General features: G+C 62.1%; 34 protein-coding genes and 3 tRNA genes. 15 read left to right on the top strand and 22 right to left on the bottom strand.

Annotated elements, in window-relative coordinates; all coding sequences use genetic code 11:
- The 11 genes from AC0969_RS18530 to AC0969_RS18480 form a co-directional block, all read right to left on the bottom strand.
- Positions 1-113: GTP-binding protein (locus AC0969_RS18530; RefSeq protein WP_207776369.1), on the bottom strand; the 113-nt coding region annotated here is incomplete at its 3' end.
- 88 nt (positions 114-201) lie between these two features.
- Positions 202-276 (bottom strand) — tRNA-Thr (locus tag AC0969_RS18525).
- A 63-nt stretch (positions 277-339) separates the two neighbouring features.
- Positions 340-413, bottom strand: a tRNA-Gly gene (locus AC0969_RS18520).
- An 85-nt stretch (positions 414-498) separates the two neighbouring features.
- Positions 499-584 (bottom strand) — tRNA-Tyr (locus AC0969_RS18515).
- A gap of 131 nt (positions 585-715) precedes the next feature.
- Positions 716-1,444, bottom strand: coding sequence for a uracil-DNA glycosylase (locus tag AC0969_RS18510; protein WP_479625626.1), 729 nt, complete (start codon positions 1,442-1,444; stop codon positions 716-718).
- A 10-nt stretch (positions 1,445-1,454) separates the two neighbouring features.
- On the bottom strand, positions 1,455-2,249 hold the full coding sequence (trpC, locus tag AC0969_RS18505; protein WP_479625625.1) for an indole-3-glycerol phosphate synthase TrpC: 795 nt from the start codon (positions 2,247-2,249) through the stop codon (positions 1,455-1,457).
- A 55-nt stretch (positions 2,250-2,304) separates the two neighbouring features.
- Complete coding sequence (locus AC0969_RS18500) at positions 2,305-3,051, bottom strand: transglycosylase domain-containing protein (RefSeq protein ID WP_479625624.1); 747 nt, start codon at positions 3,049-3,051, stop codon at positions 2,305-2,307.
- Between the two features lie 4 nt (positions 3,052-3,055).
- Positions 3,056-3,883 (bottom strand): shikimate dehydrogenase, encoded by an 828-nt coding sequence (gene aroE / locus AC0969_RS18495; RefSeq protein ID WP_479625623.1) that lies wholly within the window; start codon positions 3,881-3,883, stop codon positions 3,056-3,058.
- Positions 3,884-3,912: 29 nt separating this feature from the next.
- Complete coding sequence (locus AC0969_RS18490; protein ID WP_479625622.1) at positions 3,913-4,779, bottom strand: energy transducer TonB; 867 nt, start codon at positions 4,777-4,779, stop codon at positions 3,913-3,915.
- Positions 4,776-6,836 carry a ribonuclease catalytic domain-containing protein gene (locus AC0969_RS18485; RefSeq protein ID WP_479625621.1) on the bottom strand — a complete coding sequence of 687 codons (2,061 nt, stop codon included), beginning with the start codon at positions 6,834-6,836 and terminating at the stop codon, positions 4,776-4,778. Before AC0969_RS18485 ends, AC0969_RS18490 begins: the two co-directional genes overlap by 4 nt.
- Before the next feature lie 31 nt (positions 6,837-6,867).
- A complete protein-coding gene (locus AC0969_RS18480) occupies positions 6,868-7,476 on the bottom strand; it encodes a YqiA/YcfP family alpha/beta fold hydrolase (protein WP_479625627.1) in 609 nt (202 codons plus the stop codon).
- Between the two features lie 118 nt (positions 7,477-7,594).
- Here AC0969_RS18480 and AC0969_RS18475 point away from each other — a divergent pair, with 118 nt between their 5' ends.
- The 5 genes from AC0969_RS18475 (at position 7,595) to AC0969_RS18455 (ending at position 14,121) form a co-directional block, all read left to right on the top strand.
- Entirely contained in the window at positions 7,595-9,148 is a 1,554-nt protein-coding gene (locus AC0969_RS18475) for a sensor domain-containing diguanylate cyclase (protein ID WP_479625620.1), read from the top strand.
- A gap of 36 nt (positions 9,149-9,184) precedes the next feature.
- The gene (rodA, locus tag AC0969_RS18470) at positions 9,185-10,339 is read left to right on the top strand and encodes a rod shape-determining protein RodA (protein WP_479625619.1); all 1,155 of its coding nucleotides are present in this window, start codon (positions 9,185-9,187) and stop codon (positions 10,337-10,339) included.
- A gap of 41 nt (positions 10,340-10,380) precedes the next feature.
- Positions 10,381-11,853 carry a metalloprotease TldD gene (gene tldD / locus AC0969_RS18465; RefSeq protein WP_479625618.1) on the top strand — a complete coding sequence of 491 codons (1,473 nt, stop codon included), beginning with the start codon at positions 10,381-10,383 and terminating at the stop codon, positions 11,851-11,853.
- Positions 11,854-12,061: 208 nt separating this feature from the next.
- Positions 12,062-13,183, top strand: coding sequence for a 3-deoxy-7-phosphoheptulonate synthase (locus AC0969_RS18460; protein ID WP_479625617.1), 1,122 nt, complete (start codon positions 12,062-12,064; stop codon positions 13,181-13,183).
- 23 nt (positions 13,184-13,206) lie between these two features.
- Positions 13,207-14,121, top strand: a complete 915-nt coding sequence (locus AC0969_RS18455; RefSeq protein ID WP_479625616.1) for a hypothetical protein — start codon at positions 13,207-13,209, stop codon at positions 14,119-14,121.
- Between the two features lie 56 nt (positions 14,122-14,177).
- On the opposite strand, the gene mpl is transcribed toward AC0969_RS18455, so the two are convergent.
- Positions 14,178-15,545, bottom strand: a complete 1,368-nt coding sequence (mpl, locus tag AC0969_RS18450; RefSeq protein ID WP_479625615.1) for a UDP-N-acetylmuramate:L-alanyl-gamma-D-glutamyl-meso-diaminopimelate ligase — start codon at positions 15,543-15,545, stop codon at positions 14,178-14,180.
- 41 nt (positions 15,546-15,586) lie between these two features.
- On the opposite strand from mpl, the gene AC0969_RS18445 reads away from it, so the two are divergent.
- The 6 genes from AC0969_RS18445 to AC0969_RS18420 all read left to right on the top strand — a co-directional run bounded on the left by AC0969_RS18445 (position 15,587) and on the right by AC0969_RS18420 (position 20,587).
- A complete protein-coding gene (locus tag AC0969_RS18445; protein ID WP_479625614.1) occupies positions 15,587-16,177 on the top strand; it encodes a hypothetical protein in 591 nt (196 codons plus the stop codon).
- Positions 16,174-16,701 carry a TlpA family protein disulfide reductase gene (locus AC0969_RS18440; RefSeq protein ID WP_479625613.1) on the top strand — a complete coding sequence of 176 codons (528 nt, stop codon included), beginning with the start codon at positions 16,174-16,176 and terminating at the stop codon, positions 16,699-16,701. Before AC0969_RS18445 ends, AC0969_RS18440 begins: the two co-directional genes overlap by 4 nt.
- A 137-nt stretch (positions 16,702-16,838) precedes the next feature.
- Positions 16,839-17,285 carry an acetyl-CoA carboxylase biotin carboxyl carrier protein gene (gene accB / locus AC0969_RS18435; RefSeq protein WP_479625612.1) on the top strand — a complete coding sequence of 149 codons (447 nt, stop codon included), beginning with the start codon at positions 16,839-16,841 and terminating at the stop codon, positions 17,283-17,285.
- Positions 17,286-17,305: 20 nt separating this feature from the next.
- A complete protein-coding gene (gene accC, locus AC0969_RS18430) occupies positions 17,306-18,655 on the top strand; it encodes an acetyl-CoA carboxylase biotin carboxylase subunit (protein WP_479625611.1) in 1,350 nt (449 codons plus the stop codon).
- 11 nt (positions 18,656-18,666) lie between these two features.
- On the top strand, positions 18,667-19,551 hold the full coding sequence (prmA, locus tag AC0969_RS18425) for a 50S ribosomal protein L11 methyltransferase (protein WP_479625610.1): 885 nt from the start codon (positions 18,667-18,669) through the stop codon (positions 19,549-19,551).
- 40 nt (positions 19,552-19,591) lie between these two features.
- A complete protein-coding gene (locus AC0969_RS18420; RefSeq protein WP_479625609.1) occupies positions 19,592-20,587 on the top strand; it encodes a DUF3426 domain-containing protein in 996 nt (331 codons plus the stop codon).
- Positions 20,588-20,721: 134 nt separating this feature from the next.
- On the opposite strand, the gene AC0969_RS18415 is transcribed toward AC0969_RS18420, so the two are convergent.
- From AC0969_RS18415 to AC0969_RS18380, 8 genes are all read right to left on the bottom strand, one after another.
- On the bottom strand, positions 20,722-21,348 hold the full coding sequence (locus AC0969_RS18415) for a histone (protein WP_479625608.1): 627 nt from the start codon (positions 21,346-21,348) through the stop codon (positions 20,722-20,724).
- Between the two features lie 174 nt (positions 21,349-21,522).
- The gene (locus tag AC0969_RS18410) at positions 21,523-22,698 is read right to left on the bottom strand and encodes a ribonucleotide-diphosphate reductase subunit beta (protein WP_479625607.1); all 1,176 of its coding nucleotides are present in this window, start codon (positions 22,696-22,698) and stop codon (positions 21,523-21,525) included.
- Between the two features lie 158 nt (positions 22,699-22,856).
- Complete coding sequence (locus tag AC0969_RS18405; protein ID WP_479625606.1) at positions 22,857-25,811, bottom strand: ribonucleoside-diphosphate reductase subunit alpha; 2,955 nt, start codon at positions 25,809-25,811, stop codon at positions 22,857-22,859.
- Positions 25,812-26,205: 394 nt separating this feature from the next.
- Positions 26,206-26,817 (bottom strand): 1,6-anhydro-N-acetylmuramyl-L-alanine amidase AmpD, encoded by a 612-nt coding sequence (gene ampD / locus AC0969_RS18400; RefSeq protein WP_479625605.1) that lies wholly within the window; start codon positions 26,815-26,817, stop codon positions 26,206-26,208.
- Positions 26,798-28,243, bottom strand: coding sequence for a sigma-54-dependent transcriptional regulator (locus tag AC0969_RS18395; RefSeq protein WP_479625604.1), 1,446 nt, complete (start codon positions 28,241-28,243; stop codon positions 26,798-26,800). The genes ampD and AC0969_RS18395 overlap by 20 nt, the downstream gene beginning before the upstream one ends.
- Positions 28,244-28,260: 17 nt before the next feature.
- Positions 28,261-29,967: a sensor histidine kinase gene (locus AC0969_RS18390; RefSeq protein WP_479625603.1), complete on the bottom strand. Its 1,707-nt coding sequence runs from the start codon at positions 29,965-29,967 to the stop codon at positions 28,261-28,263.
- Entirely contained in the window at positions 29,964-30,194 is a 231-nt protein-coding gene (locus AC0969_RS18385; RefSeq protein ID WP_479625602.1) for a PP0621 family protein, read from the bottom strand. The genes AC0969_RS18390 and AC0969_RS18385 overlap by 4 nt, the downstream gene beginning before the upstream one ends.
- Complete coding sequence (locus AC0969_RS18380; protein ID WP_479625601.1) at positions 30,191-30,991, bottom strand: cytochrome C assembly family protein; 801 nt, start codon at positions 30,989-30,991, stop codon at positions 30,191-30,193. Before AC0969_RS18380 ends, AC0969_RS18385 begins: the two co-directional genes overlap by 4 nt.
- 78 nt (positions 30,992-31,069) lie before the next feature.
- On the opposite strand from AC0969_RS18380, the gene ffh reads away from it, so the two are divergent.
- From ffh to AC0969_RS18360, 4 genes are all read left to right on the top strand, one after another.
- On the top strand, positions 31,070-32,428 hold the full coding sequence (gene ffh / locus AC0969_RS18375) for a signal recognition particle protein (RefSeq protein WP_479625600.1): 1,359 nt from the start codon (positions 31,070-31,072) through the stop codon (positions 32,426-32,428).
- Between the two features lie 432 nt (positions 32,429-32,860).
- A complete protein-coding gene (locus AC0969_RS18370; RefSeq protein ID WP_479625599.1) occupies positions 32,861-34,435 on the top strand; it encodes a methyl-accepting chemotaxis protein in 1,575 nt (524 codons plus the stop codon).
- A 269-nt stretch (positions 34,436-34,704) separates the two neighbouring features.
- A complete protein-coding gene (locus tag AC0969_RS18365) occupies positions 34,705-36,258 on the top strand; it encodes a methyl-accepting chemotaxis protein (RefSeq protein WP_479625598.1) in 1,554 nt (517 codons plus the stop codon).
- A gap of 128 nt (positions 36,259-36,386) precedes the next feature.
- On the top strand, positions 36,387-37,949 hold the full coding sequence (locus AC0969_RS18360) for a methyl-accepting chemotaxis protein (RefSeq protein WP_479625597.1): 1,563 nt from the start codon (positions 36,387-36,389) through the stop codon (positions 37,947-37,949).
- A gap of 99 nt (positions 37,950-38,048) precedes the next feature.
- Here the strand turns inward: AC0969_RS18360 and AC0969_RS18355 are convergent, their stop codons facing one another.
- Both AC0969_RS18355 and AC0969_RS18350 read right to left on the bottom strand, forming a co-directional pair.
- Entirely contained in the window at positions 38,049-39,614 is a 1,566-nt protein-coding gene (locus AC0969_RS18355) for a methyl-accepting chemotaxis protein (protein WP_479625596.1), read from the bottom strand.
- A 186-nt stretch (positions 39,615-39,800) separates the two neighbouring features.
- Positions 39,801-42,443, bottom strand: a complete 2,643-nt coding sequence (locus AC0969_RS18350; protein WP_479625595.1) for a zinc-dependent metalloprotease — start codon at positions 42,441-42,443, stop codon at positions 39,801-39,803.
- Between the last annotated feature and the right edge of the window lie 146 nt (positions 42,444-42,589).

Below are 42,589 nucleotides of genomic sequence, written 5' to 3'. Positions count from 1 at the left end.
GCTGCCAACACGGTGGTGATGGCGGCGGTCAGGGTGGTTTTGCCGTGGTCAACGTGGCCGATGGTGCCCACATTGACGTGGGGCTTGGTACGTGTGAACTTTTCTTTTCCCATTTTTAACTCTCCAAGGAGCTCCGAAGAAAATAAACCAAATTTACCCAAACCTTGGCGCCTACTGGGTTCGACGCGCCTTCAAAAATACTGGTGCCCATTCCGGGAATCGGACCCGGGACCTCTCCCTTACCAAGGGAGTGCTCTGCCACTGAGCCAAATGGGCACTTGTTGTTTGCATTAGAAGATTCAAAGCAAACAACCTCAACTAACTATTGACAAACGCCTTTGGAGCGGGAGACGGGAATCGAACCCGCGTCATTAGCTTGGAAGGCTAGGGTTCTACCATTGAACTACTCCCGCATTCAGAAGCCCTTGCATCCAATGCGAAAAATTCACGCGAAACCCAAAACCCGCTTGTCAATACTTTCAAAACTTCCATGTTCGCTGGTGGAGAGGGCTGGATTCGAACCAGCGTACTCGTAAGAGGGCAGATTTACAGTCTGCTGCCATTAACCACTCGGCCACCTCTCCGGCGAAGCCTCAAATTATAGCACAGAGATTTCGGCTGCCGAATTTCTCTGTATTTGAACGCATGCGAATCATACCTTGCCTTTGGCGGTAGATCCGCGCAGCACGTCGAAGCTTTTGCTGTTTGAAGCTGGCTACCAGGTGACCTGGGTGCATCCCGTCTGAATAAGGAAGTCGTTGGTCCGTTGAAAATGACCACATCCGATAAAAGGGGCGGGGGGGCGCAATGCGGATAAGGGGGAAGGGTGGTTGGATTGCAGCACTAGGATCTTGTGGCCATTGGCTGTGGCAACGCGCTGGACTAGGGCGGCCTTGGCTTGTGCGTGGGCGCCCCAGAGCAGGTAGACGCACACCGGGGCCGTTTGCGCAATCTGCATGACAACGGCATCGGTCAACGCCTCCCAACCGCGTTTGGCGTGACTGGCGGGAAGTCCATCTTCGACCGTCAGGCAGGTGTTGATCAATAAAACACCTTGTTTGGCCCAAGATACCAGTGATCCGCCTGGGGTGCCGGGGGAAATACCTTCTTGTTGTAGCTCTTTGAAGATGTTGCGCAGTGAGGGCGGTGGTTTGATGCCGGGTGCTACAGAAAATGCAAGTCCTTCGGCTTGGCCGGGGCCGTGGTACGGGTCTTGTCCCAGGATGACCACCTTGACAGCGTTCAGCGGCGTGAGTGTCAGGGCTCGCAAAGGCTGCGGCGGATAAATCTTTGCTTTTTGTGTCAGGCGCTGGTTCAGGAATTGACCGAGCTGTAGGCCTTCCGTTGATGCAAGAAAGCGGGCCACGCATGGCTGCCAATCCGGTGCAACCGAGCTCGCCAGCGGTGGCCAGTTTTGCAAGCAATCCTCTCGAAATAGAGGCATGGCGGATGCTTTACTTTCCTGTGAACAGACTCGCTAGCGCTACGCCGGGATCGGCTGCGCGCATGAAGGCTTCACCGACCAAGAATGCGTTGACTTTGGCGTCGCGCATGCGCTGCACGTCGGCGGTGGTCAGGATGCCGCTTTCGGTGACCAGCAGGCGGTCCGCTGGGACGTCTTTTTGCAGCATCAGTGTGGTGTCCAGGCTGACTTCAAAGCTGCGCAGATTGCGGTTGTTGATGCCGATCAGTGGGGTTTTTAACTTCAGGCTGCGCTCCAGTTCGGCGGCATCGTGCACCTCTACCAGCACCGCCATGTCCAGTGAGAGGGCAATGGCTTCCAGTTCGGCCATCTGGCCATCGTCCAAGGCGGCGGCGATCAGCAAGATGCAGTCGGCACCCATCGCGCGGGATTCGTAGACCTGGTAGGCATCGACGATGAAATCTTTGCGCAATACCGGCAGCTGGCAGGAGGCCCGGGCTTGTTTCAGGTAGTCCACCTGGCCCTGGAAAAATTGTTTATCAGTAAGCACTGACAAACAGGCTGCGCCATATTCTGCGTAGCTTTGGGCGATGTCTGCGGGGATGAAGTCGGCACGCAATACGCCTTTGGATGGGCTGGCTTTCTTGATTTCGGCGATGACGGCGGCCTTTCCTTGCGCAATTTTTTTTCGCATGGCGCCGACGAAATCGCGGGTGAGTACGCGGGATTCTGCGTCGGCACGTATGTCTGCCAAGGAGGTGCGGCGCATCGCTTCGGCGATTTCTGCGCGCTTGACGGTGATGATTTGTTCGAGGATGTCAGACATGGATAGGCTCAGGCAGGTTCAGCGGGAATGCCTGTGCATTATCTATCCCACCCATTCACGGCAGCTCTGCACTCCCCATGCGGGCCACTATCGTGGCGGCGCGGCTGCCCAGGTAGCCGGAATTGGGCAGTTTTTCAAAATACTTGGGTCGGGGCAGCATGACGGCCAGCCGGGCGGCCTCGAATGCGCTGAGGCGGGATGCGGATTTGCGAAAGTAGTGCTGGGCTGCCGCTTCTGCACCGAACACGCCTTCGCCCCATTCCACGTTATTCAGGTAGATTTCCAGAATGCGCCGCTTACTCAAAAGTTGTTCCAGCAGCATGGTCAGCACGAATTCTTGTCCTTTTCGCAGGAGTGTTCGCTCGCCCGACAGCAGTAGATTTTTGGCCAGTTGCTGGGTAATGGTGGATCCGCCGATCACTTTGGGCGGGCGCGGTGTGGCTGCCGTTTTGGCTTTGGTCGGGATGGCCTGCTTCGCGGCGCGCTCCTGGGCTTTTTCGTTTTTTTTCCAGGCTTTTTCCAGTGCCTCCCAGTCCACGCCATCGTGGTTGGTGAAGCTATCGTCTTCGGATGCAATCACGGCCCGCTTGAGGTTGTCTGAAATCTGGCTATAGGGGAGCCATTCTTGGCGCCAGCGCAGACTTTTGTCGGGGCTGGTCAGCAACCGCCACGCCTCCGAGCGCTCAAATGCGGTGGACTGCGGATCGACCGCTGCCATCAGGGCGATGCGGCCGATAAAAAAAAGTTGCAATGCCAGGGTGGCAAAGACCACCAGTACCAGCCAGCGTACGACCGAGCGCATGGTGTCAACCCAGCGTGGCGCGCAACTCGGCCAGCACCTGGGCGGACGGTGGACGTGCGCCGCGCCACAGCACAAAGGCCTCGGCCGCCTGCTCGACCAGCATGCCCAGGCCGTCGCGCGGGGTGGCTTGGTGCGTGTGTGCCCAGTCCATAAAGCCTACTGCTGCCGGGCCGTACATCATGTCCAGTGCCAGGGTTCCGGGCTTCAAGACGCGGGGCGATACCGGGATGCCTGCTCCGCTGAGGCTGCTGGCGGTGGCGTTGACCACGACATCAAAAGAGGTTTGTACGGCGGTCAGTTCGGCGCTTTCTAGCTGGACGCCGTGTGTTTGCGCCAGTGCTGCGTGGCGTGCCACCAGGGCCTGGGCCTTGCCTAGCGTGCGGTTTGCCACGGTAATGCGGCGGGCTTGGGTGGCGATCAGCTGGCCCAGCACCCCGGCGGATGCACCACCGGCGCCGATCAGTAGCACGTCCTGCCCGGCAAGCGCGACCCCTGCATTGTTCTGGATGTCGTTGACCAGGCCTACGCCATCGGTGTTGTCGGCATGGATGCCGTCGGCACGAAAGTGCAGGAAGTTGCAGGCACCTGCCAGCAGGGCGCGCGCAGATGCGTGTTGGGCCAGCTGGGCCGCCTCGAATTTGAAGGGCACGGTGATGTTGCAGCCTAGCCCGCCCTCGGCGCGGAAGGCGGCAATCGCCTGCGCAAAGCCCGCCAAGGGCACTAGGCGCTTGTCGTATTGCAGCGTGTGGCCCATCAATGCGGCAAAACGGGCATGGATCCACGGCGATCGGCTGTGTTCAATCGGGTGGCCCATGACGCAATAGCGGTCCATACAGAGTTTTCCTGGCTGAGATAAAAGATTCAGGGCGGGGCGCTGACTTTGGTTTCCAGCGTTTGGTCGCGGGTGAAGCGAAAGCGTGACACCACCACCAATTGGTCTACCTTGCCCCGCATGGCTTCGCTGAACGGGCCAAACGGTCCGGCGTTGCGCACGATGGCTTCGGCGCGCCGGTCCAGCGTGCGGTTGCCTGAGCTTTCGGCGATCTGGGTGGCCAGCACCTGGCCGTCAAAGTTGACGGTGACGATCATGGTTAGCGCGCCGTAGAGCTTTTTACCGGCGATTTCGGGGAAATTTTCGGTACCCCGGTCTTCTACCCGGCGGCGCAGGTTGTCGTAGTACACCGCATACACCTCCTCGCGGGTGGATGGGCTGACGTAGCGGCGCTTGGGGCGGGCGTTTTCCTGGTTGATGCGGCGTTCGATTTCGGCCAGCAGATTCAGCAATTGGCGGCGTTTTTCTTCTTGTGCGGCCGTTTCGGGGGCGTTGCTGGCCTGTTTGGGGTCGGGCAGCGGCAGATTCGACAGTTGTTGGCTCACCTGCGCCAGTAGCATGGTTTGCTGCTGTTGCATGGCGTCCATCTTTCGCTGGGTGGCCTCCATAGTTTCGCCCAGGTCAGTGAGGGCTGATGGTGGTAGCGGGGAGGTGGCACGGCCCGCCTCCGCCTCGCCGCCCCCGGCGAGCGATGCCTGGGCGATGGCCGTGGCGCGGTCGGGCGGGGTGGTGGATTGGGCATTCACCAGGATGACCTCTAGCGGGGTGTCTTTGAACACCCGGTTGAAGGAATCAGGGGCGATGAAGCGCAGTGTCAGCAATCCGGCGTGCAGCGCGATGGATACCCCCAGCGCGAGCTGGAGGGTGCTGACGTTGCGAAAGATGCGCCAGTTCACGGTGCGGTGTCAGCGGCGACGGGTGCGGCTTCGGGCTCATTCATATCGACGGCGATGGCAATCGGCCCGGCGGCGCTGTCGTCCTCGTCTTCCTCTTCCTCTTCGGTCTGCGCGTCGGATGCGGCTTCGACGGGGGTGTCCATCCGTTCCACCACGGTGCCGTGCACGTCCAACGTGATTTCGTCGATGTCGCCCAGTTTCACCCGCACTTTGGCTCCGCGCGGCGCATCGCCCAGCACGGGCAGCACCAGTGGCAGGTCGTCGGCGCGCACCATGCCGTCTTTAAATACCGTACCGATGATTTCGGTGATGCCGTTTTGCTGCAAATACTTCAGCGTCCAGAAGCGCTCCATCGCGCCCTGGTGGCCGTTGTAGGTGGCATAGGCCGCGTCAAACATCGAGATGATGGAGAACAGGTCGGCATCTTTGGGCTTGAACGGCGCGGCCAAGGCGGCGGTTTTGCCGTGCCGGGCGCAGGCGATGATTTGCCACTGGTTGACCAGGTCGGTATAGCGGCGCAGGGGCGAGGTGCTCCAGGCGTAGCTTTTCACCCCGATGCCCGCGTGCGGCAAGGCCTTGGTGCCCATGCGGACCTTCACGCCCGGCAGCATGCTGGCCTGGCTGCGGTAGATGCCGGGCACGCCGTTCTCGGCCATCCAGTTGCCCCAGGTGCTGTTGGCCAAAATCATCGCCTCGGCCACCATCAGGTCCAGCGGTGCGCCGCGTTGGCGGGTGGTGATCTGCACCTGCTCGTTGCCCACGGGTTCGTCGGCGGTTTTGCCCACCAGCTTGAAGTTGTAGTCGGGGCGGTTGAAGTTCTCGGGCTTGCCGCGCACCACTTCGCGCTGGGCTTTCAGGTGTTTGGCGAGGCGGTATAAAAATGATAGCTGCTCACGCTGTATAGATATGCACTGAGTGCCAATTTCATGCTCAAAGTCCGGGTTTTCCAACCACTCGGCTGTCACCAGGGTATCGAGCTGGTCGTGGCGCAGGTTGGCGGCGATGTGGACCCGTTCCAGCTTTGTTTCGGTGGCGGTGATCTCTAGCGTGGCTTCATCCAGCGTGGCGTACAGCGACACGGCCGGGCAGTCGCGGCCCTCTTGCAGGGTGTAGTTTTGCACCACCGCGTCGGGCAGCATGGTCAGCTTGTAGCCCGGCATGTAGACGGTGGACAGGCGGGCCCGGCCCAGCTGGTCGATAGCGCTGCCGGGCGTGATAGCCAGACCCGGCGCGGCGATGTGGATGCCCAGTGTCACCGTGCCCGTGCCCAGGCCCTGCACCGACAGCGCATCGTCGATCTCGGTGGTTTGCGAATCGTCGATGGAGTACGCCTGCGCGGTGGACAGCGGCAACTCGTCGGTGATGAGCGGTGCGTCCAGCGCCGGGAAGCCGGTGCCCTTGGGAAAGTTCTCCAGCACAAACCGCCGCCAATGGAATTGGTAGGGCGAGTCGATGGCCCCGGCGTGCTGCAGCAGCACCAGCGGGGCCTTGTGGGTGGCGCGGGAAGCCTCGACCACGGCCTTGTATTCAGGGCCGTTTTTATCGGGTTTAAATAATATTTTGTATAGCTGCTCACGCACAGCTGGTGGGCACTGGCCCTGGCTTAGCTCCTCCGCCCAGATCGTAATTTGTATAGCAAGCTGCTGCTTCTTTTCAATCGCCGCCAGCGCCAGTTGCAGGATGTCGGCCGATGCCTTGCGAAACCGCCCCTTGCCCGCGCGGCGGAAGTAGTGCGGTGCTTCAAACAGGCGCAGCAGCATGGCGGTTTGCTGCTCCAGCGTGGCGTTAAGGCTGAAATAGTCGCGCGCCAGGTCGGCAAAGCCAAAGTCGTCCTCGGGGGCGAACTCCCAGGCCATCTCTAGTTCGATCTCGGTGGCGACCAATTGGGCACCCTGCAACAGCACGGCGGGCGTGGGCTTGTCGAACTTCAGCAGCAGGTTGGCGGCTTTGACCTTGACCCGCTTGCCACTGTCGAGCTCGACCTGCGCGGACGACTCCGCTTCGGACAAGATGCGGCCGGCCATGAATTTTCCGGCTTCTTCAAATAATGCAAACATGGCCTGAATTCTCCCATGCTGAACGGGCTATTTATTTAGGGGATGGGCCGGGCAATAGGTTGAGAAAGCGAAATACACCGTCGATGTGCGTGTCAAAGTCGGTCAGCGCATGGTCGCCCCCCTCCAATAGCGTGGGCTGGGCGCTGGCGTAACGGGCGGCCATCTCGCGCCAGTCCAGCACCTCGTCGCCCTTGGCGATTAGCACCTGGTAGCGCTCGGGCGGGGGGTGGTTGTGCAGTGTCAGCGCCTGCAATTCGCCGATGAAAGTAGGCTCAAAATAAAAGCGCTCTTTGGGATTTTGCCAATTGGTTTGCTCGCCGATGTGCCGGGCCAGGTCCCGTGCCGGGTCTACGGCAGGATTCAGCAGCACGGCTTTACAGCCGGTGTGCTCGGCGATTCTGGTGGCATAAAACCCGCCCAGTGACGAGCCGACCACCGCCATGTGGGCCCACGGCCAGTCGGCAATTCCTTGGCGCAGCAGGGCGATGGCGGCTTGCGGTGAGGGCGGGAGCTGGGGGCACCAGCAGGTCACGCCGGGGTGCTGTGCCTGCACCCGTGCGACCATCTGCCGGGCCTTGGCCGATTGCGGCGACGAGCGAAAGCCGTGGAGATAGAGCAAGTGGGTCACAAAAGTAGGCATAAGCATGCGAAGATGCTATCAAAATAGTATGCACTCCTTGCTAGGATGAAGTGGTTTTAGCGGCTACGATGGCTGTCTTCGGGGGCGCAAGTCCCGACAGATGTAACGATAGAAATTCATGGCTGAACGATCCCCCGCCGAAATTGCGCGCGAAACCTTCAAACTGCTCAGCGTGCGAAAGCTGGCACCCACGCCCGACAACTACCAAGCCATCTATTACGAAGTGGCGGGCACTATGGTGCCGACGCACTTCCCGTTTGAGCGCTTGCGCATGATCGCGGCGGCCTTGCCCGCTAAAAACCCAGGTCAGCAAAAGCAATGCGGTCTGCTGGAATCCGCCATTGCCCAGCGCAGCTGGGATGGTGTGCAAAACGCACTGGTTGGCTACGCCGGTTTTGGGATGGTGAATGCCAGTGCAGGTTTCGGTGATAGCGGATTTGGGGCATCCCTGCCCCCCGCGAGCGCCCACAGCAACCCGGCACTCACTCCTGAGTTCATGGAGCAAATTGCCCGCCTGATTGATAACGCGTTGCCTGCGCTGGGAACCGATGATCCCCGTTTTGTAGAACAGGCCCGCGAGTTGCTGGTGTTTATCCGCCAGCCCGTGCCCGACTTGCCACGCGCTAAAACCATGCTGGCTAACTTCACCCACCGGCTGTCATTCACCGCCGAAGACCAGGCTGAAATCAAAACGGTTTTGTTACAGCTGCTGCACTTGGTCTTTACCAATATTGGCGAACTGTGCATGGACGACCAGTGGTTGCGGGGCCAGATCGACGCGTTGATTGAGGCCTCTACCCCGCCCTTGAGCCTGCGCCGCCTGGACGACGTGCAGCGGCGGTTGGTGGATGTGATCTCCAAGCAGTCCGAAGCCAAGGAGCGCGCCTTTGAGGCCCAGGCACAAATGCGCCAGTTATTGGCCGCATTCGTGGACCGGCTGTCGCTGATGGGCGAGTCCAGCGGCATCTACCACGGGAAAATCGAGGAGTGCGCACGCCAGATCGAGCAAGTTACATCCATTGAAGAATTGGGCCCGGTACTGCAAACCGCCCTTAGCGCCACCCGCAGCATGGCGCTAGACACGCAAAATTCGCGCGACCAGCTCCAGTCCATGCGCGATAAAACCGCCCAGGCCGAGGTCGAAATCAGCAAGCTGCACCTGGAGCTGGACCGCGTCAGCGCCCAGGCCCGGCACGACCCACTGACTGGCGCGCTGAACCGCCGAGGCATGGACGAAGCGATCCAGCGCGAAATCGCCAATGCCCGGCGCAAAGGCTCGCCGCTGTGCCTGGCGTTGCTGGACATCGACAACTTCAAAAAACTCAATGACGATCTGGGCCACGAGGCTGGTGACGAAGCGTTGACCCACTTGGCCAACGTCACCCGCGAATCCATGCGGCCGCAAGACACCCTGGCCCGCTACGGCGGTGAAGAGTTCGTTATCGTGCTGCCCGACACCCTGCTGGAGCTGGGCGTGGGCACTTTGACCCGGTTGCAGCGCGAGTTGACCAAAAAATTCTTCTTGCGCGACAACCAGAAGGTGCTGATCACCTTCAGTGCCGGAGTAGCGCAGATCGGTGCGGACGAATCGGGCGGCGACTGCATCAAACGCGCCGACCAAGCCATGTACCTGGCCAAGCGCAACGGCAAGAACCGGGTTTTAGCCGGCTAGCATCGCCGGGCCTAGGCCAGCCGCGATAATCGCGGGATGTCTGTTGTCTTTGAAAAACCACCGCTGTGGCAGCGCGTCGGGCCACTGTTTCGTGGCTTTGACGGCCCGTTGGCGTTTGCCGTGTTCATGCTGGGCTGTGCGGGCCTGCTCACCATGTATTCCTCTGGCTACGACCACGGCACCCGCTTTGTGGACCATGGCCGCAATATGTTGCTGGCCGGGGCGATTTTGTTTGTGGTGGCGCAAATCCCGCCACAGCGGCTCATGGCGTTTGCCGTGCCGCTGTACACCATTGGAGTGGCTTTGCTGATTGCGGTGGCGATTTTTGGTGTCACCAAAAAGGGCGCCCGGCGCTGGCTCAACTTAGGGGTCACCATCCAACCCAGTGAGATCCTCAAAATCGCCATGCCGTTGATGCTGTCGTGGTGGTTTCAGCGGCGCGAAGGGCAGTTGCGCCCGCTGGACTTTTTGGTCGGCGGCCTGTTGCTGGCGGTGCCGGTGGCCTTGATCGTCAAGCAGCCCGACCTGGGCACCGCCATTTTGGTGATGAGCACCGGGCTGTCGGTGATGTTCTTTGCGGGCCTGAGCTGGAAGCTGATCGTGCCGCCATTTTTGCTTGTGCTGGTGGGCATGGGTTTGGTGGTGCTGTATGCGCCTGATCTGTGCGCCGACGGCGTGCGCTGGGTGGTTCTGCACGACTACCAGCAGCAGCGCATCTGCACCCTGATGGACCCGACCCGCGACCCGCTGGGCAAAGGCTTTCACATCATCCAGGGCATGATCGCCATCGGCTCGGGAGGGGTTCTGGGCAAGGGCTTCATGCAGGGTACACAAACCCACCTGGAATTTATCCCCGAGCGCACCACTGACTTTATTTTTGCGGCCTTTTCCGAAGAGTTCGGCCTGGTCGGCAACCTGCTGCTGATTACCGGATTTTTGTTTCTGGTGCTGCGCGGGCTGGTGATCGCCATGGACGCGCCGACGCTGTTCTCGCGCCTGCTGGCGGGCAGTGTGACCCTGATCTTCTTTACCTACGCCTTCGTCAATATGGGCATGGTCAGCGGCATTTTGCCGGTGGTCGGCGTGCCCTTGCCCTTCATTAGTTATGGCGGCACGGCCATGGTGACGCTGGGGCTGGGGCTGGGTATCTTGATGTCGATCGCCAAAGCCCGGCGGTTGGTGCAGTCTTGAAGTTGCTCTTGATGTTGCGTTGACCGGCCTAAAATGGTTACATGATCTCTCGCGAACCCACCCTCGAACGTCTTGCCATTGCCCAGTCGCTCCTGCTGGAGCCCTTTGGCCTGACACCCGCCCACCTGAGCCGCGCGCTGGCTGAAATCACCTCGCACAAGGTGGATGATGCCGACCTGTACTTCCAATACACCCGCAGCGAGGGCTGGAGCCTGGAGGAGGGTATCGTCAAAACCGGCTCCTTCAGCATCGACCAAGGCGTGGGCGTGCGGGCTGTCAGCGGCGAAAAAACCGCTTTTGCCTACTCCGACGATATCTCGGAAGCTGCCTTGCTCGACGCGGCCCGCACTGTGCGGTCTATTTCGGCTGCAGCGCAGAACAAGCGTGCGAAGGTAGCTACACAAAAAATAGCAAAAAGCCGCAGCCTGTATCTGGGCGTAGACCCCATCGCCACGCTGGACAGCACCGCCAAAGTTAAGCTGTTGGAGCGGGTCGAAGAGCTCGCCCGTGCCAAAGACCCGCGCGTGGCCCAGGTCATGGCGGGCTTGGCTGCCGAATACGATGTGGTGATGGTCGCCCGTGCCGACGGCACTCTGGCCGCCGACGTGCGCCCGCTGGTGCGCCTGAGCGTTACCGTGATTGCCGAGGCTACCGTCAAAGGCGTGGTGCGCCGCGAAATGGGTTCGGGCGGTGGCGGTGGCCGCTTTGGCCTGGCCTACTTTGACGATGCCATGCTCAATGAATACGTGGATGCCGCCGTGCACGCCGCGCTAACCAACCTCGAATCCCGCCCGGCCCCGGCGGGTGTGATGACTGTGGTGCTGGGTTCCGGCTGGCCCGGCATCTTGCTGCACGAAGCCATCGGCCACGGGCTGGAGGGCGACTTCAACCGCAAGGGCTCTAGCGCCTTCAGCGGTCGCATCGGCCAGCGCGTCGCGGCCAAGGGCGTGACCGTGCTGGACGACGGCACGATCGCCGATCGCCGTGGTTCGCTGAATGTGGACGACGAAGGCTGCGCCAGCCAGCGCAATGTGCTGATCGAAGACGGCATCTTGAAGGGCTATATCCAAGACGCCATGAACGCCCGCCTGATGGGCGTCAAACCCACCGGCAATGGCCGCCGCGAGAGCTATGCCCACATTCCCATGCCGCGCATGACCAACACTTACATGCTGGGCGGCGACAAAGACCCTGCGGAGATCATCGGCAGCATCAAAAAGGGCCTGTACGCCAGCAACTTTGGCGGTGGCCAGGTGGACATCACCTCGGGCAAGTTCGTGTTTTCGGCCAGCGAAGCCTACTGGGTGGAAAACGGCAAGATCCAGTACCCGGTGAAGGGCGCAACCATCGTCGGCAGCGGCCCCGAGTGCCTGAAGAAAGTCAGCATGATCGGCAACGACATGAAGCTGGACCCGGGCGTGGGCACCTGCGGCAAAGAGGGCCAGAGCGTGCCTGTGGGCGTGGGCCAGCCCACCTTGCGGATTGACGGCTTGACCGTCGGCGGCACGGCCTGAATTTCAAGTTCGGTGCCTGTGGTACATTGATTCGCTATGACTCAACGCGTGTTTGCCTACTTTTACTTTTGGTTCTCGGTCCCCGGCGGATGAGAGGCTAAGTTGTAGACAAACAAGCACTCATACAAACCGCCGGAGCCTCAGCTCTCAGGCGGTTTTTTTTCGTTCCATCATTCCCTTTTTACATAAAATCCACAGGAGCCACCGTATGAATGCAAAGTCACAGCCCACCAGCGACAACTGGTATGCGTCCGTCGAAAAAACCAGCAAAACCGACGACGAACGCATCAAGGACATCACCGTGCTACCTCCTCCAGAACACCTCATCCGGTTTTTCCCCATCAGCGGCACGCCGGTCGAGACGCTGATCTCCAGCACCCGCAAAAATATCCACAACATCATGGCCGGCACCGACGACCGCCTGCTGGTGGTTATCGGCCCGTGCTCTATCCACGACCCGGCCGCAGCCCTGGAATACGCCCGCCGCCTGACTGTGCAGCGCGAGAAATACGCCGACACGCTGGAGATCGTGATGCGCGTCTACTTCGAAAAGCCCCGCACCACCGTGGGCTGGAAGGGGCTGATCAACGACCCCTACCTCGATGAAACCTACCGCATCGACGAAGGCCTGCGCATTGCCCGCCAGTTGCTGATCGACATCAACCGCCTGGGCCTGCCCGCCGGTAGCGAGTTCCTGGACGTGATTTCGCCCCAGTACATCGGCGACCTGATTGCCTGGGGCGCGATTGGCGCGCGCACGACGGAGAGCCAGGTGCACCGCGAGCTGGCCTCGGGTCTGTCGGCCCCCATCGGCTTCAAGAACGGCACCGACGGCAATATCCGCATCGCCACCGACGCCATCCAGGCGGCGGCGCGCGGCCACCACTTTTTGTCGGTCCACAAAAACGGCCAGGTTGCCATCGTGCAAACCAATGGCAACAAAGACTGCCACGTCATCCTGCGCGGTGGCAAGGCCCCTAACTACGATGCTGCCAGTGTCGCCGCTGCCTGCGCCGAACTCAGCGCCGCCAAAATGCCCGCCACTTTGATGGTTGATTGCAGCCACGCCAACAGCAGCAAGCAGCACGAGAAGCAGATCGACGTGGCCCGTGACATCGCTGGCCAGGTGGCCGGTGGTTCGCACCAGGTATTCGGCTTGATGGTGGAAAGCCACCTGGTCGAAGGCGCACAAAAGTTCACCCCCGGCAAGACCGACCAAAAGTCGCTGGCTTACGGCCAAAGCATCACCGATGCCTGCCTGGGCTGGGAGCAGTCTTTGCAGACGCTGGAGATTTTGTCTGCCGCTGTGCAAGCGCGTCGGGCGGCTTGATTCTGGCCAGCGGAGTTATTGCAATGGCATTGGACCGCCCTATTTTCTGGCTGGGTTTGGCGGGTCTTTCGCCGCAGCAGCGGGCCGCGCTGGTCGCGGTGTTACCCAGCCAGCCGAGCAGCCTGCCTGCTTGGCGGGTGGCCAAGTTTTTGGAGGCGGATGCCTGGTGCGTGAATGGCGCGGCGGCCCGGTTGTACGACGACGGTACCCTAGCCGTGCCCGACAGCCGCAGTGCCGAGGCGGATCTACTGCTCAAACTTGACGCAGTGGACCGGCCATTGGCGTTCACCACCCCGCTGGCGGTGCCAGAAATTGAGCCATTAACCACCTTCAACCCAGACTCCGAGCGCGCGGTGCTGATGGTGCTAAAAAAGTTCGAGACCTGGCTGCAATCCCTGCGGGCGCAGTATTTTCTGGGAGCTTTGCTGCACCGGATGCTGGACAGTCTGCCGCACGCTGCGTACACGCTGACCCACCAGTCCGTATTGCTGGCGGTGGTGGATATCTCCCAGCGCCGCATCGACTATTTGGTGGATGCCAGCCCGGTGCAGCTGGAGCAGGCCCAGTGGGACCAGTGTCTGCCTGGCAATCATGTGAACGCGTATGCCGTGCCATCCCGCTTTAAACACGTGGGCCTGCGGGAGGTGATGTGGCAGTTTGCCCAGCACTCTGCCGCCGACTTGCTGCCTGCGGCCTTCCGGGTCGGATCCATTCTCCTGGTGCGCCAGCCCCAGGTGCCCGAGGCATTGCTCAAGGATTCCCAGCGCACGCTGCTGCGCGCATTGGAGGCGGCCCCCACCAGTCTGGCGCAGCTGCTGCTAAGTGGGTTGGATGCCGAGCAACTGGGCCGTGATCTGGCCAGTCTGTACTTTGATGGCGCGGTGTCGGCCGCATCGGGCGAGGTGTCCTGGTTGCCATCCAACCACCGAGAAATTTAAGCAAAAATGGCCTCTAGCGCATATTTTGTATGCGCTAGCAGCTATTAATTTCATAGCTATTGCAGTGCATTGAGTAGTTTGGCGTGGATGCCGCCAAAGCCACCATTGCTCATGCACAGGATGTGGTCGCCCGGCTGGGCGGCGGCGGCCACCTGTGCCACCAGCGCATCGACTGTGTCGGCAACCTGGGCCCGGTGGGCCATCGGCTCCAGGGCGCTGCGGGCATCCCAACCCAGCCCGCCACTGTGGCAAAACGCCAGATCGGCATCTTCCAGGCTCCACGGTAGTTGGGCCTTCATGGCACCCAGTTTCATGGTGTTGCTGCGCGGCTCAAACACTGCCAGGATGCGTTGGCCGGGCCCGATGCGGCGGCGCAGGCCGTCTACCGTGGTGCGGATAGCGGTGGGGTGGTGTGCAAAGTCGTCATACACGGTGATGCCACGCACGCTGCCGATGACTTCCATGCGCCGTTTCACGTTCTGAAATGCCCCCAGCGCCCGTGCCGCCACATCGGCGGGTACGCCCAGGTGGTCGGCGGCAGCGATGGCCGCCAGCGCGTTGAGCTGGTTGTGCACGCCGCCCAGCGCCCATTCCACTGTGGCCACTGGCTTGCCGTGTTGCAGCACTTCGAAGTGGTGCGGTTCGCCCTGGGCCGTGAAGTCGCTCACCGCCGCGCCAAAGCTGCGTACCTCGCTCCAGCAGCCCTGGTGCAGCACGCGCGCCAGGCTTTCCTCCAGCCCGTTGGCCACGACCCGGCCGGTGCTGGGCACGGTGCGCAGCAGGTGGTGGAATTGGCGCTCGATGGCGGGCAGGTCGTCAAAAATATCGGCGTGGTCGAATTCCAGGTTGTTCAGCACGGCGGTGCGTGGGCGGTAGTGCACAAACTTGCTGCGCTTGTCGAAAAAGGCCGTGTCGTATTCGTCCGCCTCGATGACAAAGGCCTTGCCCGCTCCCAAACGGGCGGAAACCCCAAAATTCAGCGGCACGCCGCCGACCAGAAAGCCCGGCTGCAGCCCGGCGTGTTCCAGAATCCACGCCAGCATGGCTGTGGTGGTGGTTTTGCCGTGCGTGCCCGCCACCGCCAGCACATGGCGGCCTTGCAGTACGTGCTCGGCCAGCCACTGCGGGCCACTGGTGTAGGGCAGGCCCGCGTCCAGAATCGCCTCCATGAGCGGAAATTTAGGGCTGCCATCGGCCGTGCGGGCACGCGACACCACGTTACCAACCACAAACATGTCGGGCTCCAGCGCCAACTGGTCGGCCGAGAAGCCTTCGATCAGCCCAATGTCCAGAGCCCGCAACTGGTCGCTCATCGGCGGATAGACCCCTGCGTCGCAACCGGTCACCCGGTGACCTGCCTCTCGCGCCAAAGCCGCCAAGCCGCCCATGAAGGTGCCGCAAATACCCAAAATATGAATGTGCATGCGGGGATTTTAGGGGGCGCAAAAGGTGCAGAATTCGCCGGATGGATGCATTGACTTTAGAGATCGCCGAGACCGCCGCCCGCATGGTGGTGGAGGACGGCCTGGAATACGGCCCGGCCAAGCGCCGCGCTGCCACACAATTGGGCGCCGGCCGCGCGCCTTTGCCGGGCAACGATGCCCTGGAAGATGCTGTGCAGGCTTATATTGACCTGTTTTGTACCGACACCCAGCCCGGCGAGTTACGCGCTTTGCGTTTGCTGGCGCTGACCTGGATGGAGCGTATGGCCCCGTTTCGGCCGCATCTGTGCGGCGCGGTCTGGCATGGCACGGCGACCCGTTTGTCCGACATTACTATCCAGATGTTTTGCGACGACTCCAAGTCTGCCGAAATTGCCTTGATCGACCACCGCGTGCCCTACACCCCGGCCACCGTCACCGGGTTTCGCGGCGAACCGGTCGAGGCGCTAAGCTTTGCCAGTGTGTGCCCGGAGCTGACAGAGGCCGTGGGCGTGCATTTGATGGTCTATGACCTGGACGATCTGCGCGGGGCCTTGAAGCCCGACGCCAAAGGCCGCGCCCCCCGGGGGGATGCCGCCGCCGTGCGCCGTTTGCTGGCCGAGGGTGCGCCATGATGGCCGCTGCACGCCGCCGCCTCATGGGCGGGGTGGCGGTGGCTGCCGGGCTGGCGGGGGCGGGCGTGGCGTGGTGGAAATACCAGCCCGCGCCGTTGCTGTCGGGGGTGGAAGATGCGTTGTGGCGGCTCAGTTTTGACACCCCACATACCGGGCCACTGGCCATGCAGACTTTGCGCGGTCGGCCGCTGCTGTTGAACTTCTGGGCCACCTGGTGCCCACCGTGTGTGGAGGAGATGCCCATGATCGACCGCTTCTTTCAAGAAAATGCGGCCAATGGCTGGCAAGTGCTGGGGCTGGCCGTAGACCAGCCGAGTGCCGTGCGCAGCTTTTTACAAAAAACACCGGTGACTTACCCCATCGCGATGGCGGGTTTGGGGGGCACCGAGCTGGGGCGGTCGTTGGGCAATCTGGCCGGGGGGCTGCCGTTTACCGTCGTACTCGGGTCTGCCGGGACGGTGCTTCACCGTAAAATGGGCCGGGTTAGCCCTGCTGATTTACAGCAGTGGGTTGGGTTGAAATAGGGCATTCGGTGGCAAATTTGCCCCGCGCAGGCTGTCATTTACGATGGCCTGTCAAATGTAAATAAAAGAAATAAACGATCGTTGTGCGAAATTAGGGTAGATTCCACCCCTTTTCGTACATCGTGGCTGGAGGTTTTATGGATTTGCGCAAACTCAAAACGTTGATCGACTTGGTGTCTGATTCCAACGTGTCAGAACTTGAAATTACCGAAGCCGAAGGCAAGGTCCGCATCGTCAAGGGTGGTGGTGCGATGGTGTACCAAGCCGCCCAGCCCAGCATGGTGGCTGCGCCGGTGATGGCGGCAGCCCAGGCGGTCGAGGTTGTGCCTGCTGCACCAGCCGCTCCGACCGGCCATGTGGTCAAGTCGCCGATGGTGGGCACTTTCTACCGTTCGTCCAGCCCGGGGGCCAAGTCCTTTGTGGAAGTGGGCAGCCAGGTTAAAGAAGGCGACACCATCTGCATCATCGAAGCGATGAAGATTCTGAATGAAATTGAAGCCGACAAAGCTGGAACCGTGGTGCAAGTGCTGTGTGAAAACGGCCAAGCGGTGGAATACGGCCAGTCTTTGTACGTGATTGAGTAACCCACGGAGTTTGGTGGCGCATGTTTAAAAAAATACTGATCGCCAATCGTGGCGAGATCGCATTACGCATCCAGCGGGCCTGCCGCGAGATGGGCATCAAGGCGGTCATGGTGTATTCCGAGGCCGACCGGGATGCCAAATACGTCAAGCTGGCCGACGAAGCCGTATGCATCGGGCCAGCGGCATCGGGTCTGAGCTACCTGAATATGCCCGCGCTGATTTCTGCGGCAGAAGTGACCGATGCCGAGGCGATCCACCCCGGCTACGGTTTCCTGAGCGAAAACGCCGACTTCGCCGAGCGCGTGGAAAAAAGTGGCTTCCAGTTCATCGGGCCTACGCCCGAGAACATCCGCATGATGGGCGACAAGGTGTCGGCCAAACAGGCCATGATCAAGGCGGGCGTGCCCTGCGTGCCCGGTTCCGAAGGCGAACTGTCAGATGACCCGGTGGTGATCAAGCGCACCGCCAAGGCGGTGGGCTACCCGGTCATCATCAAGGCGGCTGGCGGCGGCGGCGGGCGCGGCATGCGCGTGGTGCACACCGAAGCGGCCTTGATCAATGCGGTGCAAATGACCAAGGCCGAGGCCCTGGCAGCATTCAGCAATGGCGCGGTGTACATGGAGAAATACCTCCAGAACCCCCGCCACATCGAAATTCAGATCCTGGCCGACAAGTTCAAGAACGTGGTGTACCTGGGCGAGCGTGACTGCTCCATGCAGCGTCGCCACCAAAAAGTGCTGGAAGAAGCACCTGCGCCCGGCATTCCCCGCAAATTGATTGAACGCATTGGCGAGCGCTGTGCGGCCGCCTGCAAGAAAATTGGCTACCGGGGTGCGGGTACGTTTGAGTTCCTGTTTGAAAACGGGGAGTTTTATTTCATTGAAATGAACACCCGCGTGCAGGTCGAGCACCCTGTGACCGAGTTGATTACCGGAGTGGACATTGTCCGCACCCAGATCATGGTGGCGGCCGGTGAAAAGCTGCCTTTTGCCCAGCGCCAGATCAGCATCCACGGGCATGCCATTGAATGCCGCATCAACGCCGAAGACGCATATAAATTTACGCCGTCGCCCGGCCGTATCACCATGTGGCATCCGCCCGGTGGTCCGGGTGTGCGCGTGGATTCGCATATTTACACCAACTACTACGTGCCGCCGAACTACGACTCCATGATCGGCAAGATCATCGTGCACGGTGACACGCGTGAGCAGGCTATGGCGCGCATGCGCACAGCGTTGCTGGAGACCGTGGTGGAGGGTATCAACACCAACATTCCGCTGCACCGGGAGTTGATGGTGGATGCTAAGTTCATGGCCGGTGGCACGAATATCCATTATTTGGAAGAGTGGCTCTCGCAGCACAAGCGTTGAATATTTGCACCATGTTTGAAATCAGTTTGATGTGCCCGCAAGACCGGGTCGAGGCCGTGAGCGATGCGCTGGATGCCTTGGATGCTCTGAGTGTGAGTGTGGAAGACGCGGACGCACAGACCGATGCCGAGCAAGCCTTGTTTGGCGAGCCGGGTATGCCACCGCCGAAAGACGGCTGGCAGCGCTCGCGTATCCAGGCTCTGTTTGAAACCGAGGCGCTGGCGCGTGATGCCGCTGGCGTTCTCGCAGCGCAAGACTTTTTTGCGGGTTGTGAGCTGCTGGGTATCGTCCCTGTGCCCGAGCAAGACTGGGTGCGCCTGACGCAGTCGCAGTTCACGCCGGTAGACATCACGCCAGAGTTCTGGATTGTGCCGACCTGGCACGAACCACCGGCCCAGGCGACACGTGTTATTCGTCTGGATCCTGGCCTGGCTTTTGGCACGGGCACCCACCCTACTACCCGTATGTGTTTACGCTGGATTGCCCGCCAGGACGCGGGTAGTTTGGCCCGGGTGCTAGATTACGGCTGTGGTTCGGGTATTTTGGCGATCGGCGCTGCCAAGTTCGGCGCGACCGATATCGACGCGGTCGATATTGACGATGCAGCAGTGCAGTCCACCGTGCTCAATGCCCATGCCAACCATGTGCAGCTCAAGGCCGGCTTGCCGGACCAGACACAAGGCCTATACGGCACGGTACTGGCCAACATTCTGGCGACACCGCTAAAGGTGCTGGCCCCCTTGCTGTGCGCGCATGTGGCTCCTGGCGGGTCCTTGGTGCTGGCCGGTATCCTGGAGCGCCAGACAGACGAATTGAAGGCTGCGTATGCCCCGTATGCAGCACTTGAGGTGTCAGACGGTGAAGACGGCTGGGTCTTGATGACCGCGCGCTTCTAGGCGTTTACTTGTGTAGGTTTGTGCACGGGACCCGCAGACTATGGCCTTGATTACGCGTTGCCCGGTGTGCGGGACACTGTTTAAGGTAGTTCCTGACCAGCTTCGAATCTCTGAAGGCTGGGTACGCTGCGGACATTGCGCCGAAATATTCGATGCATCCGACGATCTCCAGCAGGGTGATGCCGAACACCAGTTTCCTCCGTCACTAGACCTGTTGCCGGATATCCCGATGGCGCCTCCTGCGGTGGCCCACATGCCGGAGTGGACTTCAGCGGAGCTGGAGTCCTCGGTGATCGAACCCCCATCCGCACCTGTTTTGCCTGCGTTGGTGCCGGAGCCGCCGGAGGCCCCGCCTCCTGTGCGGCTGGCATCGACGGCGGGGCTGCTTTCTGAACCCGTGCCGATGATGCCTATTGAGACTCTGGTGTCCGAAGCCATGTCGGTGATAAAGGCGGACGATCTTCCCCTGCTTGTGCCCGAACCAATTCTCGCTGCGGATGAGGATCTCGGGGTCTACTCTTTTATCCGGGCACCGGTTTCGCCGCCGGCTGCACAGCGCACCTTTCTGCGAGGGCTTTGGGCGGGAGCTGCGGTGCTCCTATTGCTGAGCCTTGGCCTGCAAGGCATTGTCTATGGTCGTGACCGTTTGGCCGCAACATGGCCTGAAACCAAGCCGTGGTTGCAGTCCCTGTGTACGCAAATGGGCTGTGCCGTACAAGCCCTGCGGCACATCGAGGCGATCGTGATCGACAGCTCCGCGTTGAGTGCGTTGCAAAACGAGGATGCCTACCGCTTGAACATGGTGTTGAAAAACCAGTCCATGCAAGACGTGGCGATGCCCGCTATCGAATTTATGCTGACCGATAGTGATGAGCAGGCGGTGTTTCGGCGGGTTCTGACACCCGTCGAATTGGGGGCAGCATCCCGGGTGCTGTTTGCCGGGCGCGAGTGGGCGACCTCGGTGGATCTGCGGGTCACCGATAACCCCGATAAGGGCCGCATCGTGGGCTACCGCTTGTTGGCTTTTTATCCCTGACTTGCATGGACTCGGGTGCAAAGCACCCCGAGCCATGAAAGTTGTTTCACGTTAATGGCATCCGATCGCAGCCGGGCATAAAAAAGGCTCGGTATCTTGCGATACCGAGCCTGAGACGGATCAAGCTTATCCGGTCAGGGCTTGTTGGCGGTCGGGAAGGGCCACGCTGCTTGCGGATTCAGGGTCGTTTGGGCCGATGCCGACGCTGGTGCCGAGGCGGGCTTGGCGGCTTGTGCTTTGGACGACTTCTTGGCCGCTGCTTTAGGGGCTACTGCTTTAGGGCTCGCTTTTTTGGCGGGAGCCGCTTTGGCGACAACCGCAACCGTTTTGGCGACCGCTGCTTTTTTGGCTGGCGCGGCCGCTTTCGGTGCAGGGGCTGCGGCCTTCTTGGCCGGTGCTGCTTTCACGGGTGCGGCTTTGGCGGCGACCGTCTTGGTCGCTACAGGCTTGGCCGTTGCAGCCTTCTTTGCGGGTGCGGCCTTGGTTGCTGCGGCTTTGACCGATGCAACTTTTGCTGGTGCAGCCTTTGCTACTGCGGCAGGAGCTTTGAGTGGGGTTGCTTTGACAGCCACCGCTTTTTTTGCTGGTGCTGCTGCTGCAAGCTTCTTAGCCGGTGCCGCTTTGACGGGTGCTGCTTTTGCGGCTACGGTTTTTGCGACGGTTTTAGCCGGGGCTACTTTTTTTGCAGCGACAACCTTGGTGGGTGCCGCAGCTTTTACGGGGGCGGCCTTCTTTGCGGCCGGGTTTTTTGCAGTTGCCATTATTTTCTCCTTGATCTGTTTACAAAGAGCACTTTATGCCGATTGTTTGGCATAGAGCGATGCATGGTGTTGGGCGGTTGCCCAGCACCATGGACTCGGGAGCACAAAGACCAGCCTGCACCTGGGTGCGGGGCGGGGTGTGTGCGGTATTTAAAAGCATGGGAGTGATGGCGTTCAATCCCAGGAAAGCGCGCCGCCCGATTGGTATTCAATCACGCGGGTTTCAAAGAAGTTGCGCTCTTTCTTCAGGTCGATCATCTCGCTCATCCAGGGAAACGGATTTTCTTCGTGCGGGAAGCAGGCTTCCAGGCCGATCTGGGTGGCGCGGCGGTTGGCGATGTAGCGCAGGTAGCCCTTGAACATAGAGGCGTTCATGCCCAGCACGCCACGCGGCATGGTGTCTTCGGCGTACTGGTATTCCAGCTCGACGGCGCGCATAAATAGGTCTTTGATTTCTGCCTTGAATTCGGCGGTCCACAGATGCGGATTTTCCAGCTTGAGCTGGTTGATCAGGTCGATGCCGAAGTTGCAGTGCATAGACTCGTCGCGCAGGATGTACTGGTACTGCTCTGCCGCACCGGTCATCTTGTTTTGGCGACCCAGGGCCAGAATCTGCGTGAAACCAACGTAGAAGAACAGGCCCTCCATCAGGCAGGCGAACACGATCAGCGACTTGAGCAGGGTCTGGTCGTTTTCGGGCGTGCCGGTATGGAAGTTGGGGTCCATGATCGCTTCGATGAAGGGGATCAGGAACTGGTCTTTGTTGCGGATCGACGCGACTTCGTTGTAGGCGTTGAAGATTTCGCTCTCGTCCAGGCCCAGCGACTCCACGATGTACTGGTAGGCGTGGGTGTGGATGGCCTCTTCAAACGCCTGGCGCAGCAGGAACTGGCGGCACTCGGGGGCGGTGATGTGGCGGTAGGTGCCCAACACGATGTTGTTGGCTGCCAGCGAGTCGGCGGTGACAAAGAAGCCAAGGTTGCGTTTGACGATGCGGCGTTCGTCTTCGGTCAGGCCATTCGGGTCTTTCCATAGGGCGATGTCGCGGGTCATGTTGACCTCTTGGGGCATCCAGTGGTTGGCGCACGAGGCGAGGTACTTTTCCCAGGCCCATTTGTACTTGAACGGCACCAACTGGTTAACGTCGGTCTGGCCGTTGATGATGCGCTTGTCGGCGGCATTTACACGCCGGGCCGCAGTGGCTTGCACGGCGACGTGGGCGGTTGCGGTGGCCATAGTCGTGGGCGCAGCGGTCGTAAAAACAGCGTGTTGTTCCTCCCGGTTGGTGGGTAAACCGAGGGGGGCTGCCGATGGCGATGGGGGCTTGACTTCTTCGTCCCAGGTCAACATAGTTTTTCCAATGCTAGGATTATGAGAGCATCACTGGAAAATGAAAAGTATTCATTTCCAATGCGGCTGTTTTGAAGGATTTTTCTTGCGGTATCGCACCGTAAAAACCACGGTTTTACGGTGCGATGGTGGCCGGACTGGCCCGCTGATGGACGGGTTTATTGGCAGGCTTCGCAGCCGGGGTCGTCAATGGCGCAAAACTTGATGTCTGTGGCGGGGCTTGTGCTAAGGGCCTCAGCGTTCATTTGCTGGCGTGCGGCCATGGCAGCGGTGTCAATGGCGCTCATGGCTTGGCCGGGGGCTTGGCCCGAAGACACCGCGTTCATGCGGCCTGCGGCTACGGTCGATTTTTCGACGTGCGTGGCGCTGCGGGTGCGCAGGTAGTAGGTGGTTTTCAGGCCACGCGTCCAGGCCAGTTTGTAGGTGTCGTCGAGCTTTTTGCCCGAGGCTCCTGCCATATAGATGTTCAGCGACTGGGCCTGGTCAATCCACTTCTGGCGGCGCGATGCGGCTTCGACCAACCAGGTGGTTTCGACTTCAAACGCGGTGCGGTACAGCGCCTTGATTTCGTTCGGCACGCGGTCGATGGATTGCAGTGAGCCGTCAAAGTGCTTCAGGTCCATCAGCATCACGTTGTCCCACAGGCCCAGGCGCTTCAAGTCGTGCACCAGGTAGCTGTTGATGACGGTGAATTCACCCGATAGATTCGATTTGACCGACAGGTTGCCGAAGCAGGGCTCGATCGACGCATCCACGCCAATGATGTTGGAGATGGTGGCGGTGGGCGCAATGGCGACGCAGTTGGAGTTGCGCATGCCGTCTGCCTGGATTTTTTGGCGCAGGCTTCCCCAGTCCAGGGTGGCGGAGCGGTCTACATCCACATAGCCGCCACGGGCCTTGGCCAGCATGTCCAGGGTGTCCAGCGGCAGGATGCCTTGGTCCCACAGCGAGCCCTTGTAGCTGGAGTACTGGCCGCGCTCTTTGGCCAGTTCGCTGGAAGCCCAGTACGCGAAGTAGCAGATGGCTTCCATCGAGGTGTCGGCAAACGCCACGGCGGCTTCGCTGGCGTAGGGGATGCGCAGTTCGTACAGGCTGTCCTGGAAGCCCATCAGGCCCAGTCCGACGGGGCGGTGCAGCATGTTGGAGGTGCGGGCCTTGGTGACGGCGTAGTAGTTGATGTCGATCACGTTGTCCAGCATGCGCATGGCCGTGGTGATGGTCTTTTGCAGCTTGGCGTGGTCAAGAATCTTGGATACGGTGCCGTTGGCATCGGGGGCGCCATTCTTGATGTGTTGCAGCAGGTTCACTGAACCCAGGTTGCAGACGGCGGTTTCGGTGTCGCTGGTGTTTAGGGTGATCTCGGTACACAGGTTGCTGGAGTGCACCACGCCAGCGTGTTGCTGGGGGCTGCGCACATTGCAGGCATCCTTGAAGGTGATCCATGGGTGGCCGGTTTCAAACAGCATGGTCAGCATCTTGCGCCACAGGTCGCTGGCGGGCAGAGTGCGCGAAGGCTTGATTTCGCCGCGCAGGGCACGGGCTTCGTAGGCTACGTAGGCGATCTCGAACTCGGCGCCAAACTTGTCGTGCAGATCGGGCACGTTGTTGGGCGAGAACAGGGTCCAGTTGCCGCCTTCCATGACGCGGCGCATAAACAGATCGGGCACCCAATTGGCGGTGTTCATGTCGTGGGTGCGGCGGCGGTCATCGCCGGTGTTCTTGCGCAGCTCTAGGAATTCTTCGATGTCCAGGTGCCAGGTCTCCAGGTAGGTGCAGACCGCGCCCTTGCGCTTGCCGCCCTGGTTCACCGCCACAGCGGTGTCGTTGACGACCTTCAGGAAGGGCACCACGCCTTGGGATTCGCCGTTGGTGCCCTTGATGTGGCTGCCCAGGGCGCGCACGCGGGTCCAGTCGTTGCCCAGGCCGCCAGCAAACTTCGACAGCAGCGCGTTTTCCTTGATGGATTCATAGATGCCGTCCAGATCGTCGGGCACCGTGGTCAGGTAGCAGCTGGAGAGCTGGGGGCGCAGCGTGCCGCTGTTGAATAGCGTGGGCGTGCTGGACATGAAGTCGAACGACGACATGACTTCGTAGAACTCGATGGCACGGGCTTCGCGGTTGGTTTCATTGAGCGCCAGGCCCATCGCCACGCGCATGAAGAACGCCTGGGGCAGCTCGATGCGGGTCTTGCGCACGTGCAGGAAGTAGCGGTCGTACAGGGTTTGCAGGCCCAGGTAGTCAAATTGCAGGTCGCGCTGAGGTTTCAGGGCGGCGGCCAGCCGGGGTAGGTCGTAGGTCAGCAGGGCGGTATCCAGCAGCTCGTTGTCCACGCCTTTCTGGATGTACTTGGGGAAGTAGTCCACATATTTCGCGGCCAGCTCGGCCTGTGTCAGGTCGGCACCCAGCACCTCTTTGGCGATGGTGTGCAGCAGCAGGCGGGCGGTGGCGTAGGTGTAGTCGGGATCGGTTTCGATCAGGGTACGGGCGGCCAGGATGGCGGCCTTGTAAACCTCTTCCATGGGCACGCCGTCGTACAGGTTGCGCATGGTCTCGGCCACGATGGGGGCGGCGGTGACTTCGCTACCCAGGCCGGCGCAGGCCTGTTCAATCAGCTGTTGCAGGCGGGCGGTGTCGAGTGCCACGCGCTGGTCGCCGTCGATGACATGCATCACGGGGGCTGCGGGGGCCATATCGGTGACTTGTTTGGCGCGCTCTTGGGTGTGGCGCTCGCGGTACAGCACGTAGGCGCGGGCGATTTCATGGTGGCCGCCACGCATCAGGCCGAGCTCTACCTGGTCTTGCACGTCTTCAATGTGGAACGTGCCGCCACCGGGGCGCGAGCGCACCAAGGCGCGCACAACACCTTGCGTCAGCGTGTCTACTATTTCGCGCACGCTGGCCGAAGCCGCGCCCTGCGTGCCATGCACGGCCAAAAAGGCCTTCATCATGGCGATGGCAATTTTGCTCGGCTCAAAAGGCACGACCGCGCCGTTGCGGCGGATGATCTGGTAGTGCGCCAGCATCTCGGGCGCGCTGGTGTCGCTGCGGTCGCTGGAATGCAGGGCCGGTTGCTGCGACGGGACGGCGGCGGGGGTGTTCAATGCAGTTTGCATGGTTTCCTTGAGGTCTGACGGGAGGAGGACGGTATGGGAATAGCGGACTAAAACGGACGATGGCGCTACGCAAAAAACGGTAGGCCGCTTATCTGTGCCGTGAAAAAGGGGGGACTTGGTGATACAAGGGAGACACTATATATAGGGTCTGCAATCAATTCAAGCCACTACCGGTAGTGTATCTTGCGTTGGACGGCTGTGGGTGGGTAGGGGTTTTCAGCCCCTGTGGCTGGAATCGCCCGGTAAGCCTTACCCGATCAGGCGTGCGGTATGCGCACCCAATAAACAAGCGGCTTGGCAGCGCATTTGCCCCGCAAAACGGCGCAGTGCTTGGTTCTGCGTGGCATCCATTGCGACTTGTGTTGCGCTGAAAGGGCCCGCATTGTTACATTTTTTATATTTGCGCCGCCGATGGAAAGCAACGCGCATCCCAGCCCGTGCCGCGCTGCACTACTGCCCAAGTGAATCCGGCCCCCGGATCGTGTTTGCGGCCTGGCGCGATGTGCTCGTGGCCTGCGACAAAGTGGATGGGGTAGCTGGGGCGCAGCGCGGCCAGCAGGCTGACCAGGGTGTCGTATTGCTCCGGCTCGAAGGCTTCGCCCTCCAGGCCTTCGAGTTCGATGCCGATCGAGTCGTCGTTGCAGTTGCTGCGGCCCCGGTACTGCGAGGCCCCGGCGTGCCAGGCCCGGTTGTTGGCGCTCACAAACTGCCACAGCTCGCCTTGGCGGCGGATGTAGAAGTGGGCCGATACCTGTAGGCCCCGGATACTTTCAAAGTACGGGTGGGCGCTCCAGTCCAGCGTGTTGCCAAACAGGGCCTGCACCGCGTCGCCGCCGTACTGGCCTGGCGGCAGGCTGATGGAATGCAGCACCACCAGGTCGGTGCGCGCGCCCTCGGGCCTGGGGCCGAAGTTGGGCGACGGCTGCTGCCGGGCAAACCGGTACCAGCCGTTGTGCCACAGCGGGGCTTGTGCTGCCGCGTGGTGATCAGGGGTCTTGGGGTTCATTGTCTTGCGGGGTGGCGATGTTCAGGCGTTCGATGCGGTAGCGGATCTGGCGCAGGCTCAGGCCCAGGCGCTGGGCGGTGGCGGTGCGGTTAAAGCCCGTTTCACTCAGCACCTTGACCAAAATGTCGCGCTCTTGCTGGTCCAAAAAGGCTTGCAGATCGCTGGGGATTTCGGCGGGGGGGGCTAAGGCGGCTGGGATTTCTGCCAACGGAGCCGGCTCGGTGGCATCGAAGTCGGGGTCGAAATCGACGTGCAAGGCGTCGCCATCGCCCATCGCCACGGCGCGGTGCAGCAGGTTTTCCAGCTCGCGCACATTGCCGCTCAGGGGGTGGCTGGCCAGTTGCGCCAGCAGCTCGGGCGACAGCAGGGGCACCGGCATGCCGGATTCCTGGGCTATGCGGGCCAGTAGCGCCTCGCACAGCGCGGGCAGGTCGCCCCGGCGCTCGCGCAGCGGGGGCACGGCGATCTCGATCACGTTTAGCCGGTAGTACAGGTCTTGCCGGAAGCGCCCGGCCTTCACATCGGCGGCTAGGTCTTTGTGGGTGGCGCTGACGATGCGCACGTCCACCGCGTCCTCCTGGGTGGAGCCCAGCGGGCGCACGCTGCGCTCCTGGATGGCGCGCAGCAGCTTGGACTGCATGGCCAGTGGCAGGTCGCCGATTTCGTCCAGAAACAGGGTGCCGTCGCGGGCCGCCTGGAAGTAGCCCGGCCGGTCTTGCACGGCACCGGTGTACGAGCCTTTTTTGGCCCCAAAAAACTCGGCCTCCAGCAGATTCTCGGGGATGGCGCTGCAATTCACCGCCACCAGCGGCCCGGCGGCGCGGTGGCTGTTGGCGTGCAGGGCCTGGGCCACCAGCTCTTTGCCGGTGCCGGATTCACCGCGCACCAGCACTGGCGCCATGCTGCGGGCCACCTTGACGATGCGTTGCTTGACCAGCTGCATGGCCTCAGATGTGCCTACTAATTTTTGTAGCGCCTCCCGCCCGTCAGATATGCGTGGAATAGCTTTTTCACTACTAATTGTGGGCCGCGTGGCCTGGCGGGGATCTTGGATGGCGGAGGCCACCACGGCGCGAAACTGCTTCAGGTCTACCGGCTTGGTCAGGTAGTCGAAGGCCCCGGCTTTCAGGGCTTCAACCGCGTTTTCGGCCGAACCGTAGGCGGTCATGACGATCACGCGCTCGGGCCGCTGCTGGGCTTTCAGGCTGTGCAGCAGGGCAATCCCCAAGCCGTCGGGCAGGCGCATGTCGGTGATCACCACGTCAAAGCGCTGGGTGTCCAGCAACACGCGGGCTTCTTGCAGGTCGGCGGCGGTGTCGATGCGGTAGCCCTCGCGCAGCAAGGTCAACTCGTACAGGGTACGCAGGTCGGGCTCGTCGTCCACCACCAGGACGGATGCGGCAGGCTGGGAAGGGGGCTGGGCCATGGGGGGAGGGGGATGGGTCAGACCGGCTGGATGTCAAAAGGCCGCGCCACCAGCGTGCTGGGTTTGGGCGGACGAAACTGCACAAAAAATTCATTGCCCGGCACCGCCAGACCGTTGCGCTGCCGGGTGGCGCGCTGGTAGCCGATGGTGGCCCGGTGGCGCTCGCACAGTTCCCGGCAAATATACAGACCCAAACCACTGGATCGGCTCTCGGAGCTGAAAAAAGGCTCGAACAAATGCTGTTCCACCGCCTGCTCCATCGGCGTGCCATCGCTCCACACCAGCAGGCTGGATTGCCGATTGGCCGCAAGGTGGGTGCTCACCTGGATGGCATCGGCTTGCCCGCTGGCGTAGCGGTGGGCGTTGTCCAGCAGGTTGACCAGCACGCGGCGCAGGTGGTCGGGGTCAAAGTCCACCGGCAAACCCAGCGTGCCCAGCGCCACCTGCGCCTCGCGCCGCGCCGGGTCTTGCTGTGACCAGTCGCGGCATACCGCGTCTATCGATTCGTCCAACTTGGTCTGCACGGGCGGGTTGTGCGGCCCCGGCAGTGGGGGCACGCGGGCAATCTCCAGTACCTCATCGACAATTTTGGACAGCCGCTGGGCGTTGTGCCGCACCATCGTGGTCAGCCGCTGCTGGGCCGGGTCGCTCAGGTCTTCTTCCAGCAAGGCGTTGGCTTGGCTGATGGCCGCCAGCGGGTTGCGGATTTCATGGGCCACGGCGGCCGACATACGGCCCATAGCGGCCATTTTCTCGGTGCGCAGCCGGGCCTCCATCTCGCGCAGATCGTGCAAAAACATCACGCACAGGCTGTCGGCCTGGCCCTCGAAGGCGGCGGTCATGCGGGTGCGCACCCGCACCCGGCGCGGGCTGCGGCCGGTGTGCTGGAGCCGGATGTCGGCCTGCTGGCTGGTTTCGTCGGCAAAGGTTTTTTGCGCCAGCGCCATCAGCCCCTGCCAGCCGGGCTGGCTACCCAGTTGCAAGGGCCCGGGGCCGGTGCTGCTGTCGGTGCCCAGCAGCAGCCGGGCCGCCGGGTTGGCTGCGCGGGTGTGGCCGTGGACATCGACCACCAGCACGCCATCGGTCAGGCTTTCAATCACCAGTTCGTTGACCCGGGTTTGCAGCTGCGCGTCCATCTGGCTGCGCAGGGCCAGTTGCTCTTCGCGCTCCAGCCGGGCGGCCAGTTGGTTGACCAGGAAGGCCACCACAAAATAGCCCATACCGGTCAGGCCACTTTGCATCAGCAGGGTGGCTTCGTCACCGGCTTGGCGGTGGCTCAGTTTCCAGATGTCTAGCAGCAGCAACAGCAGCGTCATGCCCGCCGCCGTGCCCAGGGCGATGGCCCGGGTGCCCAGTACGGCGGCCAGCAGTACCGGCACGCCCAGCAACGGGCTGTAGTTGATGTTGCCTGCCGACTGCATCAATTGCAGCGTGGAGAACACCAGGGCATCTGCTCCCACCGTGCCGATCCAGAAGCGCGTGGCGAGCCGCTCGGTGCGGCTGGGCCGGCCGGTCAGGCGCAGCACCAGGGCACTGGCCAGGTAGCCGCTGCACAGCAGCAGCAACCAGGGCGATACCGTCTGCCCCAGCGCTAGCAGTGCACCATGCCAAACCAGAATGGCCAGCGCAATCGTTACCCGGGCTGTCATGAACCCGTACCACACCCGGCCCAGCGCCAGCGGGTCGGGCTCCACCAGTGGGGCTGCAAGGCTGGCGGGGGTCACCGCTGGGCCTGCTCGGCCTGTCGCTGGTGTGCCGGGCCGCAGTAGCTGCCGTGCGCGGTGGTCAGGGCCTCGGTCGCGGGCAACAGCACGCCGCAGACTTTGCAGGGCAGCATGTTTTGCAACGCGGTAGATGGCTTGCCGGGCGGGGGGCGCTTGGCCGCCACCCGCTTGGAGCGCCACAGCCACACGCCCAACAGCACGGCCAGTAAGACCACCAGCAGCTTCATGTGACCCGCCCCAGCACTACTTCCAGCACAAAGCGCGAGCCCACATAGCCCAGCAGCAGCAGCCCGGCCCCGGCGTACAGCACCCGCACTGCTTTGCGGCCGCGCCAGCCAAAGCGGCTGCGGCCCAGCAGCAGCACCGCAAAGGTCAGCCATGAAAGTGCCGAAAACACGGTCTTGTGGCTCCAGCGCCAGCCGTGCACGCCGTAGAGCTGCTCGCCAAACAGCCAGCCCACCAGCAGCGTGGCCGATAGCAGTACAAAGCCGGCACTCACCAGCCGGAACGTCAGCCGCTCCAGCGTCAGCAGCGGGATACCGCTGGCCGAGTCGGCGGCTTTGCGCATTTGTTGTTCTGCCCGGGTCATCAGCCAGGCATGCACTACGGCGGCGGCAAACAGGCCGTACGAGGCAATGCCCAGCGCCCAGTGCAGCGGCAACCAGGGCGAGGCCATTTCGTGCAGCGGCGTGCCGGGGAACAGCAGCGCCAGCAGCACCGCCACCGCGCCCAGCCCGGCCAGTGCCCAGCGGGCTTGCAATTGGGGAAATAAATGGGTTTCTACTGCGTACACCGTCAGCACCAGCCAGGCGGTGACCGACAGCGCGGGCGCAAAGCCAAAGCGCGGCGGCATGCCAAACAGGCCCAGGCTCAGCACCAGTGCGTGCAGCAGCCAGGCCAGCCACAGCGCCGCCCGGCTGGCGCGCATGCTCAAGCGTGCAGCACCCACCGCAGGCACAGCGTAAGCCAGCGCCGTGGCGGCAAACAGCAGCACGGTGGCAAGGGGCGCGGTCGTTAAAATCATCAGACAAGTTTAGCGTTTCAGCCTTTCCCCTTTCTTTCCCCCTTCGTCGCCTGCACAACCCTCCCCGGACACTTCTTTATGGCCTCCGCCCTTACCGACAAACTCTCCCGCCTGGTCAAAGAAATCCGGGGCCAGGCCCGTATCACCGAGTCCAACGTGGCCGACATGCTGCGCGAAGTGCGCATGGCCCTGCTGGAGGCCGACGTGGCCCTGCCGGTGGTGCGAGACTTCATCGCCAGGGTGAAAGAAAAGGCGCTGGGCCAAGAGGTGATGGGCTCACTCTCGCCCGGGCAGGCGTTGGTGGGCATCGTCAACCGCGAACTCAGCCGCACGATGGGCGAGGGGGTCAGCGACATCAATCTGGCCGCCCAGCCGCCCGCCGTGATCCTGATGGCCGGTTTGCAGGGAGCGGGTAAAACCACCACCACCGCCAAGCTGGCCAAGCACCTGATCGAAAAGCGCAAAAAGAAAGTGCTCACCGTGTCCGGCGACGTGTACCGCCCGGCGGCCATCGAGCAGCTCAAGATGGTCACCCAGCAAGCCGGGGCCGAGTGGTTCCCCAGCACGCCCGACCAGAAACCGCTGGATATTGCCGCCGCCGCCATCGACTACGCCCGCAAGCACTACTTTGACGTGCTGCTGGTCGATACCGCCGGTCGCTTGGCCATCGACGAAGTGCTGATGCGCGAAATCACCGAGCTGCACGCCTTCCTCAAGCCGGTGGAAACCCTGTTTGTGGTCGATGCCATGCAGGGCCAGGATGCGATCAACACCGCCCGGGCCTTCTCCGATGCGCTGCCGCTGACCGGCATCATCCTCACCAAGACCGACGGCGACTCACGCGGCGGCGCGGCCCTGTCGGTGCGCCATGTGACTGGCGTGCCGATCAAGTTTGCCGGCACCAGCGAAAAGATCGACGGGCTGGAAGTGTTCGATGCCGAACGCCACGCCGGGCGGGTGCTGGGCATGGGCGACATCCTGGCTCTGGTTGAGCAGGTCACCGCCGGGGTCGATATGGCGGCGGCGCAAAAGCTGGCCGCCAAGGTCAAAAGCGGTGAAAGCTTTGACCTGAACGACTTTTTAAGCCAGATCCAGCAGATGAAGCAGATGGGTGGCCTGTCTAGCCTGATGGACAAACTGCCCGCCCAGATGGCCGCCAAAGCCGGGGCGATGGACATGGACAAGGCCGAGCGCGACATCCGCCGCAAGGAGGGCATCATCTACAGCATGACCCCGCTGGAGCGCCGCAAGCCCGACCTGATCAAAGCCACCCGCAAGCGCCGCATCGCCGCCGGTGCTGGTGTGCAAGTGCAAGAGGTGAACCGCATGCTCAACGAGTTTGGCCAGATGCAAGACATGATGAAGAAGATGAAGGGTGGCGGCATGATGAAGATGATCAAGCGCATGGGCGGTATGAAGGGCATGCCGAAGTTTTGACGCATATCCCCCTGTCGCCACGCAAGGGTTACACGAGTGACTCGGCAAAGCTGGTTCCACGGCCTCCCTGGAAGAGTTGTTTTTACGGTTGGGCAATGTGTTTTAGGTCATTCTGACCAGCCATTCCGTGAATTGCGTTACATCTGAGGTGTCATTGCCTGCGTCCTTTAGCGGCCATTTGAAAGTGGTGGCCAGCTTGGCCCGCCCCCACGACTTTTGACCTTGTTTGGCAGAAGTTTTACAGGCTTTTTAGGTTGCTAGCGCAAGTGCCAATTGCGCTAGGCGCTATGGTTTTTGTGGTTTTTTGCGGTGCTAAGCGATGTATCCGGTAAAACCCTTGGAGGGGGTATTCGCCTTTGTTTGATGGCCAGAATAAGTGGCAATCCAGTGTATTCTGGTGGCCACTTACATTTGGCAACAAAGACGATACGCATGAAAAATCTCAAAATATCTACCCGGTTGCTGGTGCTGGTCGGGATGTTGTCGGCGTTATTGGTTGCGATTGGGAGTGTGGGTTTGCTGGGGCTTGCCAAGTCCAATGCGGCCATGCAGACGATGGTGACGGACCGCATGCAAACCCAAAGTGCGGTGGCCGAATTCCAGTTTTTGACCATGCGTAACCGGCAGCTTATCTCCAATGCGCTGCTGTCCCCCGTGCCCGAGAAAATCGCCAAAGCCACGGCCGAAGCCGAGGCCAACATCCTCAAAGTCGACAAACTCTGGGTCACGCTGCAAGCCGCGCCCATGGGGCCCGAGGGCGATGCGCTGGTCAAGGCGATTGCCGCCAAACAACAAAAGATCATGCAAGAAGGACTGCGCCCCGCACTCCAGGCCCTGGCCGATGAGGACGTGGCCACTGCGCGGGTGCTGGCAGTGCGCAAGTTTGGCGATTTGTTCGACCCGGTGTTTGTGGATATAGGCAACCTGCTGGCCCTGACCAAGGCCGACACCCAGAACGACTTTGAGGATGCGGTGCTCCGCTACACCACCATCCGGGCCACATTCCTGGGAGCTATCGCATTGGGGATCGTGTTTGCCGCCCTGTTTGGGTACACGCTGATGCGCAGCATCACCCGGCCATTGCTGCGGGCGGGCGAAGTGGCCAATGCCGTGGCCCGGGGCGACTTGAACCAGTCCATCGACACCTCGGGTACAGACGAAGTGGCGGTGGTCATGCAGGCCCTGGCCGCCATGCAGGCCAGCCTGTCGCAGGTTGTGTCCACCGTGCGCCAAGGCTCGGAAAGCGTGTCCACCGCCAGTGCCGAAATCGCCCAGGGCAACCACGACCTGAGTGCCCGCACCGAGCACCAGGCCAGCGCGCTGGAGCAAACCGCTGCGTCGATGGAAGAGCTGGGTTCCACCGTGCGGCAAAACGCTGACAGCGCGGCCCAGGCCAACCAACTGGCCCGGCGCGCCAGCGAAGTGGCGGTGCAGGGTGGCGAGGTGGTGGCCGAGGTGGTGACCACCATGCAGGGTATCAATGCCAGCTCGAAAAAGATTGCCGACATCATTAGCGTGATCGACGGCATCGCCTTCCAGACCAACATCCTGGCGCTGAATGCCGCCGTGGAAGCCGCCCGTGCGGGCGAGCAGGGCCGGGGCTTTGCGGTGGTGGCCAGCGAAGTGCGCAGCCTGGCCGGGCGCAGTGCCGATGCGGCCAAGGAAATCAAGCAGCTTATTTCGGCCAGTGTGGACCGGGTGGCCCAGGGCACGGTGCTGGTCGATAAAGCCGGGGCCACCATGGCCGAGGTGGTAGCGGCCATCCGCAGCGCCACCGACATCATGGGCGAGATCAGTGCCGCCAGCCGTGAGCAAAGCCTGGGCGTGTCCCAGGTGGGCGAGGCCGTGACCCAGATGGACCAGACCACCCAGCAAAACGCTGCCCTGGTCGAAGAAATGGCCGCCGCCGCCAGCAGCATGCGCACCCAGGCACAAGATCTGGTGGATGCGGTGGCGGTATTTGTATTACCCGTGGGCGGCGGGTTGGCGCGGATCGCGTCGCGCTGAGGTTCGTCAGCGCTTGCTGGCACGCGCTCGTGTCGGAGTATGTTTTTAGCTGCTAGCGCCCACCAGATGGGCGCTAGCAGCTATTATTTTATGTGGCGGATGCTGCGGCCTGACCTGGAAATAACCCTGGCCAAAGGCTGGCTATTTGTAACCAATCGTATGGAGATCATCTTTACGATAAGTTACGTGTTACCTTGATGGCGCACAGTTAAAGCTATCGCAAGAAAGTACTTGCGATAGCTTTTTACCCTCGTCTAAAGGAGCATCCCATGCAACTTTCTGCCTTTAAAGTCAGCACCCGTCTGAGTTTTGGTTTTGGTTTAGTGGTGTTGCTATCGCTGCTATCGGTCGCTCTGGCCTTGCACAAGCTGGCCGGTGTGGCGCACGACTTGCAGGACGTGGTGAAGGTCAATAACGTCAAGATCGAGATCAACTCCGCCTTGTCGCAGGGTGTACACATTGTTGCCCGGGTCATCCGCACCGTTGTGCTACTGGATGACAAAGCCAGCAAAGACCGCGAGATGCTCAAAATCGCCGAGGCGCGCAGCAGCTATGACGCCTCGTGGGAGGCGTTGAACAAGTTTCCCCCCAGCGAGGCCGGCAAGACTCTGCGGGCCAAGATTGCACATGCCGCCGAAGTTTCCCGTGCGCTGAACAACCAGGTGATTGCATTCGGCATGGCCGACAAGGCTGCCGAGGCTGTTGCCCTGCTGCTCAAAGAGGCTGGCCCGGCCAACACGCTCTGGCAAGAGGCCATCGCCGAGAACATCCATTTGCAGCAAACCCTTAGCACGGAAGAATTTGACTCGGCGATGGAAAGCTACAACGGGGCCCGCATACTGCTGATCGGCTTTGGCGTATTCAGCGTACTGTTGGCGGCGGTGGCCGGGGCCTTGATCACCCGCTCCATCGTGCTCCAGCTCGGCGCCGAACCCGGCACGGCCACCCAATTGGCCCAGAGCGTGGCGTCGGGCAACCTGGGGGTCACCATCCGGCTGCGGGCTGGCGACACCACCAGCCTGATGGCCCAGTTGCAGAGCATGCAAGCCAGCCTGGTGCAGCTCGTCACCCAGGTCCGCCAGGGCTCGGAGCAGGTGGCGTCTGCCAGCGCCGAAATCGCCCAGGGCAACCACGACCTGAGTGCCCGCACCGAACAGCAAGCCAGCTCCCTGGAGGAAACCGCTGCGTCCATGGAACAGATGAGCGCCACCGTGCGGCAAAACGCCGACAGTGCCGCCGAAGCCAACCAATTGGCCCTGCGTGCCAGTGCCGTGGCTGTGCAAGGTGGCGAGGTGGTGGCCGAGGTGGTGACCACCATGCAGGGCATCAACGACAGCTCCAAGCGCATTGCCGACATCATTGGCGTGATCGACGGCATCGCCTTCCAGACGAATATTCTTGCGCTGAATGCCGCCGTGGAAGCCGCCCGTGCCGGGGAGCAAGGCCGGGGCTTTGCAGTGGTGGCCAGCGAGGTGCGCTCCCTGGCCGGACGCAGCGCCGAGGCGGCCAAAGAAATCAAACTGCTGATCTCGGCCAGCGTAGACCGGGTTGCGCAGGGCACCGTGCTGGTGGACAAAGCCGGGGCCACCATGACCGAGGTGGTCAGCGCAATCCGCCGGGTGACCGGAATCGTGGGGGAAATCAGCGCCGCCAGCGGTGAACAAAGCGCCGGGGTGTCGCAAATCGGTGAGGCGGTCGGCCAGATTGACCTCGTGACCCAGCAAAACGCCGCCCTGGTCGAACAAATGGCCGCCGCAGCCAGCAGCATGAAGAGCCAGGCCGACGACCTGGTCGCCGCCGTCGCGGTGTTCACGCTGCGCTAGTCTGTAATTGCTGCGGCCTACGCAGCGTGGCGTGGAAATTCGTCACCGGCCCGTAATAAAACTGACACATTGCAGCGCTACCGTGCACTCCAACCGATTCTGGTTGTAACGGGGTGTAAAGGGCGCGCATGAAAAATCTAAAAATATCCACCCGGCTGATGCTCTTGGTTGGCGTGCTGTCGGCCCTGCTGGTGGCGGTGGGTTCATTGGGGTTGACGGGCATTGTCCAGGCCAACGCGGTGGTAGAGGCCATGTACACGCAGCGCATGCAGTCGGTGGCTGCGTTGGGCGACTACCAGTTCTTGGCCATGCGGGTGCGGCAGGTGATTTCGGACACCCTGATCGACTCGTCATCGCCTGCGGTGGTGGCTAAAAATTTGAAAGAGATTGATGCCCTGACCGCCCAGTCGCTACAGGCCTGGGATGCCTTGCAGGCCACCCCTCTGTCGGCCGGGGCCGATAGTCTGCGCAGCGCCTTGACCGCGAAACGCCAAAAATTTATCCAGCAAGGCTTGCAGCCGACGATGGCGGCGCTGCGCGACGATGATTTTTTACCCGCCCAGATGCTGGTGTTGGGCCAGTTCAGTGCGCTGTTCAACCCCATCAGCCAGGACATCCAGGCCCTTACCCGCCTGCTGCAAGACGAAGCTGGCAGCGACCACCACCAGGCGGTGCAGCGCTACCACGCGATCCGCAACGCCAGTCTGGCGGCGATGGGGCTGGGCCTGCTGTTTGCCATGTGGTTTGGCTGGGCGCTGATGCGGGGTATTTCGGCTCCGCTGCTGCGGGCCGGGGCGCTGGCCCATGCCGTGGCCCGGGGCGATTTAAACCAGCATATCGACACCTCGGGGCGCAACGAAATTGCGGTGGTGATGCAGGCGCTGGCAGCCATGCAAACCAGCCTGCGCAGCCTGGTGGCCAGCGTGCGCCAGGGGGCAGACAGTGTGTCCACCGCCAGCGCCGAGATCGCCCATGGCAACCAGGACCTGAGCGAGCGCACCGAACAGCAGGCCAGCGCTTTGCAGCAAACCGCTGCCTCGATGGAGCAGCTGGGCGCCACCGTGCAGCACAACGCCCAGAACGCCGCCCACGCCAGCCAACTGGCCCAAAGTGCCAGCCAGGTGGCGCAGCAGGGGGGCGCGGTGGTGACCGAGGTGGTGCAGACCATGCGCGGCATCAACGACAGCTCGCGCCAGATTGCCGACATCATCAGCGTGATCGACGGCATCGCCTTCCAGACCAACATCCTGGCCCTGAATGCCGCCGTGGAAGCCGCCCGCGCGGGCGAGCAGGGCCGGGGCTTTGCGGTGGTGGCCAGCGAGGTGCGCAGCTTGGCCGGGCGCAGTGCCGATGCCGCCAAAGCCATCAAACTGCTGATTGCGGCCAGCGTGAGCCGGGTGGAGCAGGGCAGCCGGCTGGCGGACAAAGCCGGTGCCACCATGGCCCAAGTGGTAGAGGCGATTGGCAGCGTTACCGGCATCATGGCCGAGATCAACCAGGCCAGCCGTGCGCAGAGCACCGGGGTGTCCGAGGTGGGGCATGCGGTGGGCCAGATGGACCGCAGCACCCAGCAAAACGCCGCTTTGGTCGAGCAAATGGCAGCTGCCGCCAGCAGCATGCGCACCCAGGCGCAAGATCTGGTGGATGCGGTGGCGGTGTTTACTGCACCACCCGCGCTGGCACACCGTTAGTGGTTGCTATTATTTAAATAGCTGCTTGCGTAGGTGAAATATGCGTTAAAGGCATATTTCGCATTGAATAAAAAAGCCCCTGGCCGATAGCACAAGCGCTTAGCTTTTTAGCTTGAACACGCTCACCTGCTCCGACAAACGCTCGGCCTGGTGGCGCATGGATTCGGCGGCGGACGCGGCTTCTTCCACCAGGGCAGCATTTTGCTGGGTCACGCCGTCCATAGCGGTGATGGCTCCGTTGATCTGGTCGATGCCCTGCGACTGGTCTTGGCTGGCGGCGGCGATCTCGTTGATGATGTCGGTTACGCGCTTTACGCTTTGCACTACCTCGGTCATGGTGGTGCCGGCGTCGTTGACCAGCCGGGTGCTGTGCTCGACGTTGCTGACCGACTCGTTGATCAGGGTCTTGATCTCTTTGGCAGCGGCTGCGCTGCGCTGTGCCAGCGAGCGCACCTCGCTGGCCACCACCGCAAAGCCCCGGCCTTGCTCGCCCGCGCGGGCGGCTTCCACGGCGGCATTCAGGGCCAAAATATTCGTCTGAAAGGCAATGCCGTCGATCACGCCAATGATGTCCACGATCTTGTTGGAGCTGGCGTTCACCGTGCCCATCGTGCCCACAATTTGCGCCACCACGGTGCCGCCCTTGACGGCCACGGTCGAGGCGGCTGCGGCCAGCTGGCTGGCATGGCGGGCGTTGTCGGCGTTTTGCTTCACGGTGGTGGTGAGGTGCGCCATCGACGAGGCGGTTTTCTCCAGCTCGCTGGCCTGGTGCTCGGTGCGTACCGACAGGTCGTTGTTGCCTTGGGCGATTTCGCTGGCGGCGGCGGCGATGCTGTCGGTGCCGCTGCGCACCTGGCCGACGATGTTGGCAATGCTGTCGCGCATACCGTGGATGGCGTGCAGCAGGCTGTGGGTGTCGCCGGGCTGCAAGCTGATGGGGATAGACAAATCACCGCGTGCCATGTGGCCGGTGATGTCGGCCGCGTAGTCGGGCTCACCGCCCAGTTGGCCCAGCAGGCCGCGCGCAATCAGCATGCCCAGACCCAGCAGCAGTGCCACCAGCACCAGCGTGCCCGCGCCAAAGCTGATGATCCGGCCCCGGATGGTGGCGTCTACCGTGTCGATGTACACGCCCGAGCCAATCACCCAGCCCCAGGGCGCAAAGCCTTTGACATACGACACCTTTTGCACCGGGTTTTCGCTACCGGGCTTGGGCCACATGTAGTTGACGTAGCCCGCACCATTGGCCTTGACCACGTTCACAAACTCCACAAACAGGCGTTTGCCGGTGGGGTCTTTGTTCTCGGCCAGGCTCTTGCCGTCTAGCTCGGGTTTGATGGGGTGCATCACCATCGTGGGCTGCATGTCGTTGATCCACATGTATTCCTTGCCGCTGTAGCGCATGACCTTCAGCGCGGCGATGGAAAGCTTCTGGGCCTCGGCATCGGTGGCCTTGCCTTGCGCGACCAGGCCGTGGTAGTTGGCCACCAAGCTGTGGGCCACCTCGACCGCTTGGCGCACGCTGTTTTGGCGCTCTTCCATGATGAGCTGGCGTTCAGAGGTCAGGAACACGGTGGTCAGTACCAGCAGGCCGATCAGCGCGCTGATGTTCAGCATGGCCAGTCGTTTGGCGATGCTCATATGGCGTAACCCGTTGAAGATCATGGTGCGCTTTCAGGAAGGACGGAAGGGTCAGAAAACTTACAAAGCGTCCCATTTCCGGGCGATTTGGGAAACCGTATATACGCTAATGTGCGGTCTTTATTTCCGTCCTTTGGGCGTGTTTGTGCTGCTTTATTAATAGCGTCTTGCGTATGTTGTATATGCGCAAGTGGCTGTTTTGGCTACTTTTTAGCCGGGGCGCACTACTTTGGCCGCCAAGGCATTGCGCAGGGTCAGGGCGCTGTCGGCCAGGTGCTGGCGGGTGGCTTCGGTGCTGCTGCGCTGCACCCGTGCGGCGGTGATGCGCGCCAGCAGGGCGCTGGCCTGGCTGCGCACCATGCGCTGGGCATCGGCACGGGGCGCACCGCCGGGGCGCAACACCAGCGCCGCCAGGCGTGCGGTGTAGGCGTATTGCAGTTCGCGCTGCTCGGGCTGGGCGGTGAGCATGTCGGCCCACACCTCGGCTTCGACCCGGCGCACCAGCTCGGGCAGGCGCAGCGCGTCGTCACGGGGGAGCAGGCGGCTGTCGTTGTCTAGCAGCCGTGCGGCCAGTGCGTCGCCCATCAGCTGGTTCAGTACCAGCAGGCGCAGGCCCAGCACTTCACGGGCCAGGGGCAGGTCGCCGGCGCTGGACGGGTTTTCAGCGCGGGCCAGGTAGTCGGGCACCAGGCGGCGCTGGAGCTGGGGCGAGATGGCAAAGCGATCGGCGGCCAGCACTTCGCGCAGCAGCAGGTTGAGCGCGGCACGCTGCTCGGTGGCGGGCGTGTTTTGTGCCGGGTCGCGGCCGGTGTTGGCAAAGTCGCGCAGCATGCGCACGCCGCCCAGCTGGCGCAGCAGGATGCCGGTGGCCGTACCCGCGTCGTTCAGCGATTCGCGCAGCAGGCGGCGCAGGCTGCCCCAGTCTTGGTCGGGCGGGGGCTGCCGGGCCTCCAGCCGCTGGAACACGCTGTGGGCGATGGCGAAGCGCTGCTGGGCAAAGGCCACCGGGTTGTCGCCCAGGTCGCGTTGCAGGGTTTCGGGGTCGGCGCCCAGATAGAAATCTTCATCGGTGCCAAAAGCCAGTGCGGGCTCGGCGCTGCGCCCGGCAATCTGTGCCAGTGTGGCGGCCTCTACGGCGGGTGGGATGGGGCGGTAGGCGTAGTCAATGGCCCAGTAGTCATAGGGGCCCAGCGTGGCCTGGAAGGCCGCCGGGCGCGGCTGGCCGGGCCGCGGCAGGTTTACCGGCAGGTAGTCCATCACCGAGCCGCTCAGGCCCTGCGCCTGGGTGAAGGCCGGGCTGGCCAGTTGGGCCTGGGTAAATAGCCGCGAGGCGCGGAAATTGTGCCGCAAGCCCAGGGTATGGCCGACTTCGTGCACGGTGATGCTGGTGATGTAGTCGTGCACGAACTGCTCGGCCTCGGGGCTGTCGGGGGCGATGTCGCCTTGGGCGGCCATCAGATCCAGCGCGTAGGCCAGTTGCTCGCCCATCTGCGCGCCGATATCGCAGTCTTGGGCGGCCTCGGCGGTGCTGGACTCCAGGCGGCGGGTGGCGGTGGCGCGGGTGGCGCGCACGCTTTGGCTTTCGATGCGGATGTCGGCATCCAGAATCTCGCCACTGCGCGGGTCCACGTGGCGCGGCCCGATGGCGGCAAAGCTGGTGCTGTTGTTGACGCTCCAGCGCACCGAGGCGCGGCCAAAGTCCAGCGTGTCGAAGTCGGCATCGTCGGGCTGCTGTTGCACCCGGATCGCGTCCTTGAAGCCAATGCGCTCAAACGCCGGGTTCCAGGCCAGAATGCCCGCGCGGATGGCTTCGCGGTACTTCAGCGGCACGCTGCGGTCGATCCAGTAGGTAATGGGTTTTACCGGCTCAGATAGCTCCGCCAGCGGGTCCTGTTTGTCCAGCCGCCAGCGGGCAATAAAGCGCTGCCGGGCGGTGGGGGCCAGGTCGTCGCCATAGTTGTCTACCGCTTCCACAAAGTGGCCAATGCGCGGGTCGGCCCGGCGCGGCGGCATGGTCTGCGCGGGCAGCCGGGCCAGCGAGTAGTGGATCTGGATGAACATGCTGCGCGGGTCCACCAGGTTCTGCGGCGTGCCGGGCAGGCTGCTGCCGGGCGCGGGCAGGGCGATACCGGCGGTGGCGTAGTGGTTTTGCACCTCCAGCACCAGCAGCTCGGGCGTGCCGCGCACCTTCAGGATGGCCGAGTTGCGCGGGTCCACGGCGTAGTTTTGTCGGTAGGTCTGGGCCAGCGCCTGGGCCACGCCGCCCATGTCGTTGATGAACAGTGCGCCCGCATCCACCAGCACGCTTTGGCGGTTGGGGTGCGGCTGGCTGGCCACCGGGGTGCTGCCCAGCAGGCTGGGGGCGTAGGCGGCGGCCACGGCCCGGGCTTCGGGCGTGCCGGGCGGGGCCACGAAGTCGGTGTTGCGCGCCACCAGCTGCACCAGGTTGTGCACCCGGCGAAATTCCACCAGACGCGGGGCCAACATGCGCCCGCCAAACAGCCCGCCTTCGCCAATCCCGCTGGCCATCTTGGGCGACAAAAAGAAGGGTTTGCCAAAGTCGTCCGGCCCCAGCTCTAGCCAGAAGCGCTCGTCCCGCTGGTACACCGGAAACAGGCCGATGCTGCGCTGTGTGCCCAGCAGCACGGTGGCAAACAGCGGCAGGGGCGACGGCGGAGCGCTGGCCGCACGCGGTGCACTGGCGGCAGATTGGGCAGCGATGGCGGCGGTGGTGGCCACGTTGGCAGCCGCCTGGGCCTCGTTCACTGCCTGGGTCACCTTGGTGGTGGTTGAGGTGCAGCTGGCCAGCAAAAAAACCAGAGGCAGCGAGACGCGGAGAAAGAGCGTTGTCATGGCGCAGGGGGTGATTTTTAGAGTAAAAATGGCTCTCTTCCGTTTCGGGTGGCACACCACTACCCCCACTCAGATCATGGACGAATCCTTGCTTTTTGAAGCGGATTGGGCGGTAAGTGAGAAAGCTTGCCAGCAATCAAGAAGGC

The sequence above is a fragment of the Rhodoferax sp. LB1P47 genome (genome assembly GCF_056521445.1).
Note: the sequence above shows the minus strand (reverse complement) of the source record. Positions and strands in the feature narration are given on the sequence as shown.

Excerpts from the sequence above, each read along its gene's own strand:
- AC0969_RS18510 (WP_479625626.1), bottom strand. The coding sequence starts at position 1,444 with ATGCCTCTATTTCGAGAGGATTGCTTGCAAAACTGGCCACCGCTGGCG.
- trpC (WP_479625625.1), bottom strand. The coding sequence starts at position 2,249 with ATGTCTGACATCCTCGAACAAATCATCACCGTCAAGCGCGCAGAAATC.
- AC0969_RS18500 (WP_479625624.1), bottom strand. The coding sequence starts at position 3,051 with ATGCGCTCGGTCGTACGCTGGCTGGTACTGGTGGTCTTTGCCACCCTG.
- aroE (WP_479625623.1), bottom strand. The coding sequence starts at position 3,883 with ATGGACCGCTATTGCGTCATGGGCCACCCGATTGAACACAGCCGATCG.
- AC0969_RS18485 (WP_479625621.1), bottom strand. The coding sequence starts at position 6,836 with ATGTTTGCATTATTTGAAGAAGCCGGAAAATTCATGGCCGGCCGCATC.
- AC0969_RS18480 (WP_479625627.1), bottom strand. The coding sequence starts at position 7,476 with ATGCCTACTTTTGTGACCCACTTGCTCTATCTCCACGGCTTTCGCTCG.
- AC0969_RS18475 (WP_479625620.1), top strand. The coding sequence starts at position 7,595 with ATGGCTGAACGATCCCCCGCCGAAATTGCGCGCGAAACCTTCAAACTG.
- rodA (WP_479625619.1), top strand. The coding sequence starts at position 9,185 with ATGTCTGTTGTCTTTGAAAAACCACCGCTGTGGCAGCGCGTCGGGCCA.
- tldD (WP_479625618.1), top strand. The coding sequence starts at position 10,381 with ATGATCTCTCGCGAACCCACCCTCGAACGTCTTGCCATTGCCCAGTCG.
- AC0969_RS18460 (WP_479625617.1), top strand. The coding sequence starts at position 12,062 with ATGAATGCAAAGTCACAGCCCACCAGCGACAACTGGTATGCGTCCGTC.
- AC0969_RS18455 (WP_479625616.1), top strand. The coding sequence starts at position 13,207 with ATGGCATTGGACCGCCCTATTTTCTGGCTGGGTTTGGCGGGTCTTTCG.
- mpl (WP_479625615.1), bottom strand. The coding sequence starts at position 15,545 with ATGCACATTCATATTTTGGGTATTTGCGGCACCTTCATGGGCGGCTTG.
- AC0969_RS18445 (WP_479625614.1), top strand. The coding sequence starts at position 15,587 with ATGGATGCATTGACTTTAGAGATCGCCGAGACCGCCGCCCGCATGGTG.
- AC0969_RS18440 (WP_479625613.1), top strand. The coding sequence starts at position 16,174 with ATGATGGCCGCTGCACGCCGCCGCCTCATGGGCGGGGTGGCGGTGGCT.
- accB (WP_479625612.1), top strand. The coding sequence starts at position 16,839 with ATGGATTTGCGCAAACTCAAAACGTTGATCGACTTGGTGTCTGATTCC.
- accC (WP_479625611.1), top strand. The coding sequence starts at position 17,306 with ATGTTTAAAAAAATACTGATCGCCAATCGTGGCGAGATCGCATTACGC.
- prmA (WP_479625610.1), top strand. The coding sequence starts at position 18,667 with ATGTTTGAAATCAGTTTGATGTGCCCGCAAGACCGGGTCGAGGCCGTG.
- AC0969_RS18420 (WP_479625609.1), top strand. The coding sequence starts at position 19,592 with ATGGCCTTGATTACGCGTTGCCCGGTGTGCGGGACACTGTTTAAGGTA.
- AC0969_RS18415 (WP_479625608.1), bottom strand. The coding sequence starts at position 21,348 with ATGGCAACTGCAAAAAACCCGGCCGCAAAGAAGGCCGCCCCCGTAAAA.
- AC0969_RS18410 (WP_479625607.1), bottom strand. The coding sequence starts at position 22,698 with ATGTTGACCTGGGACGAAGAAGTCAAGCCCCCATCGCCATCGGCAGCC.
- AC0969_RS18405 (WP_479625606.1), bottom strand. The coding sequence starts at position 25,811 with ATGCAAACTGCATTGAACACCCCCGCCGCCGTCCCGTCGCAGCAACCG.
- ampD (WP_479625605.1), bottom strand. The coding sequence starts at position 26,817 with ATGAACCCCAAGACCCCTGATCACCACGCGGCAGCACAAGCCCCGCTG.
- AC0969_RS18395 (WP_479625604.1), bottom strand. The coding sequence starts at position 28,243 with ATGGCCCAGCCCCCTTCCCAGCCTGCCGCATCCGTCCTGGTGGTGGAC.
- AC0969_RS18385 (WP_479625602.1), bottom strand. The coding sequence starts at position 30,194 with ATGAAGCTGCTGGTGGTCTTACTGGCCGTGCTGTTGGGCGTGTGGCTG.
- AC0969_RS18380 (WP_479625601.1), bottom strand. The coding sequence starts at position 30,991 with ATGATTTTAACGACCGCGCCCCTTGCCACCGTGCTGCTGTTTGCCGCC.
- ffh (WP_479625600.1), top strand. The coding sequence starts at position 31,070 with ATGGCCTCCGCCCTTACCGACAAACTCTCCCGCCTGGTCAAAGAAATC.
- AC0969_RS18370 (WP_479625599.1), top strand. The coding sequence starts at position 32,861 with ATGAAAAATCTCAAAATATCTACCCGGTTGCTGGTGCTGGTCGGGATG.
- AC0969_RS18365 (WP_479625598.1), top strand. The coding sequence starts at position 34,705 with ATGCAACTTTCTGCCTTTAAAGTCAGCACCCGTCTGAGTTTTGGTTTT.
- AC0969_RS18360 (WP_479625597.1), top strand. The coding sequence starts at position 36,387 with ATGAAAAATCTAAAAATATCCACCCGGCTGATGCTCTTGGTTGGCGTG.
- AC0969_RS18355 (WP_479625596.1), bottom strand. The coding sequence starts at position 39,614 with ATGATCTTCAACGGGTTACGCCATATGAGCATCGCCAAACGACTGGCC.
- AC0969_RS18350 (WP_479625595.1), bottom strand. The coding sequence starts at position 42,443 with ATGACAACGCTCTTTCTCCGCGTCTCGCTGCCTCTGGTTTTTTTGCTG.